The sequence below is a fragment of the Streptomyces sp. NBC_00576 genome (assembly GCF_036345175.1).
Lineage (GTDB): Bacteria > Actinomycetota > Actinomycetes > Streptomycetales > Streptomycetaceae > Streptomyces.
This window is the reverse complement of sequence record NZ_CP107780.1, coordinates 7,699,355-7,757,025: the sequence shown is the minus strand read 5'-3', so window position 1 is coordinate 7,757,025 and position 57,671 is coordinate 7,699,355. Positions and strand designations below refer to the sequence as shown.

39 protein-coding genes, 3 tRNA genes and 4 pseudogenes (2 of these 46 running past the window's edge) are annotated in these 57,671 nt (G+C 68.1%); 29 read left to right on the top strand and 17 right to left on the bottom strand.

The genetic code is table 11. The features are described 5' to 3' along the window. Positions 1-240, bottom strand: the 5' end (the start) of a protein-coding gene (locus tag OG734_RS33760) for a FadR/GntR family transcriptional regulator (protein ID WP_330291207.1). 528 nt of this gene lie to the left of the window's left edge; the window shows 240 of its 768 coding nt (coding positions 1-240); its start codon is at positions 238-240; its stop codon lies off the left edge, out of view. A gap of 128 nt (positions 241-368) precedes the next feature. On the opposite strand from OG734_RS33760, the gene OG734_RS33755 reads away from it, so the two are divergent. From OG734_RS33755 to OG734_RS33720, 8 genes and pseudogenes are all read left to right on the top strand, one after another. After that, positions 369-1,484, top strand: coding sequence for an enolase C-terminal domain-like protein (locus tag OG734_RS33755; protein WP_330291206.1), 1,116 nt, complete (start codon positions 369-371; stop codon positions 1,482-1,484). A 102-nt stretch (positions 1,485-1,586) separates the two neighbouring features. Further along, entirely contained in the window at positions 1,587-2,951 is a 1,365-nt protein-coding gene (locus tag OG734_RS33750; protein WP_330291205.1) for a sugar ABC transporter substrate-binding protein, read from the top strand. Between the two features lie 12 nt (positions 2,952-2,963). Then, a complete protein-coding gene (locus tag OG734_RS33745; RefSeq protein ID WP_330291204.1) occupies positions 2,964-3,884 on the top strand; it encodes a carbohydrate ABC transporter permease in 921 nt (306 codons plus the stop codon). A 92-nt stretch (positions 3,885-3,976) separates the two neighbouring features. Beyond that, positions 3,977-4,861, top strand: coding sequence for a carbohydrate ABC transporter permease (locus OG734_RS33740; protein ID WP_443065118.1), 885 nt, complete (start codon positions 3,977-3,979; stop codon positions 4,859-4,861). A 170-nt stretch (positions 4,862-5,031) separates the two neighbouring features. Further along, positions 5,032-5,370: an L-rhamnose mutarotase gene (locus tag OG734_RS33735; RefSeq protein ID WP_330291203.1), complete on the top strand. Its 339-nt coding sequence runs from the start codon at positions 5,032-5,034 to the stop codon at positions 5,368-5,370. A 62-nt stretch (positions 5,371-5,432) separates the two neighbouring features. Beyond that, a pseudogene (locus OG734_RS33730) lies at positions 5,433-5,696 on the top strand (fumarylacetoacetate hydrolase family protein); the annotation flags it as partial. An 80-nt stretch (positions 5,697-5,776) separates the two neighbouring features. After that, positions 5,777-6,535, top strand: coding sequence for an SDR family NAD(P)-dependent oxidoreductase (locus tag OG734_RS33725; RefSeq protein WP_330291202.1), 759 nt, complete (start codon positions 5,777-5,779; stop codon positions 6,533-6,535). Then, complete coding sequence (locus tag OG734_RS33720; RefSeq protein WP_330291201.1) at positions 6,532-7,680, top strand: aldo/keto reductase; 1,149 nt, start codon at positions 6,532-6,534, stop codon at positions 7,678-7,680. Before OG734_RS33725 ends, OG734_RS33720 begins: the two co-directional genes overlap by 4 nt. Before the next feature lie 1,042 nt (positions 7,681-8,722). On the opposite strand, the gene OG734_RS33715 is transcribed toward OG734_RS33720, so the two are convergent. After that, complete coding sequence (locus OG734_RS33715; RefSeq protein ID WP_330291200.1) at positions 8,723-9,358, bottom strand: TetR/AcrR family transcriptional regulator; 636 nt, start codon at positions 9,356-9,358, stop codon at positions 8,723-8,725. 141 nt (positions 9,359-9,499) lie between these two features. Between OG734_RS33715 and OG734_RS33710 the strand changes: the two genes are divergently transcribed. The 9 genes and pseudogenes from OG734_RS33710 to OG734_RS33670 all read left to right on the top strand — a co-directional run bounded on the left by OG734_RS33710 (position 9,500) and on the right by OG734_RS33670 (position 19,891). Continuing rightward, complete coding sequence (locus OG734_RS33710; RefSeq protein WP_330291199.1) at positions 9,500-10,438, top strand: MBL fold metallo-hydrolase; 939 nt, start codon at positions 9,500-9,502, stop codon at positions 10,436-10,438. A 128-nt stretch (positions 10,439-10,566) separates the two neighbouring features. Continuing rightward, complete coding sequence (locus tag OG734_RS33705) at positions 10,567-12,168, top strand: MFS transporter (RefSeq protein WP_330291198.1); 1,602 nt, start codon at positions 10,567-10,569, stop codon at positions 12,166-12,168. Then, positions 12,165-13,109 (top strand): fumarylacetoacetate hydrolase family protein, encoded by a 945-nt coding sequence (locus OG734_RS33700; protein WP_330291197.1) that lies wholly within the window; start codon positions 12,165-12,167, stop codon positions 13,107-13,109. The genes OG734_RS33705 and OG734_RS33700 overlap by 4 nt, the downstream gene beginning before the upstream one ends. Positions 13,110-13,242: 133 nt before the next feature. Beyond that, a complete protein-coding gene (locus tag OG734_RS33695; RefSeq protein WP_330293892.1) occupies positions 13,243-14,007 on the top strand; it encodes a CoA transferase subunit A in 765 nt (254 codons plus the stop codon). Then, on the top strand, positions 14,007-14,648 hold the full coding sequence (locus OG734_RS33690) for a CoA transferase subunit B (protein ID WP_330291196.1): 642 nt from the start codon (positions 14,007-14,009) through the stop codon (positions 14,646-14,648). The genes OG734_RS33695 and OG734_RS33690 overlap by 1 nt, the downstream gene beginning before the upstream one ends. A 761-nt stretch (positions 14,649-15,409) precedes the next feature. Beyond that, positions 15,410-16,123, top strand: a pseudogene (locus OG734_RS33685) (RNA-guided endonuclease InsQ/TnpB family protein); the annotation flags it as partial. A 116-nt stretch (positions 16,124-16,239) separates the two neighbouring features. Beyond that, positions 16,240-17,607 carry a flavin-containing monooxygenase gene (locus OG734_RS33680; protein ID WP_330291195.1) on the top strand — a complete coding sequence of 456 codons (1,368 nt, stop codon included), beginning with the start codon at positions 16,240-16,242 and terminating at the stop codon, positions 17,605-17,607. Next, positions 17,604-18,482 (top strand): SDR family NAD(P)-dependent oxidoreductase, encoded by an 879-nt coding sequence (locus tag OG734_RS33675; RefSeq protein ID WP_330291194.1) that lies wholly within the window; start codon positions 17,604-17,606, stop codon positions 18,480-18,482. Before OG734_RS33680 ends, OG734_RS33675 begins: the two co-directional genes overlap by 4 nt. Next, positions 18,479-19,891 carry an aldehyde dehydrogenase family protein gene (locus OG734_RS33670; protein WP_330291193.1) on the top strand — a complete coding sequence of 471 codons (1,413 nt, stop codon included), beginning with the start codon at positions 18,479-18,481 and terminating at the stop codon, positions 19,889-19,891. Before OG734_RS33675 ends, OG734_RS33670 begins: the two co-directional genes overlap by 4 nt. A 37-nt stretch (positions 19,892-19,928) precedes the next feature. Here the strand turns inward: OG734_RS33670 and OG734_RS33665 are convergent, their stop codons facing one another. Then, positions 19,929-21,011: an AraC family transcriptional regulator gene (locus OG734_RS33665; RefSeq protein ID WP_330293891.1), complete on the bottom strand. Its 1,083-nt coding sequence runs from the start codon at positions 21,009-21,011 to the stop codon at positions 19,929-19,931. A gap of 215 nt (positions 21,012-21,226) precedes the next feature. Between OG734_RS33665 and OG734_RS33660 the strand changes: the two genes are divergently transcribed. Further along, positions 21,227-22,477 (top strand): MFS transporter, encoded by a 1,251-nt coding sequence (locus OG734_RS33660; RefSeq protein WP_330291192.1) that lies wholly within the window; start codon positions 21,227-21,229, stop codon positions 22,475-22,477. A 303-nt stretch (positions 22,478-22,780) separates the two neighbouring features. On the opposite strand, the pseudogene OG734_RS33655 reads toward OG734_RS33660, so the two are convergent. After that, positions 22,781-22,954: pseudogene (locus tag OG734_RS33655) on the bottom strand (RNA-guided endonuclease TnpB family protein); the annotation flags it as partial. A gap of 499 nt (positions 22,955-23,453) precedes the next feature. Here OG734_RS33655 and OG734_RS33650 point away from each other — a divergent pair. From OG734_RS33650 to OG734_RS33640, 3 genes and pseudogenes are all read left to right on the top strand, one after another. Beyond that, a complete protein-coding gene (locus OG734_RS33650) occupies positions 23,454-25,661 on the top strand; it encodes an MMPL family transporter (RefSeq protein WP_330291190.1) in 2,208 nt (735 codons plus the stop codon). Positions 25,662-25,800: 139 nt separating this feature from the next. Continuing rightward, complete coding sequence (locus OG734_RS33645; RefSeq protein WP_330291189.1) at positions 25,801-26,457, top strand: response regulator transcription factor; 657 nt, start codon at positions 25,801-25,803, stop codon at positions 26,455-26,457. A gap of 48 nt (positions 26,458-26,505) precedes the next feature. Continuing rightward, positions 26,506-27,655: pseudogene (locus OG734_RS33640) on the top strand (diacylglycerol/lipid kinase family protein). 905 nt (positions 27,656-28,560) lie between these two features. Here OG734_RS33640 and OG734_RS33635 read toward each other — a convergent pair. Next, positions 28,561-29,496, bottom strand: a complete 936-nt coding sequence (locus OG734_RS33635; RefSeq protein WP_330291188.1) for an ISAs1 family transposase — start codon at positions 29,494-29,496, stop codon at positions 28,561-28,563. A gap of 373 nt (positions 29,497-29,869) precedes the next feature. On the opposite strand from OG734_RS33635, the gene OG734_RS48100 reads away from it, so the two are divergent. Beyond that, positions 29,870-30,966, top strand: a protein-coding gene (locus OG734_RS48100; RefSeq protein WP_443064970.1) for an IS630 family transposase whose coding sequence is annotated in 2 segments (ribosomal slippage) — positions 29,870-30,350 and positions 30,350-30,966 — 1,098 coding nt in all. Because the reading frame shifts where the segments join, the coding sequence is not laid out codon by codon here. A 125-nt stretch (positions 30,967-31,091) separates the two neighbouring features. Then, a complete protein-coding gene (locus OG734_RS33620) occupies positions 31,092-31,526 on the top strand; it encodes a hypothetical protein (RefSeq protein WP_330291186.1) in 435 nt (144 codons plus the stop codon). A 58-nt stretch (positions 31,527-31,584) separates the two neighbouring features. Here the strand turns inward: OG734_RS33620 and OG734_RS33615 are convergent, their stop codons facing one another. Both OG734_RS33615 and OG734_RS33610 read right to left on the bottom strand, forming a co-directional pair. Then, on the bottom strand, positions 31,585-32,010 hold the full coding sequence (locus tag OG734_RS33615; RefSeq protein WP_330291185.1) for a hypothetical protein: 426 nt from the start codon (positions 32,008-32,010) through the stop codon (positions 31,585-31,587). Positions 32,011-33,182: 1,172 nt separating this feature from the next. Then, complete coding sequence (locus tag OG734_RS33610; protein WP_330291184.1) at positions 33,183-33,422, bottom strand: hypothetical protein; 240 nt, start codon at positions 33,420-33,422, stop codon at positions 33,183-33,185. 97 nt (positions 33,423-33,519) lie between these two features. Here OG734_RS33610 and OG734_RS33605 point away from each other — a divergent pair. Continuing rightward, a protein-coding gene (locus OG734_RS33605; protein WP_443065054.1) for an IS5 family transposase occupies positions 33,520-34,310 on the top strand; the annotation gives its coding sequence in 2 pieces (ribosomal slippage) (positions 33,520-33,826 and positions 33,826-34,310; 792 coding nt in all). A 73-nt stretch (positions 34,311-34,383) separates the two neighbouring features. On the opposite strand, the gene OG734_RS33600 is transcribed toward OG734_RS33605, so the two are convergent. From OG734_RS33600 to OG734_RS33580, 5 genes are all read right to left on the bottom strand, one after another. Then, positions 34,384-34,752, bottom strand: a complete 369-nt coding sequence (locus OG734_RS33600) for a hypothetical protein (protein ID WP_330291182.1) — start codon at positions 34,750-34,752, stop codon at positions 34,384-34,386. Positions 34,753-34,783: 31 nt separating this feature from the next. Continuing rightward, entirely contained in the window at positions 34,784-38,179 is a 3,396-nt protein-coding gene (locus OG734_RS33595; RefSeq protein ID WP_330291181.1) for a restriction endonuclease fold toxin, read from the bottom strand. An 839-nt stretch (positions 38,180-39,018) separates the two neighbouring features. Next, positions 39,019-39,150 carry a hypothetical protein gene (locus OG734_RS33590; RefSeq protein ID WP_330291180.1) on the bottom strand — a complete coding sequence of 44 codons (132 nt, stop codon included), beginning with the start codon at positions 39,148-39,150 and terminating at the stop codon, positions 39,019-39,021. A 280-nt stretch (positions 39,151-39,430) separates the two neighbouring features. Continuing rightward, entirely contained in the window at positions 39,431-39,769 is a 339-nt protein-coding gene (locus OG734_RS33585) for a hypothetical protein (protein ID WP_330291179.1), read from the bottom strand. 23 nt (positions 39,770-39,792) lie between these two features. Further along, entirely contained in the window at positions 39,793-46,014 is a 6,222-nt protein-coding gene (locus OG734_RS33580; protein ID WP_330291178.1) for an RHS repeat domain-containing protein, read from the bottom strand. A 10-nt stretch (positions 46,015-46,024) separates the two neighbouring features. On the opposite strand from OG734_RS33580, the gene OG734_RS33575 reads away from it, so the two are divergent. Both OG734_RS33575 and OG734_RS33570 read left to right on the top strand, forming a co-directional pair. Continuing rightward, positions 46,025-46,330: a hypothetical protein gene (locus OG734_RS33575; protein WP_330291177.1), complete on the top strand. Its 306-nt coding sequence runs from the start codon at positions 46,025-46,027 to the stop codon at positions 46,328-46,330. A 587-nt stretch (positions 46,331-46,917) separates the two neighbouring features. Beyond that, on the top strand, positions 46,918-53,028 hold the full coding sequence (locus OG734_RS33570) for a LamG-like jellyroll fold domain-containing protein (protein WP_330291176.1): 6,111 nt from the start codon (positions 46,918-46,920) through the stop codon (positions 53,026-53,028). A 526-nt stretch (positions 53,029-53,554) separates the two neighbouring features. On the opposite strand, the gene OG734_RS33565 is transcribed toward OG734_RS33570, so the two are convergent. The 5 genes from OG734_RS33565 to OG734_RS33545 all read right to left on the bottom strand — a co-directional run bounded on the left by OG734_RS33565 (position 53,555) and on the right by OG734_RS33545 (position 55,008). Continuing rightward, positions 53,555-53,893: a helix-turn-helix domain-containing protein gene (locus OG734_RS33565; RefSeq protein ID WP_330291175.1), complete on the bottom strand. Its 339-nt coding sequence runs from the start codon at positions 53,891-53,893 to the stop codon at positions 53,555-53,557. Next, positions 53,890-54,132, bottom strand: coding sequence for a type II toxin-antitoxin system RelE/ParE family toxin (locus tag OG734_RS33560; protein ID WP_443064969.1), 243 nt, complete (start codon positions 54,130-54,132; stop codon positions 53,890-53,892). The genes OG734_RS33565 and OG734_RS33560 overlap by 4 nt, the downstream gene beginning before the upstream one ends. A gap of 483 nt (positions 54,133-54,615) precedes the next feature. Then, positions 54,616-54,689, bottom strand: a tRNA-Ile gene (locus tag OG734_RS33555). Positions 54,690-54,856: 167 nt separating this feature from the next. Further along, positions 54,857-54,929, bottom strand: a tRNA-Asn gene (locus tag OG734_RS33550). Positions 54,930-54,935: 6 nt separating this feature from the next. Further along, positions 54,936-55,008, bottom strand: a tRNA-Asn gene (locus OG734_RS33545). 188 nt (positions 55,009-55,196) lie between these two features. On the opposite strand from OG734_RS33545, the gene OG734_RS33540 reads away from it, so the two are divergent. From OG734_RS33540 to OG734_RS33530, 3 genes are all read left to right on the top strand, one after another. Further along, positions 55,197-55,502 (top strand): YtxH domain-containing protein, encoded by a 306-nt coding sequence (locus OG734_RS33540; protein WP_330291174.1) that lies wholly within the window; start codon positions 55,197-55,199, stop codon positions 55,500-55,502. A gap of 129 nt (positions 55,503-55,631) precedes the next feature. Beyond that, positions 55,632-57,092 (top strand): FGGY family carbohydrate kinase, encoded by a 1,461-nt coding sequence (locus tag OG734_RS33535; protein WP_330293889.1) that lies wholly within the window; start codon positions 55,632-55,634, stop codon positions 57,090-57,092. A gap of 183 nt (positions 57,093-57,275) precedes the next feature. Then, positions 57,276-57,671, top strand: the beginning of a protein-coding gene (locus OG734_RS33530; protein WP_330291173.1) for an ABC transporter ATP-binding protein. Its footprint extends 1,338 nt past the window's final position; 396 of the gene's 1,734 nt are visible here — the first part of the coding sequence; its start codon is at positions 57,276-57,278; its stop codon lies beyond the right edge, outside the window.

Genomic DNA, 57,671 nt, shown 5'->3' with positions numbered 1-57,671 from the left:
GGCGAGGACCAGTCCCTTGGCCTCCAGGGACTTGACCGCCTCGCGGATGGTGATGCGGCTGACGCCGAACGTCTCGCAGAGCTCGGGTTCCACCGGCAGGGTCGATCCTGGAGGAATGACGCCCGACACGATCGTGTCGGTCAGGCTCTCCATGACGGCCTGGGCCAGTCGGGCCGGACGCTTGGGCCAGGGCTTGAGAACGGTAGGCTCTCCTGCTCTGCCGGCGCTGTCCTTGGCCATGTGGGCCCCCCTTGCTGGTGCGGATGACGGCGAGTCTACTGCGCGGGACTCCTTGACAGCATTCGTATGACGACTTACGTTACACGAAAATTTCGCAGCATTACTTCCCGCTCCAAGGGGTGCAAGCCGTGCGCGTTACCGAAGTCGAGTGCCATCCGGTCCGGGTGCCGGGAGCCAGTCCGCCCTTCGTCTGGCGGGACGGACTCCTGGGCAGCCCGTCCGAGGGCGAGGCCGCGGTGCTGCGGATCCGCACGGACGAAGGGGTCGAGGGGGTGGCGATGGCCCCTCGGCGGGGCAGCGGGGTCATCCTGGCGGACCTGCTGGACCGCGTGCTGCGCAAGGAGTTGGTGGGGCAGGATCCCCTGCAGCGGGAATGGCTCTGGCACCGCATGTGGGAGCTGGACCGCACGGAGGAGCTACCGCTCTATCTGCTCGGTCTGGTCGACACCGCGCTGTGGGACCTGGCCGGACGACTCGCCGGCCGGCCCACCTGGCAGATGCTCGGCGGATACCGCACCTCGATACCCGCCTACGCCTCCACTGTCACCTACTCCTCGGTCGAGGAGTACCTGGACATCGCCGACCAGGCCCTGGAACTCGGCTACCCCGCCATCAAGCTCCACGCCTGGGGCGACGCCCGCCGCGACGCCCGCCTGTCGGCGGCTCTGCGCGAACACGTGGGGGACGACATCCCGCTGATGTTCGACGGGTCGGCGGGCTTCGACCTCCCCGACGCGATCCATCTCGGGCACGCCCTCTCGGACGCCGGCTACCTCTGGTACGAGGAGCCGATGAGGGAGTTCAGTGTCACCGCGTACAAGCGTCTCGCCGACGCGGTGGCCGTTCCCCTCCTCGTGGCCGAGACCTCCGACGGGGCACACATGAACTCGGCCGACTTCATCCAGGCCGGCGCCGCCACCTTCGGAGTCCGCGCCTCCACCCAGCTGCGCGGCGGCTTCACCGGCGCGATGCGCACCGCCCACCTCGCCGACGCCTACCGGCTGCGCGCCGAGGTGCACGGGCCGGAGATCCCCAACCGGCATCTGTGCATGGCCATCTCGAACACCACGTACTACGAGTCGCTGGTCATGGGCAACCCCATCAGCCGCGAAAGTGGCATCGACGCCCAGGGTCTCGTCCATGCCCCCACCGGTCCGGGCGTCGCCCTCCCGGCGGGCTTGGACTACCCTTCCGCCCTTCAGAAATTTGTCGACAAGGAGACCGTCACCCCGCCCCGGGCCTGATGTCCGGAACCCCAGGCCCGACCGCCTGTCCCGAAGACCAGAACACCCCGAACGCGGCGCCTCTCACCGCTGTGCGCCATTTCCCAAGATCCGAGGTCAGTCATGAACAACGACGTTCCGGTTTCCTCCCGCCGCCGGCTCAGACACACGGCCGTCGCCGTCCTGGGCGCCGTCTCCCTGCTCGCGCTCGCCGCCTGCGGCAGCGCGGACCCCACCCCCGCGGCGACTTCCTCCCCGGCCGCCTTCAAGCCCGTGACTCAGCAGGCAGGCAGTGAGATCACGGTCTGGGCGGATGCCGGCCGCGTGCCCGGCGTGCAGGCGTACCAGAAGGCGCATCCGGACGTGAAGATGAAGATCGTCACGTACAGCGGCGACGCCAACGGCGCCAATGACCTGCAGACCAAGGTGCAGCTCTTCGACCGGACCGGCAGCGGCTGGCCCGACGTGGCCTTCAGCGCCAACGTCAACGACGGCAGCTGGGCTGCCCAGGGCAAGACGCCCTACGCCGCGCCCGTCGACAAGGGCCTGGTCCCGCTGTCGACCCTGAACGCCTTCGCGTACGGCGCACTGGACCCCTGCAAGTTCAACGGCGGCACCTACTGCCTGCGCAACGACCTTGCCCAGAACGTGCTCTGGTACAACAAGGAACTCATGGGCAAGTGGGGCTACACCGTCCCGACCACCTGGGAGGAGTACCAGGCGCTCGGCGAGAAGGTCGCCAAGGAACACCCCGGGTACCTGGTCGGAACCGCCGGGGACGCCTGGACTCCTGAGGTGTACTTCTGGGCGAGCCAGTGCACCGCCAGCACCACGACCGGTGCCAAGAAGGTCACCGTGAACCTCCAGGACGCCAAGTGCACCCGGATGGCCAAGCTGCTCGACACTCTGATCGCCAAGGGATCGGTCGCCAAGGACACCGTCTTCAGCGCCGGCTTCATCAAGAACCAGGCGAGCAAGGTCCTCATGCTCCCCGGCCCGTCCTGGTACGGACAGGTGCTGTTCAACTCCACGTTCAAGATCCCCAAGGGGCAGATCGCCGCTGCCTCACCGCTGAAGTTCGAGGGTGACGCCAAGAACTACACCGGCAACGTCGGTGGTGGTCTGTGGTTCGTCTCCTCCCACAGCAAGAACCTCAAGGCGGCCTCCGACCTGGCCACCTGGATGACCACCTCCGACGACTACCAGGCCACCGCGGGCACCTACCCCGCGTACAAGCCTGCGGCCACCAAGTGGCTCGTCAAGCAGCGGGACACCGGCTACTTCGCCAACGACATCGGCCCCGCCTTCGAGGAAGCCGCGGAACTGATCTGGCCCGGCTGGTCCGCCACCCAGTACAGCCAGGAAGCGATCTACTCCTCCACCGTGATCCCGGCCCTGAACTCCGGCAAGACCCTCACCGACACCCTGGACACCTGGCAGACGGCCATCACCGACAAAGCCAAGTCCCTCGGATACACCGTCAACTAGCGAAGCGGACCGATGACCACCCACCTCGCAACGGAGCGGAGCGGCCGCCGACGCGGCCGCTCGGCCCGCAACCCGGCTGGACGCGCCGGTTACGTCTTCGTCTCCGGCTACGTTCTCCTCCTGCTCGCCTTCGGCGTCCTGCCCACCTGCTACGCGGTGTGGCTGGCGCTGTCCAACTCCCGCAACCAGCTCGTCGGGATCGGCAACTTCACCCGGACGTTCACCGACTACCGCTTCGGGCCGGCCTTCCTCCACATCGGCCTGTACCTGGTGGTGTGGCTGGCCAGCCTGATGATCCTGGTGGTGCTGCTCTCCCTGATGCTGCACGGCCGCATGCGCAGGGCCTCCACCAGCCTGCGGTTCCTGTTCTACCTGCCGGGTGCCCTCGCCGGGGTGGCGAGCGTCCTGCTCTTCCTGATCCTCCTCGACCCGGCGGCCAGCCCCGTCGGCTGGCTGCTGAAAGCCTTCGGCTGGAACACCCTCGCCCAGGTCAACGCCCCCGGCCACCTGCCGGTGCTCTTCACCGTCATCGCCTTCTGGACCGGGGCCGGCGGCTGGATCGTGGTCATGTACGGCGCACTCAACAGCATCCCGGACGAGATCCTGGAGGCCGCCCGCATCGACGGCGCCAGCACGCTCCAGATCGCCCTGCGCATCCAGATCCCGATGATCACCAAGTGGATCGCGTACATGCTGATCCTGGCCTTCGCGGCCGGCACCCAGCTCTTCGTCGAGCCGCAACTGGTCTCCCTCGCCAGCTGGGGCATGATCCCCGACAGCTGGTCACCGAACCAGCTCTCCTACCAGTACGCCTTCCAGGCAGGCGACTTCAACGGCGCGGCGGCGCTCTCCGTCGACCTCCTCGTCCTGGGCCTCGCCTGCGCGGCGCTCGTCGTCTTCCGCACCGGCCTGTTCGACAAGGACGAAGGATGACCGCAGCTCCCACGACCACGGCTCCCGACACAACAGCCCGCCGAACCCCGCCGCGCCACAGCGCCGGCGACCGCACCAGCCCGAGGAAGCCCATGCGCCGGACGCGCCGCCCACGCTCACTGGCCGCCCGGTCGGCCTGGCTCATCGTCATGGGCCTGGCCGTGCTGTTCTTCTGTGTGCCGGTGGTGTGGCTCCTGCTGGCCACGACCAAGACCGACGGCCAGATCGTGCGGGACAACCCGTTCTCCTTCGGTTCCCTCACCGCGCTCGCCGACGCCTGGCACCATCTCTACGCCTTCCAGGACGGCGCCATCCTCACCTGGCTGAAGAACTCGGCGCTCTACACGTTCGGTGCGCTGGCCATCACCCTCGTGACATCGATCCCCGCCGGATACGCGCTGGCTCTCACCCGGTTCATCGGGCGCCGGATGCTGCTGACCATCACCATGCTCGTGATGCTCATGCCGACGGCCGCGATGGTGCTCCCCCTGTACCTGGGGATGAACGCCGTGCACCTGGACGGCACGGTCTGGTCGGTGATCCTGCCCTTCTCCTTCTTCCCGTTCGGGGTCTACCTCACCTACATCTACTTCTCCTCCAACGTCCCCTCCGACCTGCTGTCCGCCGCTCGCATCGACGGCTGCTCGGAGTGGCAGGTCTTCCGGCTCATCGCGATGCCGCTGGCCAAGCCCGTGATCGCCCTGGTCGGCTTCTTCAACTTCGTCGGCAACTGGAACAACTTCTTCCTGCCGTTCGTGATGCTGCCCGACAGCTCCCAATACCCGGCGCAGGTGGGGCTGAACAACCTGCTCGCCGCCTCACCTCTGTTCAACACCTCCAGCGGCACGGGAAACCAGATCATGCGCCCCGAACTGGCACTGGCCACCCTGGTGACCATCGTGCCGGTCCTGATCGTCTTCCTCTTCTCCCAGCGCGCTCTCGTGGCCGGCATGCTCGCCGGCGCGACAAAGGAGTGAGGTGAGGCGGCAGCCGCACCACTGGCGCCGCCGCTGTATCCAACCGGCGTTCCCTGACGTCGACGTCGTGCCAAACCCCACGCCGTGCGGACGGTCACGCCCGTGCGTCACCAGGCATGCCCGCGGCGGGCTGTCCGGCAACGCCGCCCGCACTCACCGGAAGGACCCAGATGAAACGGGTTGCCCAGACGATCCGCCTGCGGCCCGAGCACCGTGACCTGTATCTGCGCCTGCACTCCGCGGTCTGGCCGGGCGTCGAGGCCGCGCTGCGGGCCGCGAACATCCGCAACTACAGCATCTTTCTGCGCGAGGACACGCTGTTCGGCTACTTCGAGTACCACGGCGACGACTTCGAGGCCGACATGGCCGCGATCGGCGCCGACACGACCACCCAGGCCTGGTGGAAGCTCACCGGCCCCTGTCAGGAACCCTGGGCCGATACCGGCACCGGGGGCAACTGGTCGGACCTGACCGAGATCTGGCATCTGAGCGAGACCGGCACACCGTGACGGTCGTCCCCTCGTCCCTCGCCGGAGCCATCTGACAACCACCCATGGCAAGGAAACGCCCAGTGAAACTGCTACGAGTCGGCGCACCCGGCGAGGAACGGCCCGCCGTCCGCACGGAGGAGGGCCGACTGCTTGATCTGTCCTCCGTGACCTCCGACATCGACGGCGCCTTCCTCGCCTCTGACGGTGTCGACCGGGCCCGGGCGGCCGTCGCGGCGGGAAGTCTGCCCGAGCTGGACCCGGACGTTCTGCGGATCGGTGCCCCTCTCGCCCGCCCCGGCAAGATCGTCTGCGTCGGGTCGAACTACCGCGACCATGCCGCCGAGCTGTCCGTCGACGGCCTCGGCGCCCAGCGCCAGACCTTCGGCCAAGCGTGAAAGGCGCCCCTTTGAGGAACTTGAGCGGCATGAGCGGCCTGTCAGGGCTCAAGGCCGTCGTCACCGGCGGCGCGTCCGGGATCGGGCGGGCCACGTCCCGGATGCTGGCCGAGCACGGCGCCACGGTGGCCGTCCTCGACCTCGACCCCTCCGGCGCCGCCGAGCCGCTGATCGCCATCAAGGCCGACCTCGGCGACGACGCCTCGGTACATATCGCCGTGGACGCCGCTGCCGAGCAACTCGGAAGCCTGGACATCCTGGTCAACAACGCGGGCATCGGCGCCATCGGCACCGTCGAGGACAACCCCGACGAGGAATGGCACCGCGTCCTCGACATCAACGTCCTCGGGACGGTGCGCACCACCCGCGCCGCCCTGCCGTATCTGCGGCGCTCGTCGCACGCGGCGATCGTCAACACCTGTTCCATCGCGGCCACCGCGGGCCTCCCCCAGCGCGCCCTGTACTCCGCCAGCAAGGGTGCGGTGCTGTCGCTGACCCTGGCGATGGCCGCGGACCATGTCCGTGAGGGCATCCGCGTCAACTGCGTCAACCCCGGCACCGCCGACACACCCTGGGTGACCCGGCTCCTGGACTCCGCCGACGACCCGGAGGCGGAACGCGCCGCCCTCGACGCTCGCCAGCCCCTGGGCCGCCTGGTCACCGCGGACGAGGTGGCGGCAGCCGTGGTCTATCTGGCGAGCCCCGCTGCGGCCTCCGTCACCGGCCTCGCCCTGGCCGTCGACGGCGGCATGCAGGGGCTCCGGCTGCGCCCGGCGGTCGGCGCATGAGAGCGACCACGCTGGGCACCACCGGCACCAGGGTCACCGAACTGTCGTTCGGGGCCGCCGCCATCGGCAACCTCTTCCGCCCGGTCACCGAGGAGGCCGCGTCCGCCGCGGTGGAGGCGGCCTGGGACGCGGGCGTACGCACCTTCGACACCGCCCCGCACTACGGGCTCGGGCTGTCCGAGCGACGCCTGGGCGCCGCGCTGCGTGGACGCGACCGCGACACGTACACCGTCTCCACCAAGGTCGGACGACTGCTCGAACCCCACCCGGAGAGCGGCCGCGGCGACGATCTCACCCACGGCTTCGCCGTGCCCGGCACCCACCGCCGAGTCTGGGACTTCAGCGCGGACGGCGTGCTGCGCTCCCTGGAAGCCAGCCTGGACCGCCTCGGCCTGGACCGGGTGGACATCGCCCTGCTGCACGACCCGGACCACCACGCCGAGCAGGCCCTCACCGAGGCCTACCCGGCGCTGGAACGGCTGCGCGGCGAAGGCGTCGTCCAGGCGATCGGCATCGGAGTGAACCAGTGCGCGCTCCCCGCCCGCTTCCTGCGCGAGACCGACATCGACGTCGTGCTGCTCGCCGGCCGCTACACCCTGCTGGAGCAGGAGGGGCTTGCGGAGGTACTGCCGGAGGCCGCCGCCCGCGGCAGGAGTGTCATCGTCGGCGGGGTGTTCAACTCGGGTCTGCTCACCGACCCCAAGCCCGGGGCCATGTACGACTACGCGCCCACCCCACCACATGTGCTCGACCGGGCCCTGCGTATGAAGGCGGTCGCCGAACGCCACGGCGTACCGCTGCGCGCAGCCGCTCTGCGCTTCCCGCTCGGCCATCCGGCGGTCGCGAGCGTACTGTCCGGCGCGCGTTCCGCCGAGGAGGTCCGCGACACGGTGGACCAGCTGCGGCGAACGGTACCGGCCGCGGTCTGGGACGGACTGCGCGCCGAGGAGCTGCTGCCCCCGCACGTCCCCGTCCCTGCCGCAGTGCCGGTCGAAGAAGCCGGTCGACCGAAGGAGAAGTCGACGCTATCCGTTGGCGACGGCAGGTGTGACGGTGCGCTCCATGATCGGTTTTCCTCGTCGAGTTCAGTCGAGAACTGCCTGCCGAGGGCCATACACCTACCCCCGGTAACAGAAGCGTTGTGAAAGGTCCCGACGGCGCGGGTGGCGTCCTGAACTCGCCACGGCCTCGGGCAGGCAGCAGCATCGCGGCGTCCGGCGGGGGCTGGTCGGCATGAGCGCCGCCATGACGACCGTCGGCGCCAGCTGCACGACGATCATCGCGGCATGCACGGACTCCTTGCCGGGCACAGCCTGCGCGGCACCATCCAAAGAGAACCGGCGCCGTGGCGGCCGCCACGGCCCACGCGCCGGAGTCGAGGGATCCCACCGCCGACCGCCTGGTAACCCACGCCACAAGCCGTCCGAGAGGGGTGCGGGCGGCTACTACTTGCCCCCAGAACCCACCCTCGCCCTATTGGCCCTCATTCATCGACGCAGCCGCACTGCACCCGGCATCCGCCTGCGGCGCGCCCTTCGGAGGGGAGCACCCCCCGAAGCGTTCCCGCGCAGACTGGCGCGCTCGGCGTAGAGGTCCGGTGAAGGAACGTGAACATTGATGTTTCAAGATTCTTTTACCGTGCGGTATCTGATGAAGTGAACCTGCTTGGGGGGTCAAGCAGACATCAGTCCGTTCAGGCAAAGTTGACGGTCCGACACCCAAAAATGAACGTTTCCGCAGGTCAGAAGCCTGCACGGGTGGGGCGGGTGGGACTCGAACCCACGGCCGACGGATTTTGAGTCCATTCGGGATCTTGGCGGCCCTTGCCGATCCATGCTCATCCTTGACGTTTCCGCTGGTCAGGAGGGTTGAGCAGCGTCGACCCTTGTCCGTCTTTGTCGGCCTGTTCCTATCCTTGCGTCCCGAACGCGTCCCGAACGCGTCCAAGATGGACAGCCTCAAGCACGTGGGGCCCCGTTTCCGCCAGCTCGGAAAGGGGTCTCGGCCCCACCCGCAGCGGATTCTCCTTCCGACGCACAGCGCCACGAAGGCAACGCCGCCTCCCCCGCAGCCGACGGGGAGAAGGTGCCGAAAGCCGAGACACATGCGGGGAAAACGAGGAGCAGCCGACATGAGCGATCACCCGTCGGCCGAAGTGCATGCGGCGGTGCAGGGTGACATGCCGCGTCAGACAGCTTCTCCGACGAGGAGGCCCAGCAGGACGATGTCGAGCGCGCCTGTGAGTCGCTGGTGGAGGTCGAAAGGGGCTGGTTCCTCTCGGATCCAGCGCAGGATTGCCGTGAAGTAGCAGGCGGCCAGCAGTTGTCCGGCCTGGTCGCAGTCGACGTCCGCCCTGATCTCCCCGCGCTGCTGCCCCTGTTCGACGATCCTGGAGAGTTCGATCTCCAGAGACGGGTCCTGGAGGAGGCGGCCGTACCGTGCGGAGGCGTCCATCAGGACGGTGGTCTCGGCGCGGGAGACGACGTTGAGGTCGACCATCTCCTTCAGGTAGCGGCGCAGTCCGTCGCCGACCGGCAGGTCCTCGGCGTGCTGGGAGCCGAGGATCTCGTTGACGAGGGCGCGGCGGCGGACTCCCCATTCCTCGAGGAACCCGACCTTCTGCGAGAAGTGGTTGAAGACCGTCGCCCGAGCGACGTCGGCGGCCTCGGCGATCTGCTCCATGCTCGTCGCCTCGAAGCCCTGCGCGACGAAGAGATCGACCGCGGTCTCGTACAGCTGGTCGTGCAACTTCCGGCGCCTGCGCTCCTGGCGCCCGACGGCGGCAGCGCCCTCAGAGGCGGCCGCTTCGTCCCGGATCTTCATGGCCCCCAGTACAACACAGGGCCGCACGACTCTTGACCCCTTCTCGACATCCATTTAGATTTCCATCCGCTGCTGGACTCAAGTCCAGTGCTGGATAAAAGTCTCGCTCGGTTGGTGGCGGGACGCTGACAAGGAGGCACCGTGGCTTCCGAAACCTCCCCCACCGGGCGCATCGAGGTCGGCGACGGCTGCCATGCCTATATCGCCGGCGAGTCCGGATGGGGCATGAGCAACGCCGGGCTGATCACCGGCCGGGGCGAGTCACTGCTCGTCGACACCCTCTACGACCTGCGGCTGACCAAGAACATGCTCGACGCGCTGACGCCGCTGACCGCGACCGCGCCGATCGCCACCGTGGTCAACACCCATGGCAACGGCGACCACTGGTTCGGCAACCAGCTCGTGGCCCACGCCGAGATCATCGCGGCCCGCGGGTCCGTGGCGGACATGCGCCAGGTGGGTCCGGCCGAGATGCTGGCGCTGACCGGCATAAACAGCCCTGCCGGACACTTCGCACGACGGATCTTCGGCCGCTTCGACTACGTCGGCATCGAACCCGCCCTCCCGAACCGAATCTTCGACGGCGAGACGCTCCTGAACATCGGCGGCACCGAGGTCCGCCTCATAGATGTGGGCCCCGCGCACAGCGCCGGGGACACGATCGTGCACGTGCCGCAGGCCCGGACGGTCTACACCGGCGACATCGTCTTCGCCGGGGCGGCGCCGGTCGTCTGGCACGGCCCCTTCACCCGCTGGCTCGCCGCCTGCGATCTGCTGCTGGGCCTCGACGCGGACATCGTCGTGCCCGGCCACGGCCCCGTCACCACCAAGCAGGCGGTCCGTGAGATCCGCGACTACCTCGAACACGTCCATGAGCAGGCCACCGCCCGCTTCACCGCCGGAATGCCGGCCATGGACGCGGCCCGCGACATCCGCCTCGGCCGCTTCGCAGACCTGCACGAGAGCGAACGCCTCGCCGTCAACGTGCACACCGTCTACCGGGAGCTCGACCCCGCCCTGCCCCCACTCGACGGCCCCGGGCTGTTCGGCTGCATGGCCGAGCTCTGCCCACGCGTCTGACGCCCCCCTCCCCCCGCCTGCCCTGACGAGGCCCCACCCTCCACCGACGGCGCACCGCCCCTCCCGATGCGCCCAGCTCCCCGCCGTCCCCCGGGCCGTACGTCCCGCCAACCTTCCAAGGAGGAGACATGGTCTCCACCCCTGCCTACGACCCACCCGCCGCCCCGTCGTCCGACGCCGCACCGGCCGCTACAGCACGCCACACCGGCACGATCGTCGCCGCCTGTCTGGCCGTCTGCCTGGCCCAGATAGGACTGGTCCTGCCCGCCGCGATCAACGGCGTCATGCAGCGCACCCTCCACGCGTCCGGCGGAGAACTGACCTGGATCAGTGACGCCTTCCTGGTGCCCGCCGCCGTCCTCGCGCTGACCTTCGGCGTCGTGGGCGACCTGTACGGCCGTAAGAAACTGGTGGTCGGCGCGGCGCTGCTGTCCGCCGTCGGCTATCTGGTGTCAGCCACCTCCGACTCGGCAGCCCAGCTGATCACCGGTCAGGCGATCTCCGGCATCGGGGCCGCCGCGCTCTTCCCCGCCTCCCTGTCGATGATCATCGCCAGCACGCCGACACCGGCCGAGCGTGCCAAGGGGCTGGCCTCCTGGACCACGGCCCTGTCACTGGGTGCCTTGATCGCCCCGCTGATGTCCGGCGGGATCGTCGAACACGTCTCCTTCCAGTGGGCGTTCGGCGTGACCGGCGTGCTCGCCGTGATCACCGCGGTGGGTGCCTGGCTGCTGGCCGCCGAGTCCAGCGCCCCCGAGGGCCGCTCGCTCGACTGGCCGGGCCAGATCGCCATCGCCGTGGCCATGCTCGCCCTCCTGTACGGCATCATCCAGGGCCCCTCCGACGGCTGGAGCTCGACACCCGTCGTCGCGTCCTTCGTCGCCTTCGCCGTGTTCATCGTCGCGTTCGTGCTGGTGGAGAGCCGCAGCGCGGCCCCGATGCTGCGCCTGGAGCTGTTCCGCATCCCGGCCTTCGCCGCGTCGGCCGCGATGGCGGTGATCGGCATGTTCGGCTTCCTCGGCGGCGCGTACGACCTGAGCATCCGTCTCGGCGTCATCCAGCACCAGAGCCCCTTCCAGACCGCGGTGCCCTTCCTGATCATCCAGGGCGTCACCCCGCTCATCTGGCCGCTGCTGGTCCGGCTGCTGCACCGCGTCGGCCCCGGCCCCATGCTCGTCACCGGGTTCGTCTCGCTGGCCGGCGCCCAACTGTGGCTGCGGGCGGTGCCGATCCACGAAAGCGGCCTGATCCTCCTGCTCGGGCCGCTGGTGCTCAACGGTGTCGGCTTCGGTCTGGTCGTCGCCGCCCTCACCGCCGCCGCCGTCAACGTCGTACCGCCCACCCTGACCGGCATGGCCAGCGCCACCACCAGCCTGGTCCGCGACCTCGGTCAGACTCTCGGCCCGGCGGTCGTCGGCGCCGTCGCCCTCGGTATGGCCACGAGTCAGCTCACCGGCTGCCTCGCCGACGCGGGCCTGACCCCCAAGGAGCACGGCATCGCCTCCGCCGTCCTGCACGAGGGCGGCCCGCTCGCCCTGCACACCGCCGACCTCGGCCCGCTCAGCGCCAAGCTCGCCCCGTACACCACGGACGCCCTGGCAAGCGGCTACAACAACGGACTGATCCTCACCGCCGTCGCCTGTATGGCCGCCGCTGTGATCGCCGCCGTCTTCGTCGGCTTCCGGCCCAGCGGCACGCGGCCGGCCGAGGCGGAGGGGAGCCCGGCATGAGGTTCGCGACCTTCGTCCACGACGGGAAACGGCAGCCGGGGACCGTCGCCGGCGACCAGGTCCACCCATTCGAACACCCCGTCGAACTACTGGATCTGGTCATGGAGGGCGAGCAGTCCCTGCGCGGGGCGGGTGAACGCGCCCTGACCGGCTCCCTGCCGCTGCCCCTGGCCGACGTACGGCTGCTGCCGCCGCTGCAACCGCCGACCGTACGCGACTACATGACCTTCGAGAGCCATGTCGCGGGCATCGCCCAGGGATACGGCGACACCGTCCCCGACGAGTGGTACGAAGCCCCCGCGTTCTACTTCACCAACCCGTACGCGGTGATCGGCGCCCACGACGACGTGCCCCTGCCGCCGGGTTGCGCACGCTTCGACTTCGAACTCGAAGTGGCCGCCGTCATCGGCAAGGCCGGCCGGGACCTGACCCCCGAGAAGGCACGCGGCCATATTCTCGGCTACACGATCCTCAACGACTGGTCCGCCCGCGACCTCCAGGGCCGCGAGATGAAGGTCAAACTCGGCCCGGCCAAGGGCAAGGACACCGCCACCACCCTCGGCCCCTGGCTCGTCACCGCCGACGAACTCGAACCCCACCGCAACCCGGAAGGCTTCCTCGACCTCGCCCTGACCGTCCAGGTCAACGGCGAGACCGTCGGCCAGGACCGACTGGCCAACATGGCCTGGACGTTCGAGGAGATGGCGGCGTACGCCTCCCGCGGCACCTGGATCCGCCCCGGCGACGTCCTGGGCTCCGGCACCTGCGGCAACGGCGGCTGCCTGGCCGAACTCTGGGGCCGCAACGGCCGCCTCGAACCCCCGCCGCTGGCCCTCGGCGACATCGTCACCATGACGGTCGAGGGCATCGGCACCATCAGCAACACCGTCGTCGAGGGCGTCGCCCCAATCCGTCTGCCAGCTGCCCGCCGCAGGGGATGACCCCCCGTACTCGTGGGGGCGGGCCGGAGCGACGGCTCTCCCCCGCCTGATGCCTCCGCCCCTGAACAACCCGCCTCTGGCAAACCCCGGTGCCCGACACAGTGCCCGGCACCGGGAGAAAGGCATGAACAACGTGGACAAGGTCATGGCCTCGGCCGCCGACGCGGTCGCCGACATACCGGAAGGGGCCTCGCTGGCGGTGGGCGGCTTCGGGCTGTGCGGCATCCCCACCGTCCTCATCGACGCCCTGCACGCCCAGGGCGTCGGCGGACTGCGCGTGGTCTCCAACAACTGCGGCGTGGACGGTCAGGGGCTCGGCATCCTGCTGGCGGCCGGCCGCATCGCCCGGGTGACCGGCTCCTACGTGGGCGAGAACAAGGAGTTCGCCCGCCAGTACCTCGCCGGTGAACTGGAAGTGGAGCTCACCCCGCAGGGCACCCTCGCCGAACGGCTGCGCGCCGGCGGCACCGGCATTCCCGCCTTCTACACCCCGGCCGGGGTCGGCACCCAGGTCGCCGAGGGCGGACTGCCCTGGCGCTACGGCCCCGACGGCGCCGTGGCAGTGGTCTCCCCGCCCAAGGAGACACGCACATTCCGCGGCCGGACGTACGTCCTGGAGGAGGCCATCACCACCGGCTTCGCCCTCGTTCGGGCTGCCCGCGGCGACCGGCACGGCAACCTCGTCTTCCACCACAGTGCCGCCAACTTCAACCCCCTGGCGGCCATGGCGGGCCGGATCACGATCGCCGAGGTCGAGGAACTCGTCGAACCCGGCGCCATCGGCCCCGACGCCGTCCACCTGCCCGGCATCTACGTCGACCGGATCGTGGGCCCCGTCCCCGCCGACGACAAGGGCATCGAGAAGCGCACCGTCCGCACTCGGAAGGAGCAGCACTGATGGCCTGGACCCGCGACCAGATGGCGGCCCGCGCCGCACATGAACTGTCTGACGGCTCCTACGTCAACCTGGGCATCGGACTGCCCACCCTCATCCCGGGCCACCTCCCGCCCGGCGTCCATGTGGTGCTGCACTCGGAGAACGGCATCCTGGGTACCGGCCCCTACCCGTACGACGACGAGGTCGACCCCGACCTGATCAACGCGGGCAAGGAGACCGTCACCGTGCTGCCCGGCGCCGCGTTCTTCGACTCCGCCCAGTCCTTCGGGATGATCCGCGGCGGCCGCATCGACGTCGCCGTGCTGGGCGGCATGCAGGTTTCCGCGGCCGGTGACCTCGCCAACTGGACCGTACCCGGCAAGATGATCAAGGGCATGGGCGGTGCCATGGACCTGGTGCACGGCGCGCGCAAGGTCATCGTCCTCATGGAACACACCGCCAAGGACGGCACACCGAAGATCGTCAACGAATGCACCCTCCCGCTGACCGGCCAGGCCTGCGTCCACCGCATCATCACCGACCTCGCCGTCCTCGACATCACGGCCGACGGCCTCTCCCTGGTCGAACTCGCCCCCGGAGTGGCCCTCTCGGACGTCCGCGAACGTACGGGACCACCGATGCCGGCGCCTTTCTGGACCTGAGCCCGTCGACCACGTAAGCGGAGGCCGGCCCGCCGCCCCGCGAGGGGTCGGCTCCCCAGGCAGCCGCGTGCGCCTCCCTCAAACGGCAACGGAAACCGCAGGTCGAAAAGCAGGCTGCCGCAGGGATCGTCCCGCGCATCCACAGCCGCAGGGACAGCCACGAGACCCGAGGCCGGGTGACGACCACCTGCGATTCCCTGCGTCCTGCGAGCGTCCCGAATTCGACGTCCAGTCGCTCACGCTGGGCATATTCAGTGACTTCCCGGGCCGTGGGTGCCCGCGCATCTGTGCAGGTCAGGCCAGTTCGAACTGCTGCGGACGGCGACGCTGCTCACACCACGAGCAGCGGATTCAGTCCGTTCAGGCAAAGTTGACGGTCCGACACCCAAAATGAACGTTTCCGCAGGTCAGAAGCCTGCGCAGGTGGGGCGGGTGGGACTCGAACCCACGGGCGACGGATTATGTGTCCTTTTGAGGATCTTGGCGGTCCTTGCCGATCTACGCTCATCCTTGACGTTTTCGCAGGTCAGATGCAGTTATCGATGTGGGTACTCCTCTGTCCTTGCCAGTCTGTTCCTGTCTTTGCGGCCTCAACTCGGCCTCAATGAGGCCGCAAGGAGCCAGAACGAAGCCGTCGGGAGTGATCCCGCCAGCTCGGCAGAGCTTCCTGAAGTCGTCCGCAGCGGATTCCCCTTCCAGCACGCAGTGGCTCCACCCAGACACAACTGGGCGGGTAGAAGGTGACCGGATACATGGCTGCGGCCAGTGCGGACGCCGCGATCCGCCAGGCCCGCCAGGACCTCGATTTCCTCGCCGTCCTGCTCGCACAGGCCGCGCAGGCGGTGCTCAAGACGTATGTCCAGGCATGGCGCACATGCTGGGAGGGCCTGGCGGACGCCCCGAAGTTCAAGGCACGCTTCCGGTCCGTCATGTCGGTGGACGTCCCGCAGAGCCGGGATCTGAGCATCAAGCGGGTGCACCGCCGCTGGGGCATGGTCAACCTGTCCAAGATCGGTCGGGTCCCATTCCGCTGGACCAAAGACCTCCCCGTCGGCAAGCACGCCGACACCGAGAACCGGATCACCGGAGCCCTGCTCGTCAAAGACGCGCTCGGCTGGCACATCGCCCTCCGCGTGACGACCCAGGAGACCGAGCCCGAGCCGCACCCCGGCCCCGAGGTCGGGATCGACGTGGGCGTCACCGTACCTCTCGCCCTCTCCGACGGGAGCACGTACGAGCACGGCCAGTGGCTGACCGAGAAGGGACAGGCCAGGCTCCGGCGCCTGGAACAGCGAGCCGCCCGGCGCAAGCAGCACCGCAAACCCGGCGAGCGCACCTCACGCCGCCTGCAGCGCACCTACGACCAGAGCGCCCAGCTCCGAGCGAAAGCCAAGCGACGGGCCGCGGACTGGCAGCACCAGACGACCACCGCCATCGCCCGCACCTACGGCACGGTGGTGGTCGAAGCACTCTCGTGCTGGTGCGGCCGCTGAGGTCCGGTCCGTGGCCGCGCAGGTCAGTTCCCGCTGAACGGCGGGTGAATACGTTTCCTCCAACGCCCGTGAAGCGGGTCGAACGAGGAGGCAGGCCCGTGAGGGAAAGCCAGTTTGATACGTGCGTGATCGGGGCGGGACCTGCCGGGCTGGCGGTCGCCAGGGCGCTGGCGGAGCGGAATCTGCCGTACACGCACCTGGAGCGGCACACCGGGCCCGGCGGTATCTGGGACATCGACAATCCCGGCAGCCCGATGTACGAGTCGGCCCACTTCATTTCCAGCAGGACCCTGTCGGGATTCGGTGGCTTTCCGATGCCCGACCACTTCGCGGACTACCCGCCCCGCCGGCAGGTCCTGTCGTACCTGCGGTCCTTCGCCGACGCCTACGGGCTGACGGACCGCATCGAGTTCGGCGTCGAGGTCGAAAGCGTCGAGAAGAACGCGGACGGCACATGGACGGTCACCCGGGCCGACGGGCGGGAAAGCGTGCACGGTCAGGTCGTCGTGTGTACGGGCTCGCAGTGGCACCCCAACATCCCCGACCTGCCGGGGGAGTTCAGCGGAGAGGTCCGGCACACCGTCGGCTATCGCAGCGCGGAGGAGCTGCGGGGCAAACGGGTCCTGGTCGTGGGCGCGGGCAACTCCGGCTGCGACATCGCCTGCGACGCGGCCCGGACCGCGGACCACGCGGTGATCAGCATGCGGCGTGGCTACTGGTTCATCCCCAAGCACCTGTTCGGCCGGCCGGTGGACACCATCGCCAACGGTGGGCCGCACCTGCCGATGTGGCTGGCGCAGCGGGTCTTCGGTGCCCTCCTGCGGATCATCAACGGTGACCCGACGCAGCTGGGGCTGACGAAGCCGGACCACAAGCTGTTCGAGACCCACCCGGCCATCAACTCGATGCTGATCCACCACCTCCAGCACGGCGACATCACCGCCAAACCGGGGATCGCCCGCACCGAGGGCAGGACCGTGTACTTCACCGACGGCACGAGCGACGACTTCGATCTCGTCCTGCTGGCCACGGGCTATGTCCACAAAGTGCCGGTCGCGCAGCGGTACTTCGGCGACGAGCAGCACCCGGACCTGTACCTGTCGTCGTTCTCGCGCGAGCACGAGGGCTTGTTCGGCATCGGCTTCGTCGAGACCAACTCCGGTGCGTACCAGCTCTTCGACTCCCAGGCGCAATTGATCGCCGGGTACGTCCATGACGCGCGGCACCGGTTGCCGAACGCGGAGCGTTTCGCCCGCCTGATCCGCTCAGACCGCCCGGATCTGTCCGGTGGGCTGCGGTTCGTCGACTCGCCCCGCCACACCGGCTATGTCGACAGCGGGGCCTTCGTGAAGTATCTGGGCAAGGTCGCGGGCGAGATGGGCTGGCGTATCCAGGGCAGGTCGCCGCACGCGCTGTCCGAGAGGCGCGAACTCGCGGGACGTATCCAAGAAGGTAGGGCGGCATGAGCGGGTTCGACTTCACCGGCAAAATCATGCTGGTGACCGGCGGCGCGGGCGGCATCGGCAGCGCGCTGTGCCGCCGCTTCGCCTCCGGCGGCGCCCGTTGTGTCGTCGTCGACATCGACGGGGTCCGCGCCATGAAGCTGGCCGCGGAGCTGCCCGGTTACGGGCACACGGGCATCGGCTGTGACCTGATGGACCGTACGCAGGTGGAGCGGTTGTTCGAGGTGGTCGCCGAGGACCACGGTGGTCTCGACGTTCTCGTCAACAACGTGGGCATGACGAGCGCGGAACGCTTCGATGTGCGCAGCGTCGAGAGCATCGAGCGGGAGATCACCCTGAACCTGACCTCACCGCTGGTCGCGACCCGGATCGCCATTCCTCTTCTCATGGCTTCCCGGGACGCCCGGGTGGTCACCACGGTCTCCCTCGGCGGGATCTTCCCGCTGGGCGAGACCCCGATCTACACCGCTTCCAAGTTCGGGCTGCGTGGCGCGATGCTCGCCATCGGGCTCGACCTGAGGAGCAAGGGCATTCTGGCCGGGTCGGTGCTCCCGTCGGCGACCGACACCCGGATGCTGCGTCAGGAGGCCGTGGACGGCGGGAACTCCATGCAGTTCCAGGACCGGCCCCAGCAGCCCGCCGACGTCGTCGCGGCCGTGGTGAGCCTGCTGGACAAGCCCCGGCTGGAGGCTTACCCCCGGCCCGGTGAGTCCCGTCTGGTGCGGTTCGCGATGCTCATGCCGAACCTGCTGCCCCGGGTCTTCCCGCTGTTCCGCAAGCGCGGTGACCGTGGCATGGCTCGCTATCTGGAGGAACTCCGCCGACGCGGACTGGTCCGCCGGACAGAGGGGTGCTGGGAGCTGGTGGAGGAGGCATGACCACGAACGAGACGCTGCTGGTCGTCAATCCCACCACCGGTGAGCCGATCACCACTTTGCCCGCCGCGAGCGCCGACGACGTTGCCAAGGCCGCTGAGCGGGCCCGGCAGGCCCACGGCGCCGGGGTGTGGTCGCGGCTGCCGGTCCGGGAGCGCGCCGCGGTGCTGCTGCGGCTGGCCGACCTCATGGAACGCGACGCGGAGATCCTCGCCCGGATGGACAGCGAGGACGCGGGCAAGCCGATCACGGAGTGCCGTACGGGCGACGTACCGGGCGCGATCGAGTCGATCCGCTGGTTTGCCGAGGCGGCCGACAAGGTCTTCGGCCGGGTCGCGCCGAGCGGGCCAGACGGTCTCGGTCTCATGAGCCGCGAACCGGTCGGGGTCGTCGCGGCGATCCTGCCGTGGAACTACCCGCTGGCCATGACCGCCTGGAAGCTCGGACCTGCCCTGGCCGCGGGCAACTGTCTGCTGGTCAAGCCCGCCGAGGCGACCCCGCGCTCGGCCCTGCACCTGGCCGCGCTCGCCGCGGAGGCCGGCCTGCCCGACGGGGTGCTCACGGTGTTGCCCGGGTACGGTTCCGAAGCCGGGGCAGCCCTCGCCCGTGATCCCCTCGTGGGGGCGCTCTCCTTCACCGGGTCCACCGCGACCGGCCGCCGCATCCTCAAGAACGCCGCCGAGAGCAACTTCAAGCGCGTCTCGCTGGAGATGGGCGGCAAGAGCCCCCAGGTGCTGATGGCCGACGCGCTCTCCTACGGCGACGAGCTCATCGACAACATGATCGAGGCCGCGTTCCTGACCATGGGGCAGAACTGTACGGCCGGCTCCCGGGTTCTGGTTCACCGCAGTATCGCCGAGGAGGTCCTGGAGCGGTTCACGGCCGCAGCGAGCGAGCTCGTCATCGGCGATCCGGCCGACCCGCGCACGCAGATGGGGCCGCTCATCAACCACGCCGCCTTCGACCGGGTCGCGGGAGCCGTGGAGGCCGCACGGGCCGGCGGAGCCCAGATCCACACCGGGGGACTGCCCCACGGGCTGTCTCCGCGCGGCGCCTACTACCCGCCCACCGTGATCACTCGCGCCCCCGACGGCAGCGACGTCCTCACCAAGGAGTTGTTCGGTCCCGTCGTCACCGTCCAGACCTTCACCTCCGAGGACGAGGCGGTACGCAGGGCGAACGCCACCGAGTACGGTCTCGCCGCCTCGGTCTGGACCCGCGACCTCGACTCCGCGCTGCGGCTGGCCCGCGGCATCGAGGCCGGCGTGGTCTCCGTCAACGCCTACAGCGAGGGTGACATCACCACACCGTTCGGCGGCTGGAAGCAGTCGGGATTCGGTGGAGTGGAGAAGTCCACCAACGCCTTCGACCAGTGGACCCGGGAGAAGACGATCTGGATCCGCGCCCGCTGACCCGAGCCGACAGCCGGCAGGCGCGGTAGCCGACACGTCATTCGGTGTGCCCCGCCCCGCGTAGCATCCGCTCCCGCAGCTGGACCGGGGAGGCGCCGTGCCAGCGCCGTACCGCGCGGCGCAGCGCCCGTTCGTCGGAGAATCCCGCCCGGCGGGCGATGTCGCGCAGTGTCAGTTCCGGGCGGAGCAACAGCTGTTCGACGCGCTCCCGGCGCACTCCCTCGACGAGTGCCTCGTACGTCGTGCCGCAGTCGGCAAGCCGACGGCGCAGCGTCCGCTCGCTCGTCGCATGCCGCCGCGCCTGCTCACCGAACGAAGGCACCACCGGAAGGCCCTGCGCGACGGAGATCTCCAGCACCTCCAGCAGATCCTGCTGATCACGGCGGGAAGCCATCTGCGCGTCGAGCATCTCCATCGTCGACGCATAGCTCACCGGATCCCGGCCGGGCATCCGGGTGCGGGCCCACGCGGGGTCGATGACGATGCGGTTGGCGGGGGTACCGAAGCGGACCGGACAGCCGAACAGGCTGCCGTACAGGTCGAGTTCGCGCGGTGACGGAAAAGAGAACTCCACCGCCCTCGGCGCGAAGGCCGGGCCGACGGACAGCCGGGACAGGGTGACCACGGAGGCGAACGCCTCCTCGATCAGGAAGGACGCCACGGCCGGGTCCATGGCGGGATCGGGAAGATCGGCGCGCAGCACGAAGGCGTCGTCCTCCTCACCCACACCGGCCGACCACACCATCATCGCCCCGGACAGGTTCTGGTACTTCACCCCGGTCTCGATGGCGTGCTGAAGCGTGTCGTCGGCCATCAGGGCGAAGCCGAGCAGGCCCCACGCGGTCAGATGCTGCGCCGAGCCGACCCTCAGCCCCAAGTGCTCGTCCCCGGTGAGCTCCAGCGCACGGCGGATCACCGCGCTGCCCTGCCGGTACGACACCCGCAGCGCGGCGGAGCGCATGACCGTCTCGTCCAGTCCCAACTGCTTCAGCAGGGGCCGCAGATCGACACCGCGCTCGGCGGCGACCACGACGAGATAGCGCAGGATGTTCGGCTGGATCGTCGCCGACGTACTGCGACTGGTCCCAGCAGGGTCCGCCGGGCCGGGGGCACGGGACATCGCACTCACTTTCGCCTCTTCTCCTCGGCGATCACCGTAGGCAGCCAGCATCATCGGTCGCGCGCTCTGGCCGCCGAAGTCCCCTGGACGGCCCCTGGCGTCCTGAGTCTGCCTTCCGCGCCTGGCTACGGTTTCCGCAACCCGCACGGCATTCGACTCGCTGCTCCTCCACCGGTCACTCCAGCGCACACAGGAAACGAAGGTGCGACAGCATCATGTCCTTTCATGCTCCACCCCGGGCGAGGGCCATGCACCCGGTCTCCAAGACTGGCGCCCGAAGGGGCGCGACCCTCGCGTTCGCCGTACAAGGGGTGTCCGTCGCCGCCGTGTACACGACCATCCCCGCTGTCACGGAACACCTGAAACTGGCTCCGCTCCTGACGACCAGCCTGATGGTCGCGGTGGCGCTGATGGCAGGGGGTGGCAGCTTCCTGGGTCTGGCCGCGATCCGCCGCGCCGGTCCCGTCGCCACGATGCGCGGGGCCATGCTGACGACCGCCGCCACGCTGGTGCTGATCGGGTGGGCCCCCAACGAGGCGACCGTCATCTGCGCGTACATCCTCTTCGGGCTCGCCGTCGGTGCCCTCGATGTCGGGGCCAACACCCGGGCAGCGGCGATCGAACGCGCCTACGGCCGCAGCATCTTCGGCTCCCTCTACACGGCATGGAGCGTGGGCGGCGTGGTCGCGGCCCTGCTCACCGCCGGGGCCGCCCGGCTGGAGTGGCCCATAGCCGCCGGCCTGAGCGTTCAGGCAGGCATCGTGCTGCTCCTCGCCCTCTGTATGCGCACGCATGCCCTCCCCTCCTTCTCCGCAGGGCCGTCGGACACCACCGCACAGCCGCCGCTCGGGCGCCGCCTGTGGATCCGGCTCATCCCCTTTGGCCTGGTCCTCCTCGTCGTCTCCGTCGTCGACTCCACCGTCTCGGCCTGGTCGGCGGTGTACCTCCACCAAACCCTCGCCGCGTCTCTCACGGTCGCGCCACTGGCGTACGCGGCCTACCAGGCCGACACAGTCGCCGGCCGCGCCGCCACCGACCGACTCGTGCAACGGTTCGGAGCGGTCGCCGTCGTCCGCACCGCGGCCCTGCTGGTCGCGGCGGCTCTGGCAGGCATGGCCGCCGCGCCGAGCTGGCCGTTCGCCGTTCTCGCGGCCGGGGCTGTGGGCCTGGGGGCGTCCGTCCTGGCTCCGCTGTGTCTGGCCTCCGCCGCGCGGCTGCGTCCCGCTGCCTCGGAGGCGGTCCTGGCGCGCCTGAACCTCTTCAACTACATCGGTGTCATCGTCGGTGGTGCCGTGAGCGGGCTCCTCGGCTCCACCGGCCAGTTCCGTCTCGCCTACGCGGCACCGGCCGCTCTGGCGGTTCTTCTCCTGGCCGCCGCCCGCCATTTCACCCAGCAGCTTCCGGTCTCGGCCGGTGCGGCGAGAGTCCCTCCCCTCGACCGGGCAGATCCTCAGCCACTCGGCTGAGCTTTTCCGCACCGGGTGCTTCCGGACCGTCGATGCCGAGGGCGAACGGCTCATGCGCGGTGGGGCCAGGTACCGACGCGCTGTGAGCACTTGGCACGTCGTTCTGCTGCCGCTCTGCGCCTGACCGGGCGCAGACACTGACGGTTTGACCGGGCCCCCATCGACCCTCAGGTCGGTCAGGGGCTTTTGTCATGCGCCCGTTTCGGATCCAGTCCCAGACGCATTCGACGACGGAAGAACACGACTGTGCCGAACCGCACGACCCCTCCGGGCACGCGTCCCGAGCGATGGCTACTCGTCCTGGGCGCGCGCGAGCGTCCGCTGGTCCTTCGGCGTCATCTGCCACCACGCGTGCAGCAGATTCCACATCGTGCGGGCCGCGTGCGCCTGAGCATCGGCCGTCGACACCTCGGCAGGCGACAGCGCAAGCCGGGCACGGTGCCCGAACTGCCGCCTGACCAAGGTGCCTTGACTCATCAGATGCCCCCCATTCGACCGTTCGCCCGACACTCACAAGGCTGCCGCGCAAGGAGTACGACACGCACGCGCGCCGGTACCTGTGGGGCGGCCGCTTCCGGTCCGGCTCGCACTTCGCCGGATCGTGCGGCGGGGCGCCGTCGACCGCAGCGGCGTAACGGTCGGTGCGGGAGATGACCTTCCACACGCGCTCGACGGGGGCGTCCATGGCGGCACATTCGGTGACGTGGAACTTGGTTCGATTCAATCGCAAGACAAAGCCATCCGATAGCCGCGTGACCTGGACTTACGCCCGAAGTGACTCAGGCGACAGTCGAACGACTCGGTCGTTCGACTTGAGCAAGTGATAAAGTCGGTCCCTCGATCGAGACGCCTGTCGGCATCGGCCCGTCACGTGGTTCGTCATGTGGCCGGAGTCCGACCGGTGTCCCTTCCGCTTCCGCCGCCCGTGTCCGCGATCAGGCGTGCGGGGATCCCCACCTGACCTAGGGAGTTCGTCATGGCCGTCCTGCTCCACCGGCTGGGCCTCAGTGCCTACCGGCACCGCAAGCTGATCCTGGGCATATGGCTCTTCGTCCTGGCCGCGCTCATCACGTGTGTCAGCGTCTTCAGCGGCAAGCTCGACGACCGCTTCTCGGTGCCCGGCACCGAGTCCCAGCGTGCGCTGGACAGCCTCAGCAAGACCCTTCCGGAAGCCTCGGGCGCGGGCGCCCAGATCGTCTTCACCGCCCCCGAGGGCCACCAGCTCACCGAAGCGCCCTACGCCGCGGCCATCACCCGGACCGTGACGGCGGCCGAGAAGGCTCCCCAGGTCAGCGAGGTCGCCGACCCCCGCGCCACCGGCGCCGTCTCGGCCGACGGAACCACGGCGATCGTCCAGGTCCAGTACCCGGTGCAGCACGCGGAGGTCCGTACCTCATCCGTGGACGCGATCGAGGACGCAGCCCGGGCGGCGGAGAAGGGCGGGCTGAAGACCTCGGTCGGCGGTTCCGTCTACAGCAGTAAGGGCGTCCACATCGGCCCCTCGGAGATCATCGGCGTGGCCGTGGCCCTGCTCGTCCTCGTCGTCACGTTCGGTTCGCTGCTCGCCGCCGGCATGGCACTGCTGCCCGCGCTGATCGGTGTGGCGGTCGGTCTCGCCGGGCTGCTGGCCTTGGCCCCCGCGGTGAGCATCTCGTCCACGGCGGTCACGCTCGCCCTGATGCTGGGCCTGGCCGTAGGCATCGACTACGTCCTGTTCATCCTCTCGCGCCACCGCCAGCAACTGGCCCGCGGAACCGACCCGAAGGAATCCATCGCGCTGGCCACCGGCACGGCCGGAAGCGCCGTGGTCTTCGCCGGCACCACCGTGATCATCGCGCTCGCCGCCCTGAGCGTCATCGGCATCCCGTTCCTGACCACGATGGGCCTCGGGGCCGCCGGAGCCGTACTGATCGCCGTACTGGCCGCGATCACCCTCGTGCCCGCCGTCACCGGATTCGCCGGCTCCCGGCTGACCCCCAAGCCCGGCAGCCGCGCCGCGAAGCGGGCCGCCGACACCGAGGGGGACACCGGTCGCACCACCATGGGCGCCCGCTGGACCAAGTGGGTCATCGCCAAACCCCTGCTGACAGTGCTGGCCGTCGCGGGCATCCTGGTGACCCTCGCCCTGCCCGCCACGGACCTGCGTCTGGCCCTGCCCGACAACGGCTCCGCCCCGCACGCCTCCACCGAACGCAAGGCCTACGACACGATCAGCGACAAGTTCGGCGACGGCTTCAACGGCCCGCTCCTCGTGCTGACCGAGACCAAGAACGGTACGAGTGCGGCGAGTTCACAAGCCGGCGCCCAAGTGACCCAGAAGCTGCGGACCCTCAAGAACGTCCAGGCCGTCCTGCCGCCCCAGCCCACCAGCGACCCGGCCCAGAACGTCATCACCGTCCTCCCCAAGTCCGGCCCGGACAGCGTCCGCACCGACCAACTCGTCCGCGACATCCGCAAGACGGGCGCCGACATCCGTGAGAACACCGGCGCCACCATCGCGGTCACCGGCACCACCGCGGTCAACATCGACGTCTCCGACCGGCTCAGCGACTCCCTCCTCCCCTTCGTCGCCATCGTCGTCGGCCTCAGCCTGATCCTGCTGATGATCGTCTTCCGCTCGCTGGTCATTCCCGTCAAGGCCACCGTCGGCTTCCTGCTCTCGGTGGGTGCCTCGCTCGGCCTGGTCGTCGCCGTCTTCCAGTGGGGCTGGCTGGCCGACGTCCTCGGTGTGCCGCACAGCGGCCCCGTGGTCAGCTTCCTGCCGATCATCCTGACCGGCGTGCTCTTCGGACTCGCCATGGACTACGAGGTGTTCCTCGTCTCCGGGATGCGCGAGGAATGGGCCCACACCGGCCGGGCCCGCCAGTCGGTCGTCGACGGCGCGCGCCACAGCGTACGGGTCGTCACCGCGGCCGCCCTGATCATGTTCACCGTCTTCGCCGGGTTCTTCCCCCTGGACGACGCCCTGATCAAACCCATCGCGTTCGCCCTCGCCGTCGGCGTGGCCATCGACGCCTTCGCCGTACGCATGACCCTCGTACCCGCGGTCCTCGCCCTCGCCGGCCGGGGCGCCTGGTGGCTGCCGACCTGGCTGGACCGGATCCTGCCCGACCTCGACATCGAAGGCACCAGCCTCCAGAAGGCCACACCGGCGGACGACAAGGAACCCCAGCGCGTCTCCTGAGTACTTCCGGGTACATACCGGTAGATCCGGTGGGCTCGCGGCGTCGGCCACCTCGCGAGCCCACCCCGAGCGGCACCGTCACCGCCCGAAGCCCCGCTCCCCTCCCCTCCCCTCCCCTAGGCGACCCAAAGGACGAACGATGCACCGGGTACTCCTGACGGGCGGCCCATCCCTCCTGCGCGAGGCCTACGCGCGCATCATCGAGGACTCCGCCCTCCTGACCGTCCAGGCCAAGATCCCCGACCTCGCCCATGCTCTGGCCCAGCTGCCTTCCATGAGGCCGGACATCCTCCTCATCGACGCCCTGGCACTGGCTCCCTCCCCGAGCACCACGACACTGCTGCCCCTGCGCCGAGCCGCAGCCCGGACCACGCTTGCCGTCATCGGTGACACACCCGCCGAGGAGGTCGGCCCACTCCTGCGCGTCGGCGCCACCGGCATCCTCGGCCGACAGATGGAGGCCGCCCCCTTCGTGATGGCTCTCGACCTGATCGGCCGGGGCGGGACAGTCGTCTCATCGCCGTCCACCGACGCGAGGATCTCCGCCGCCCCTCCGAACCTGATGCTGGACCAACTCTCCACCAGGGAACGGCAGATACTCGCCCTCGTCGCGACCCAGCCCGACAACAGCACGCTGGCGCACCTGCTCGGCATCAGTCCTCTCACGGTCAAGTCGCACGTGAACCGGATCCTGCGGAAGCTCGGCGCCTCCTCCCGCGCCCACCTGGTAACCATCGCCTACGAGAGCGGACTCGTCAGCCCCGGACAGCCCGTCGGCCGCACCCTCAGCCGCTGAATCACCAGATCACGTACCTACGACGTCCGCCGACGACTGGAGGCGACCATGGCTGTGAACTCGTACGCCCCGGACCGTCGCGCGCAACGGTCGGCGGCGCGGACGGCACTTACCGCGGCGGCCTTCGCGGTACTGCTCCCCCTCGGCTACGGCGGCGTGGGCGGCGTCCTGCTGCTCGTGGCCGTACTCGCGGGTGTGGCCCTCACCGCGGCCGCCGTCTGGTGGGCACTGACCCATACATCCTCATGAACCCGCGCTCCGGCGGCGGCAAGGTGGCGGCGTTCGGCCTGAAGGAGAAGGCCGAGCGACTCGGGGCGCGCGTCGTCCTGCTCGACCCGGAGCATCACCAGGGCGTCGCCGCGCTGGCCCGGTCGGCCGTCGCGGACGGCGCCGATCTGCTGGGCGTCGCGGGCGGCGACGGCACCCAGGCACTCGTCGCTGCCGTCGCCGCCGAACACGACGTACCGTTCCTCGTCATCAGCGCCGGCACCCGCAACCACTTCGCGATGGATCTCGGCCTGAACCGCGAAGACCCCGCCGCCTGCCTCGACGCCCTCACCGACGGCGTGGAACTCCACGTGGACCTCGGCTTCGCCGGAGAGCACGCCTTCGTCAACAACGCCTCCTTCGGTGCGTACGCGGCAGTCATCCAGAGCCCCGCCTACCGCGACGACAAGGTCGGCACCACCTGGGACCTGCTGCCCGACCTGCTCACTCGCCAACGCGGAGCAGAACTGACCGCGCGCGCCGCAGACACCACGCTCACCGCCCCGCAGGCCGTCCTCGTGAGCAACAACCCCTATGGCACGGCAGATCCGACAGGTCTCGGCCGCCGCGAGCGACTCGACACCGGACCGCTCGGCGTCCTGGGCATCAGGGTGGACAGTGCGGCCGAGGCGGCCGGACTCCGGCTGGACCCGGAGCCGGACGGACTCACGGTCGTGACCGCCCGCGAAGTGGTCGTCGACGCCGACCGCGCGGAGATCGAGGTCGGCCTCGACGGCGAGGCCACGATCCTTCCCACACCCGTGCACTGCCGCATCGCACCCGGCAAGCCGCGCGTCCGCGTTCCCGGACAGCGTCCAGATGCACCCCAGACCCATCCGCCCCTGACTGGCGGCAGCTGCGCAAGCTCGCAGTATCGGTGGGACGTACAGCCGCACCCAGCCGTCGAAGCCGCCGCGGGAAAGCTGCCTGACCCTTGATCACGCCTACGCCGTGCTCTGGCACGAGAGCCCTGGGCCACACTCCATGATTGGACAGCCATCACCGCAGGTCTCTTGCCCGAACGAGACTCGATCTCGACCACCCCGACAACCGTCGAGTGATCCCTGCTGGGCTGTTTTCTGTTGGGGCCGTTTCCTCGGCCCCTACTGGCCATCGCCGGACAGAATCCTCACAAGGCCGGAGACCCAGACAGTTGCCACATCGGACTCCCTGCGCGACGCACAGACGACTGGTCAGAACTCAGTCTCCCGGCCACTTCCCGGTACCGGCGGCCTCAGGATGGCCTCAAATCGCGCCCCTGCCGCAGCACAGACGCCCAGAACCGGTCTCGTCGGCTCCGCGTCTGCGCGTATACATGCAGGTCAGATGAGCGTCAGCTGACGCAGACCGCCGTGGCACCAAACCCACGAGCAGCGGATTCAGTCCGTTCAGGCAAAGTTGACGGTCCGACACCCAAAAATGAACGTTTCCGCAGTTCAGAAGCCTGCGCAGGTGGGGCGGGTGGGACTCGAACCCACGGCCGACGGATTATGAGTCCTTTGAGGATCTTGGCGGTCCTTGCCGATCAACGCTCATCCTTGACGTTTTCGCAGGTCAGATACAGCTATCCATGTTTGGGCTAGTCAGACCTTGTCAGCCTGTTCCTATCCTTGCGGCCTCAACTCGGCCTCAACTCGGCCTCAATGAGGCCCGATAGGATCGACCTGAAGACGTAAAGGACGATCGCGCCAGCTGAAGGACGGGAATCGAACCCGCGCGCAGCGGATTCCCCTTCCAACGCACAGAGTCCCTACCCCAGAGTGCGCGGGGTGGATCCTCTGGGAGCGTTTGCACCGGCCAGCGCACATTCACAGGGTGCGAGCTACGAGACCGGAATCAGACCGAATCCAGTTTGGCCGCTTCGACGGGATGCCGCCGCAGCCAGGCGTGCGCGTCGGAGTTCTCCTTGAGCCAGCGGGCACAGACGGCCCACTCGACGTGCTCACTGCCCCCGTCGTTCAACACGACGTCCGCTACCAGCCGCGTACAGCCCGCCTCGGCACCGTGTGCACTGCACGCCTTCTTGGCGTTCGCATGAGGAGCGATGGAGACGACGCGGGACACCATGACCCGCTTCTCTTCGGCGTACGTGCGGTCGAACCACTCGATGAACTGATGGTAGTGGCCGCCGGCCGCGATGATGTGGCGGGCGTGCTCGCGCTGGGTGTGCATCGCGTCAGCGGTGACCACGGCGCCGCGTAGGTCCAGGTGCTCCAGCAGCGGGGCGAAGGCGGAGATTTCGTTGCTCTTGGCGGCGACCTGACGCTGGGCGATGACGGTCTGGCTGTCGTGGAGGGCGGCGGCCAGCAGGTGGACTGCATGGCCGTCGGCGCGGGAGCCGCGGACCGTCTTGCCGTCAACGGCCAGCCCGACGAGGCGGCCTGGTTCGTCGACCGGATCGGTGGCGCGGCGGGCCAGCCAGGCGCCCACCGCATCGTCGACCGTGTCCCCGTCCAGCCGTGCCAGCATTCGTCCGAGCGTGGAGGCGTTCGGGGTGGCGCGGGTCAGCCCCAGCTGGTCGCGTACCTCGGGTGGGGCGTCGGCCGCGAAGCGGGAGATCTGCGCCAGCGACTTCGCGCCACCGAGCACCGCGACCAGGCACAGCCCCAGCAGCGAGCCGAGCCGGTAGCGGCGCCCGCGTACCCGACGCGGGTCCGGAAGACGCTCGAACACCTCTGCCAGCGTGGCCAGTTCACCGGGGTTCGTGGGCGGGCAGGGTGCGGCGGCGTCCTCGCAGCGGCGCGCGAGGACGCTGATCAGAGAAGATGGCACGCGGACGCGGCTCCAGGTCGATCTTCGGTCTCAGTAACCTTGATCATCTGGCGTCGCGTTCCGTCGTTTCCACCCGGGCATGCCCCCCACGGACCACCGAAGCTGTGCTGTCTTGTGACACTTCCGCGGTGGGGAAATGAGTGCTGAGCCCATGGCACTGACCTCAATCAAGCCCGTCGTAGCGGCCCATACCCGGACATGGAAGGGTGCGGTGGCGAGCCGTCCCGTCCACATGGTCCTGGCAGTCACTCCGCTCCCGCCCTGTCCTGGGCAGTCGGTCGGCCAGAGGCAAGGCGGCCGCTACTGAACTTGATCGGGTGATGTCGGGCCGTTCGCCGGACAGCGTGCAGGTGGGCTCGGTAGCCCTGGTGGGGTGAGATATCCGCAGGGTGGTGGCTTGACCGACGCCGAGAGGGCCGCGCGGGAGCGGGTCCGGGTCCAAGCCGTGGCGTGCTTCGAGGGCAGGGAGAAGAATCGGGAGATTGCTGCCGCGTTGCGGGTCTCGGAGCGGTCGGTGGAACGCTGGCGGCGCCAATGGCGCGAGGAGGGCCTGGCCGGTGTGGCGTCGAAGGGATCGCCGGGGCGGCCTCGCCTGTCGGAGACGCAGATGGCCAGGCTGGAGCGGGAGTTGGAGCGTGGCCCGCTGGCCCATGGGTGGACCGATCAGCGGTGGACGCTGGCCCATGGGTGGACCGATCAGCGGTGGACGCTGGCCCGGGTGAAGACGATGATCGGCCGGCTGTTCCACGTCTCGTACACCGTGGAGGGCACGTGGCGGCTGCTGAGGAGGCACGGCTGGTCCTGGCAGCAGCCTGCTCGGCGCGCGATTGAGCGCGATGGCGACGCGGTGGAGCTGTGGAAGCGGGAGGTCTGGCCGCGGGTAAGAGCACCGCGGCGGCGAACAGCGCCTGGGTGGTCTTCGAGGACGAAGCCGGCCAGTCGATGACGCCGCCGCGTGCCAGGACCTGGGGCCGCCAAGGCAGTACCCCAGTTGTCCGCGTGCGTGGACGTGGCTCGGGCCGGGTGTCGATGGCGGGGATGACCTGCTACAAGCCCGGTGAGCGGTCCCGGCTGATCTACGCGATCCGTGAGTACCGGGGCCGCAAGGACGAACCGAAGGGCTTCGGCTGGAAGGACTACCGCGACCTGATTCTCCGCGCCCGCACGCAGCTGGGCGGCCCGATCGTCCTCGTGTGGGACAACCTGCGCATGCATCTGGTCGCGCCGTTGCGGGAGTTCTTCGAGGCCAATGCCGACTGGCTCACCGTCTTCCAGCTGCCGACGTATGCCCCGGACCTGAACCCGCAGGAGGGCATCTGGTCGCTGGTCAAACGCGACATCGGCAACCTTGCCGCTGCGGACCTCAGTCAGATCACCGGCGCCGTGAAACGCAAGCTCAAGATGCTTCAGTACCGGCCGGAGGTTATCGACGGCTGCCTGGCCGGCACGGGCCTGACCCTCAACAAGTGATCGGCTTCGCGGATGTGGTCCCGTCGGCTGACTGGGTGCTGCCGCTGCCCAGGCGGGTCTCCTCCCTCGCCCGTCGCCTCGGAATTCGATTGCCACCGGCCCATGGAGTGCGCTGATACTTCGGCATGAGCAGAATTGCGCAGGTCATCGTGCTGGCGCCGTACGCGGACGATGTGATGGAGCCACTGACACGGCCGGATGACTCGCGCAGTTGGCGGGGCCACTTCGAGCGGCTGGACATGTTTGTTGACGGGTGGATGATCGAGTTCAACCGCGTTCGTCCGCGGTCAGGTCTGCTGCGGCACTTGGAATCCCTGGCGTGGCCGTATCCGGCGAGCGTGCAGGTGCTGATCCATGACGAGGAGGACGACTGCTTCGGGCTGTGGATGATGCGCGACGGTGTGCTGGCCGAATTGCCGGTCCCGGGCCATAGGCGCCTGCACGGCCCAGCGCCGACAACCGATGAATTCCCGCCCGACCCGGGCCTGCTGTTGCGGACAGAAGCAACCGTGCCCACCGGCTTCTCGACGGACCGTCAGGACAAGCGCCCCGCCTGGTAAGCCGAGTCAGCTACTGCAAGTTGATTGATGTCGGCCGACACCCGAGGTCAGGCCGACATCACGAGTTCAAGTTCAATATCACGTTCCGCTCCTTGCGGCCGACCAGCGGGAACATGATTTTCAGGCCCTGCTCGCTGTCCTTCGAGGAGATGATGAAGGATGAGTTGAGCACCCGCTCCTTGATCTCCGAGCGGACGAGACCGGCGCGCGGGATCGTCATCAGGTGTTCTTCCGGCCGGGCGAACATCGGGTTCGCTCGGAAGATGAAGATGCGGCGGTCGGTCATCGCCAGGTACATGGGGGTCGGCGCCGGGATCACGGCCATTCCACCGCCGCTCAGGATGGCCGAGGCTGCCGCGAACGCTGCCGTCCGGCGCACGGTGACGGAACTCAGGTTCATGATGGTCGTCACCTCAACCTGCTCCCCGGGCTCGAGCATGGGGTCGATGGCGGCCAAAAGAAGTCGGCGGCGCTTGCCGTTCACGTGCGTACTCCTGAAAGGTCGGGCGCGAACCGTACGGGACTGTCCCGTATGGCTTGCGGCTGTCCGGCTCCCCTGGCGCCGCAGGGTCCCGGTGCCCGGAAAACAGCCGAGCCGGAGTCCCGCGCGGAGCCCGGCCAGCGTAAGTCGTCGGCAAACCTTGCGATACGCGGTCAGGGACTCATTGAGATACCCCGGACACATGTCTGAGAAAGACGGTGAACGTGGTCGTGGAGTGCGACACGCTGACCGGCAGCACCTCGTGGCGCTGGTCGGCCCCGCCTGATGGTGGGCCGACGCAGCAATACCGGCCCGGCATGCCCCGCGATCACCTTGTTCTCGTCATAGCCACAACCGACAGCCGACAGTCCACTCTGCAAGCCCAACCACGAGCTTCGCGCAACCGCCTACCCGGCCTTCTCCTCCGGTGCCGGTGCGATACCTGTGGGGCAAGACGCCCCCCAGTTCACCCCGAACGGGGCAACTAGCTTGACCCCCGTCCTGCCGAACCCGGCGTACCCCTTCATCTCGTCACGTGAGAACGCGTCAGCCCTGATCCACGGGCCTTTGACTTCCCCAAAGATAACAACCGGGTTGTAACCGGTGACACCATCATGGCGGTTCACCTTCACATACACGGAGAGCGCACCGGACTTTTATTTCGTGGGAACTTTCTCTCTGCCTGCGAGTGCATCAGATAGCCATCCGGCAAGATTCTGTCCAGTCGGAAAGAGAGCACCCCCGAGACCATTGTTGGGGTCCCAACCAAACATTAGCCCTACTGAGTCGCGACAATCGACGAGAGACCAGATGGCATCTCCCCAATCGAACAGCCAAACCAATCCGTCCGGAACTTCGCTATCAGGAGCGGCGGAGAATGCCTGATAGACGTCCACGATATCCGCCCAGTCTCCACGCCATTTTCCCCCAGGCACTCCCAATACACCCGATCGTGGGCCGAACCCGCCATTGGCTACCTCCAAGTACAGGCGCCGCAGCAGAGAGGGCAGGGGGTACCCGATTACGCGTTCCGCGCCGTCCACTGCATCTTGCGACGCAGGCGCAGTCGGCTCCTTTGAGGCAAGTTCCGCACGCACAGCAGCAATGATCTCGTCGTCAGTAACGGCATTCATGATCCAACCTTCCTCTTTCGACGCCAATCCCGCACATTTCCTTCACTTCTCTTCGTCTTCCATCCCAACCCCCTCGGAAATGAATCCTGCTTCCATCGCCTTTGTCATAACATCTATGGCCCGACCTGCGCCATAGGCGTCCCTGAACTCCTCGAGCGTTCCCTCGTTGACGACCCTTCCCTCAAGATACCCATGACTTCCCTCAGTGACCTCAACACCGGGTTTTCCAATGAACTCGGTAAGACTTCTCCCACAGTGTTCCGAGCAGACCCGGTTAGTCACATAAGAGCTCGTAATACGATCTTGTTGAAGTGCCCTGGTCGGGCGTGACCGATGTGACGATTCCGCCGTTCGAGATGTTGTGAGCACTCGGCCGTGGATCGTGGACGACGACTTGTGGGCGCTGATCGAGCCGTTGCTGCCGCCCTGGCCGCAGAAGTCGCCGGGGCCGCGGCCGGTGGCGGACCGGCTGTGTCTGCAGGGCATCCTGTACGTGCTCCACAACGACATAGCCTGGCAACTCCTGCCGCTGGAGCTGGGGTTCGGCTCGGGACAGACCTGCTGGCGGCGCCTGGAGCGGTGGCAGAAGGCCGGAGTCTTCGAGCAACTGCACCGCATTCTGCTCGGGGAGCTGAACGCGGCCGGCGAACTCGACTGGTCCCGCGCGTGTGTGGACGGCTCCCACATCCGCGCGAAAAAAGGGGAGCCGACACCGGTCCGTCGCCGGTCGACCGGCGGAAGACGGGCAGCAAGCACCACCTGATCTGCGACGGACGCGGCACCCCGCTCAAGGTCATCACCACTGCGGCCAACGTCAACGACGTCACCCGGACCCTCGCCCTCGTCGACGGCATCCCGCCCGTCGCCGGACGGCCCGGCCGCCCGCGCAGACGCCCCGACTCGCTCCTCGGCGACAAGGCATACGACTCGAAGGCCGTGCGCCATGAGCTGCGACGCCGCAGGATCCTGCCGGTCATCTCCCGCAAAGGCGCCCCGAACATCAAGGGCCTGGGCAAACTCCGCTACGTCGTCGAGCAGACCTTCGCCCTGCTCCACCAGTTCAAACGCCTCGCCGTCCGCTGGGAACGCCGAACCGAACTCCACGACGCCTTCGTCTCGTTGGCCTGCGGCCTCATCTGCTGGCGACGCCTCAAGAAGGCACGACCATGATCGTGTTACGAGCTCTCAGGGCGCTCAAACGGTCCCTTCGCCCGGATTGGAATCGACCGCCTGCCCGAACCTCCTACAACGAGCCCAGGTACTGGTGTCGCTCCTCGCCAGGGAGCACATGGATATGCCCGTCGTGAATCTGCCACTCGATCAAACCTTCAATCTCGTGCGTCAGCATGAAGAGCCCCTGCACATCAGAATCCTCCTCGTCCGAGGGTGGAAGGGTGGCCATTTCAACCAACTGCTCCCGAAGCCAAGACACGTCTCCCTCTTGGATGTCGCCGCCGTAAAAGACATAAGACGTCCAGTTAAATGGATGCTTTGGGAATCCCCACCCACCGGAATAGTGGTCATCGGAATGTGTCGCAATGATTTCTTTTACCGCAAAAAGCTGAGCCCGGTCGCACTCTAGCCATCCCCGTACCGACACATACACGGCCACGATTTCGTCACCCCTCGGTGTCGTTCTCGTCCTATGGGACGATCACTGGTTCAGTATCGATCACTGCTGGCATCTGGTAACGCTGAGTATATCTCCTGATGGCGTCAACAACTCCCGGCCCAGGAGGGCCATCAAACTGAAAGTAAGGAACCCGGCCAGTAGTCTTCGCCATCTGGAAAGTAGCTGCAGCCTGCTTTCGAAATTTCTTCCCGAGGATAAAATTCTCGGGTTTCGCCTGAGCCACGTAGGTGTCGCTCACAGCATCGAATTCCCGACCCTCCGGGTCGTTCGAGAACCTCACCCTCGATTCGCCGCCGAGACGCTCGGCCAGTGCGTCCGCTGATCCATCGGGTTTGTTGACCTTGACCAGGTCGCCCATGCCTCCGTTCGCCGAAGAGGCGGATCCAGACGATTCACTGCTGGCCTCTGTGAATGCCTTCCCCAGCCCATCGTTGATGCGCCCGATCCCGTCCGCCGCACCAACGGCACCGGCGCCGATCAGGCCTGCGCCGCCTGCCGCGATGGGGGCGCCGGCGATGCAGCCGACGCCGGTGAGGCACAGGGCGCCGCCGCCGACGATGGCGTCTCCGCCGAGGCCCATGAGGAACATGCTTCCGCCGGTTTCGGCGGCGCCCCACCAGACGTCGGGCTGGGAGAAGATCGCGGAGCCGTAATCGACGACGGTGTTCACCGTGTTCGACAGCCAGCCCCCGTGGGAGCCGCTCTTCTTTCCGCTGGTGGTCTTGCCGGTGCTGCTCGTGCTGGCCGTACCGCCACCGGAGGGGACCGCGCCGGTGGTGTCAGCTGTGCCGTCCGCTTTCTCGGCGTAGCAGTAGATGGCTGGGTCGCTGCACTTGTCCCCTTCGTGGCCGCACTTGAGGCCGCCGCACGGATCGGTGCCTGCCGGATCGGCCAGGGTGGCGGGATTGTTGTTGCCGTAGGTGTAGCCGTTGAGGGACTGCTGCTCGGCCAGGTTGAGGACTGGGTCGACACTGATGAACCGCCCGATGGACGGGTCGTATTCGCGGGCGCCGAGGTGGGTGAGGCCGGTGCCGGGGTCCGCGGAGGCGCCGAGGAAGGCCTTGTCGTCGGGCCAGGTGCCGGTGCTGCCGGTGCGCGGGACACCGAACGTATTGGTGTACCGCTTGGTGACGGCCTGCGTCGTGGCATCCAGTGCGAGGCTGCTGGTTCCGTGCTGGTCGGCCGCGAGCCAGGTCAGTGTCGAAGTGCCGGACTTGTTGGTGCGCAGAGCGATGACTGAACCGCCGGCGCTGTAGTACCGCTGCGCCCAGTGCTTGGCGGTCGATGTCGAGGTGTCGAGGTGGACCTCGGTGCCGCCATCCAGGTAAAGGACGGTCTCTCCGCTGGTGTTGCGGCGGATCAGGAGGTTGCCGTCGGCGTCGTAGATGTGGCTGGTGGTGCTCTTGGTGGTTCCGGAGCCGGTCTTCTCGGTGAGGGTGTCCAACTGGCCTTCGGGAGTCCAGGTGAGGGTCTGCTTATCAGTGCCGTTGGGTCGGCCGGTCGTGTTGCCGGTCGGGTCGTAGGAGTAGGCGGCGGTGACTCCCGTGCACGAGGATGCCGCGGTGGTGGCGGTCAGCGCGTGGGGCCGGGTCGCGCTGTAGCAGTAGGTCCTGGCGGTGTCACCTGCTGACGTGTGGGTGGTGTCGGTGGTGCGCAGGCCACTGTCGGTGTAGGAGTACGAGGTCCAGTAGGGGGCGGCGCCACCGAGGTTCGCGGTGGTACGGCCCGATGCCGAGCAGTCGGTGGTGGACGGGGTCCAGGCCTCGGTCAGACGTTGGTGGCCGTCGTAGGTGAAGCACTGGTAGTCGGCCTTGCCGGTGCCGCCGAGGGTGGCTGGGTCGGTGATGGAGGTGACGTTGCCCGCGTCGTCGTAGCTGTAGTTCAGCTCTTGCGTTTCGTAGTTGTGGGTCTGGTCCGTGACGGCCGACTGCTTGAGCCGATCGGTGCCTTCCTCCCACGTGTTGGTGATGTAGGCCTTCTTGGTGCCGGCGGCCGAGGAGGTGCCGAGGGTGAACTGTTCGGTCTGGCCGACGGCGGAGTAGGCGGCTCCGAGGAGGTAGTCACTGGCGCCGCTGACTGTGGTGGGCAAACCGACAGTGTCGTGGCCGGTGTTGACGGTTTCCGCGGCCAGGCCGCCGGCCTCGGGTTCGGAAACATACTGCTGGGTGCCGTCGAGGTTGTAGTACGTCGAGGACGTCAGCGTGGCCGCGACGGCACCCGAGGTGACCAAGGCGTCGGTGGACGGCAGAACGAGCTGGGTGGTGGTCGGCCGGTACAGGCTGTCGTAGGCGGTGACCTTCCTGGTGTAAGCCGTGCCCGCCATTCCGCCGACGTAGCTGGTGCCGGAGTCCAACTGCCCCTTGACCAGGGTGTCGTAGGCCCAGTGAGCGAGTTTGTTGGCGTCGGTCTTGGAGGTCTGCCATTCGTCCGTCGTGCGGCCGAGTACGTCGTACCCGTAGAGCAGGGTGGTGTTGCGGAAGTCGGTCGTGGCGGCGACCTGGTCCAGGTCGGTGTACGAGGTGGTGGTCTTCCCCTCGTCCGGGTCTGTCGCCGTGGTCTGGCGGGCGAACAGGTCGTAGGTGTAGGACCACTGGGCTCCGCCGGTCCCGGTGATGGTGTCCGGCTTGCTGTCACGGGTGTAGCTGTACTTCGTCGAGGTGTAGGCGGCGCCGACGCCCGCACCGTAGGCGGTGTCGGCGGGGTCGGTGCCGGAGTACTCGCGGCGTTCGGTGGTGCGGCCGAACACATCGGTGAGCGTGCGGACCGCGGATCCACCGGTAGGGGCGGTGGTGGCGGTGGAGTCACCGGTGTAGCCGGTGGTGGTGGACCACTTCTTGACGCCGTAGATGTACAGGGTGCTGGTCGTCGGACGCCCGGCGCCGTCGAAGACTGTGTCGGTCTGCTTCGGCGCGCCGCCGTATTCGGCCCGGGCGTAGATGCCCGTGGGGGTGGCGGTGGAGTCGAAGACGTCGGCGTACGTTTCGTAGGCCAGGCCGCGGCTGTCGTAGCGGGTGTCGGTCAGCAGCCGGCCGCCGTTCCCGGTCGGCGACTGGGTCTGCAGCGGCCGCAGCAGCGAGTCGTAGATCGTGTAGGTGGTGTTGTAGACGCCTTCACCACGAATCGTCGAGGTGGACGACCAGGACGGATTCTTGTTGCTGACGGAGTAGGCGTACGTGTAGTTGGCGCCGTATCCGCCGGAGCGAGAGCGGTTGGGCAGCCAGACAGCCATTGCCCGGCCCAGTGCGTCGTACGTGGACTCAGTCAGCTTGGTGTTGACGTCATAGGACTTGACGGTCGTGCCGCGGGCGTAGTCGAGGTAGGTGTAGCTCTTCTGGCCCTTGGGGTCGGTGACCGTGACCTTGGTCAGTGGCCCGGTGGTGATCGGGGTGTAGTCGGTGATTGTCACCTTGTTCGCCGCGTCGGTGCCTCAGGACGGCCTCAACCCATCGCGCTGTCGCAGCGAAGCCGACCACAACCGGGTTCGCCCGGGGTGCGTCGACGTGCATCTATGCAGGTCAGGGGAGCAACAGAAGACGGAGGCCACACCGGCTCGCGAAGTCGCGAGCAGCGGATTTAGTCCGTTGAGCGATAGTTGACGCTCCGGCACCCAGAAAAGAACGTTTCCGCAGGTCAGAGGCCTGCGCAGGTGGGGCGGGTGGGACTCGAACCCACGGCCGACGGATTATGAGTCCTTTGAGGATCTTGGCGGTCCTTGCCGATCAGTGCCGATTCGGGCCGTTCTTGCAGGTCAGACGTGTCGATCCGTGTCAGCCCTGTGCAGTGCTTGTCGGTCTGTTCCTGTCCTTGTGGCCCCTCAATGGCCCCTGAGCGTCTTCGAGTTGGACCCATATCACAGAAGCAGCCGCGTCCGCCCAGTTCAGCCGATGGCATGGAACCTTCGCACAGCGGATTCCCCTTCCAACGCGCAGAGACTCCGCCCCTCTACTCGGGGCGGAGTCTCTGTAGCCATTTCCCCAGGCCAGACGTTGTCTCATCAGCCTATCCGGCTCAATCGCCTTCTTCCAGAGCGAGTTCATGCCGGTACCCCTGGTTTGCCAGCCGCTGACGTGGCCGTGGTGCCCCAGCCGACCTGGAGACTGCGGCGGATGGGGAGCATCGCCAGGGGGATGAAGTCCTGCGGCTGGTCGGGCACCGCACGCAGGTCGGGCAAGGGACTTAGCAAGACGTCTTGCACGTCGTTGCGCAGCCCTGGAACCGTTTACGAAGGGCTGCCTGGGCTGTTCCTCATCTGTTGCTGCTGAGACCGAGCACGGTCTCCGTGTGCATCCACAGCTTCTGGGCGAGTTCGGGGCTGCGGGCTTGCTTCGAGCTCCGGGAGTCGGCCTTCATCTTGTTGAAGTACTGGCCGTTGACCACCGCTCGTCGGATAAGTCGCTCCTGTAGGGCTGGCGGTCGCTCACGAAGAACACTCCAGCACGACAGGACTCCCCGATCAGCCCCGATACACCTGCGCCACACGTTCCAGCGACAACAAACGGAGCATCACGCCATATACCGCCCTCTGATGTCTATGTTGGTCGGACTGTGCGCAGAGGCTCCGCCCGGGCCGAAGGCTGAGGATCCAGGAAGGGAGATCCTCAGCCTCGGGCTCATCACCCCCGCACAGATTCTGGTCGGCTGCCCCCCGAGGCGGTGCTCAGCCGGTCTGTCCCAGCTCCGTGCCCGTTGCCGCCGGAACCACCCGGCACTTCGTTCCGGGCTGCACCCAGGACAGGTCCGCGCCCTCCAGCTCGACGACGGCGCTCCAGCCGGGGGTCAGTTCGGTGAACTCACCGTAAGGCTGTCGGTGTATACGGAGTACCCGGGCCGGGGGACCCCCGGCATCCGGTGGGCTGTCCGTCGGGAGCACCGAATCGCCGGGGAAGACACTTCGCCCCACACTGATGCAGCGGGCGTGACAGATCACCTTGTTCGCCGAGGGCCGCTCGTACACGATCAGCACCCGCAGTAGTCCCTCAGGCTCGTTACCGGTCATGCCGGGGATGCCTCCATTCAGGATCAGAACCAATTCATGACTTTGTCGGCCACCTCGGACGCCACACCGCTGCCGATGATGCCTCCGACGACACCCCCGACGACGCCGCCCACGACAGTGCCCGCACCGGGGAAGACCGAACCGATGGACGCACCCACCTCCGCACCGTAGGCAGCGCCCGCGAGGCCGCCCGCGAGGCCCGCGGCGTCCCGCGTGGCGGTGTGGAGTTTCTGGGCCGGCGGTGCCTTGGCCACGTCGTAGGCGGAGAGCGCCACCGCGCCGACGAAGAGGCTGCCCTTCAGCGCGCCGCCGACCGTGATGAAGCCCGCGTCGCCACCCGCCAGCTTGCTCGCGGCCGAGGCGGCACCGCTGCCCGAACCGCCGGTGGCCCCGGCGTTCTTGGCGAACTCCTCGATCTGATCAGGGGTCAATTTCGGGGTATTCATAAGGTTGTCGTCCAGGTCGCCGAGCCTGGTGGACGGATCAACGTCGATGCCCATCTTGGACAGCATGCTCCGTGCCTGCTCGACCGGGATCGTCACCCTGGCCCGTTTGGTGAGATCGGTGGCGGACCCCTCGACCCACACCTCACTCTCGTGCGGGATCGACTGGTAGTAGTTGTCCACCACTTCCAGATCGGTGAGGTCCTGTCGGTTCAGGATGTGAAGCACGCCCTGCCCGTGAAAGTCGTTCGCTGCCTGGGTGGCGAAGTGGACGGAGACACCAGGGTCCGAAGAGGTGGGCGTGGCCCCGGTGGACTGGATGTTCAGCGAACCGCCGAAACCCGCGGTAGAACCGCGGAAGAGCCAGTCCGTCGCGTCTGTCGGCGGGCGGTAGGAGAACCCGCCGCCCATGTCCGCCGGGTACATCTGACCGCTGGGGTCGGCGTTGGTGACGGGGTTGTCACCGGAGTAGGCGTAGCCGCCGAGCTGCTGCGGGTCGGTGGCCTCGAACTTGGGGTCGACGCTGATGAAAATTCCCAGCGCGGCGTCGTACTTGCGGACACCGACATCGGTGTAACCGGTTGCGGCTTCCTGGGACTTTCCGAGGTACGAGTGGGTGGGGTCGGGCCACGCGGTGCTGTTGGCGTTGTCACGCTGCTGCCCGTAGGGCGTGTACTGCTGACGGGACACCTTCTGCGTGGTGGTGTCCATCGCCATGGTGCCGGTGCCGTGCGGGTCACCGAAGAGGTAGTCGGTGCCTCCGCCGGGCAGGCTGGAGCGGACCGCGACAGCGCCGCCGACGCCACCGTGCGCGTAGGTGCGCACGGCGCCGAGCAGGACGCTCGGAATGACGCCGGTGTTGACGACGATCTCGGTGTCGCCCGCGAACAGCGTGGTCTTCCCGGGGTCGCGGCGTATCAGCTGGTTACCGTCGGCGTCGTAGACGTATTTGGTGGTGGTGGGGCTGCTTCCGGTCGTGTCGACCTGGGCCAGATGGCCTTCGTCGTCCCAGATCAGGTTCTGGCCCGCCCCGCTGCCGGTCGGGGTGCGAGTGAGCAGATTGCCCGCGGCGTCGTACACGAAGTCGGACGGGTTGCTTCCGCCCGTGGTCCTGGTCAGGGTGTGCGGCTGGGCGCCGGTGGCATTGCACCCGGTGGTGCAGCCGTCGACATAGCCGGTGGTGGTGTCCGCCCCACCGGTGGTGGAGTGATCGATCACCTGGGTGCGGCCACCGATGGCGTCATAGCTGTACGACTGCCAGTACGACCCGGCCGTGGCTGCGACGGTCGCGGCGGTGGGGGCGGTGCCCAGCGCCGGGCAGGCGGCCTTCGCGGTCCATGCCTGGGACAGCCGGGCCAGTGTGTCGTACTGGTAACACTGGGTGTCGGTGGCCGTGTTGCCGGTCTCGGACTGCTGGTCGGCGGCGGAGAGCGGGTTGCCTACGGCGTCGTAGGTGTATTTGGTGTCGTCCACCTGCGGGCCCGGCGCCTGCGTACGCGAGATGAGCCGCCCGGTGGGTCTGCGGGTCTGGTCGTCGTAGGAGTAGGTGACCCAGGCGGGGTTGGTGGACGCCCCCAGAGTGAGCTGCGAGGGCTCGCCGTAGTTGGTGTAGACGGTGGCGCCAACGTAGGTCTGGGCACTGCTCGCGGTCGTGGTCGGGTTGCCCAGCACGTCGTGCCCGTAGGTGATGGTCTCGCCGATCAGGCCCTGGGTGCGCGGGTCGATCTGCGAGGTCAGCAACTGTGTTTTGGCGCTGTAAGCGTAGGTGGTCTGGTAGCTGGCCGGCAGCGGAGCTTCGCTCGCGGGCAGCGTGATCTTCGTGCCGGTCGATTTGCCCAGGGTGGTGTAGCCGGTCGTCGCGACCGTGTATCCGCCCGTAACACCCTGCGCATAGCTGGTGGACGAGGTCTGCTGGCCGATCCGCAAGGTGTCGTACAGCCAGGAGGCGACCTTGAAGTTCTTCGCCTTGTCCGTCTCGGTCAGCTTGCGGCCGAGCAGGTCGAAGGTGAAGTCCAGCTCGTTGGTACGTGAGTCGGTGGTGGAGACGAGGTTCCCGGCGTCATCGAAGCCGTATCGGCTGGTGCCGGCGTCCGGGTCCGTCTGGGAGGTCTTGCGGCCCAGCAGGTCGTAGCCGAAGGACCACACCGCGTTGTCGGGGCCGGTCACCTTGTTCTGCCGGCCGGCCGCGTCGTAGCCGTAGCGCGTGGCGTGGAACGTCCCGCCGGTGACAGTGAAGCCGTCGGTCGCGTTGCCGGTCACAGTCGGTGCCGCGGTGTACTGGTCGAGCTCGGTGTTCTGGCCGCGGGCGTCGGTCACCGTGGTGGTGGCGACGGCGCCGGTGGGCGGGATGACGGTGGCCTTGTCCCCCGTGTAGGCGGTGCGGGTGTTCCAGGTCTGAGCCCCGTCGCGCTCGTCCGTGCTCCGGGTGGTGCGTCCCATCGCGTCGTGGTCGGTGACGGTGGTGGCGGGGATGGTCACCTGGGAGACCGACACCAGACTGGAGCCCGGGTTCCCGGAGATCGCGTAGCTGTTGTTGGTGACCACGGTCCAGCCGTGCGAGTCGTACTGGGTGTCCGAGACCGTGGTGCTGCCGTTCTCCGCCGTCACCTGGGTCTGCAGGGTGCGCAGCATGGCGTCGTACAGCGTCTCGTTGACGCTGTAACTTCCGTTGTCCAGCAAGGTATTCGTGGACACCACCGAAGGAGCGGTGGCGGACAGCGCGTAGCTGTACGTCATGCTGGCGGGGGCGCCGGCCCCCTTGTTCTCGTTGGGCAGCCAGACGCCGGTCAGCCGGCCGAGCGCGTCGTAGGACAGCGAGGTGACCAGACCGGCGACATCGGTCTTGGTGAGGGGCACGCCACGGGCAGGGTCCAGCGCGGAGGACGCCACCTGGCAGTCCTTGGACGAGGTGGTGGCCGGTGTGCAGGTCACGCCCGGGGTGATCTGCGTGGCGGTGGTGGTGCTGGCCGGTAGCGCGCCGCCGGCCGGCGTGTACGAGGTCGCCACCGTCTGGGCCAGGCTGCTGCCGTCCGGGGCGGTGGACTTGGGCGTCCGGGTGGCCAGTACCACTCGGCCGTAGGAGTCGTACGTGCTCCGGGTCTGGTCGACGAGCTTGGTGGCGGTTGCCCCGCTGGACGCCGTCGCCTTCTGTACCAGGGTGGCGTCACCCGCACTCGGCAGGTCCGGGTTGGACTGACCGTCGCCGTTGTAGGCGAAGGCGTGCCCGTCGTACGACGTGCGGGTGTCGGAGACCAGGTTTCCGGAGGGGGTGGCCCCGGAGCTGTTGCAGTCCTGGTCGGTGACGATCTTCTCGGCGGTGACCACCACGGTTGCGGGGGTGCCGTCGAGGTAGCGGGTGAAGGTGCACTTGGCGGTGTTGCCGGTGGCACTAGCCTCACCGCGGTCGTCGCTCTGGACGGCCATGCCGGTGGTGGTCTGGCCCAGGGTCGTGTGGTAGAAGGTGTCGGTCTCGGTCTTCCGCCAGCCGTAGGAGACGGCCTGACGGGTCAGCGTTCTGGCGGGGCGGACCATGTTCGCCGTCAAGTCCGCGATTCCGGTCCGGTTCCGCGTGGCGGTGGGGCCGATGATTCTGGGGACGTTGACAACGGCCTTGTCGATGTCGCCGTTCACACCGGTGTAGGTGTCGGTCTCGAAGACCTGCCCGGCCAGCGGGTTGTCGTCGGCGACACTGACACTGCCGTCCTGGCTGGTGAGCGCGGGCACGGTGCGTGTCCCAGATGGCATGGTGTCGCCGTTCATGCCCAGGAAGTAGTAGGTCTTGGTCAGGTTCTTCTGGTCGTAGACCTTGGACCCGTTGGTGTAGTGGAAGACGTTCGGGTCCCCGGTGGTGACGTCCACCTCCGGGAATCCGCGGAACTGGCCCCAGGTGCGGTTCTTGCCCTTGACCGTCTCGTTGTCGTCGTAGTGCCAGCCCGGGTTCCCCTTGTAGGAGTACTCGGTCAGCAGCTCCGGCTCGGTGCCGTCCTGGTAGCTGTTGTGCGGGTCGACCGTGGTCACCGATCTGACCGGGTGAAGAGAGAACCAGTCCAGCATCGGCGCGGGCTGTCCGTCCGGCGTCCAGTACACCGGGAAGCACCGCAGCTTGTTCGTCGAGGCGAATCCCTTCGCCGCCGCGTCCGCCGGGTCGGACGGATCACTTGCCGGGGCGCTGGAGCAGTCCGGGGTGTCGTAGACCACGGTGGTCTGCGCACCGGTCTCCGTCGTGACCGTCTGGATCCGGTCGTGGTACATCAACGGCATCTGCGGGATCGTCCCGACCCGGTTCGCCAGCTGCAACGGCGGATCAAAGCTGACCGACGGGGTGGAGGCGCTCGCGGAGGCCCCACCGAGCAGGTCCAGACCGGTGTGCTTGATGCTGTCCAGCCACAGGGTCGGGGCATGGTCCCCGCCGTCGGGGAAGGACTGGGTGAAGTCGTAGCGGTCCACCTGCTTGGTCGCCCCGCCGACCTGCACCTGCGTGGTGATCGAGGTCAGACGCTTGCGCGACCAGAAACTGGGACCGTGGTTGGTGCAGTCCGTCGCGCCCTTGGCACAGTTCAGATCGACCGGCACGTCGGGCCAGTACTCCGGGTTGGACTTGGTGAACTGGGAGTCCGAGCACGTGTTGTCTGCGGGCGAGCCCGAGATGCAACGCTCCGCCGTCGCGTCGAACAGGATCTGCTCCGGCGCGGTCTCCGAGTAGACCGTGGACGAGGTCATGCCGTAGTCGATGCGCTTCAGCGTCCCACCGCGGGTGTAGGCCACCGCGGTGTTCTTCATGTTCGGGCCGTAGTACCCCGTCTCCGGCGCGTAGTAGTACGCCATCGCGTTGCTGTGGCGGTCCACGACGTAGTCCAGGTTGAACCGATAGCCCAGAGTGCAGGAGCTGGACGCGAAGTCAGTGCCCGCCGGGCAGTCCGACACGCCGTCGTGAGCCTTGTAGACAGGCATGGTCCAAGCCGACTTGGTCTCCTCCTTGCCCGAACTCCAGCCTGGCAGGCGGTTCCAGCCGAAGTAGTACTGGATGCCGTTCTCGGTGACCTTGAAGTACTCGCCGTTGTCGGTGCCGTTGGTGGCGCCGGTCAGATCCTCGATCTTCGTGGTGGAGTCGTCCTGCGCGGGGTGGAACGTCTTGGTGCTCCCGTCGTAGACGAGCGCCGTGGACTTCCCGTCCAGCGACAGGGTCAGGACCTGGCCCGCCCAGCACTCGTCGCCGTCGTTCTTGGGCGCGCCCGACGACGAGTCGTCCTTGCAGGACTTGTAGGTCCGCTCGATGTAGTTGTCTGAGGTCGACCAGCCGTCGCCCAGCCACGAGGACTGATTGTTGGTGCCCTCCGTACGCGCGTCCTGGGTCGCCGAGTTGTAGTTCAGGGTCAGCGTGGGTGCCGAACCGCCGATGGCTCCGGGCACGGAGACGGGGTAGTTGTAGGTAAAGGCCCCGGTGTTGCCCGAAGTTGACCACGTGCCACCGGACGACAGACTGCTCGCCGTGTAGTCGCCGGACGAGCCACTCGTGCCGGAGGTCGCGGCCAGCGCCACCATGCCGCCGGAGTCCGCGGCGGTACGCGCGGACAGAGTCATGGAGGTCGTCGCCGCCGGCAGTGAGACCTGGGCCGACAACGGCGCGCCGGCCCTGGTCCGCAGCGGCGTCTGCGACTGGCACCGTGGCAGTCGAGGAGTCGTCAGTACGCAGGCAGGCAGCCGCACCAAGTGCAACCGCGAGGCGTAGTCGCCGCCGAAGGCGTTGCGGAAGGCCGAGTCGTCCACGTCGACCCCGACGCTGCCGGAGTCGGCGCCGCCCACGCTTCTCAGGGTGAACAGCACGCCGTGCACACCGGCGGCCCGTGCGGTCTTCTGGTCGACCGTAGTCACCTGGACCCGGCGCGCCGTGGTACCCGAACTTACCGCCGACAGCAGCACCGGCGACGACCCCGCCCGCACTCGCGGCATCGTCCGCCGCGAGGACGCCGAACCCGCCGCCGCGTGCGCGGAAGGCCCGTCGGTGGGCGGAGCGGTCAGCGACACCGTCGAGCTCCCCGCACCCGGCAACGACGCGTGCCCCGCGGGTTCGAAGTGTGTGAACCTCTTCGACGCCGCAGCCGCCTTCGGCTTCCCGTGAGTGAAGGGAATCCGCTTGTCCTTGACCACCACAGGGGCTGGGACGTGCTGGTGCGAACCCGTCGACGCCATCGCGTCCGCGGCGGGGACGAGCATGCTCACCAGGAGGACACCTGTTGTTGGGAGGCTGAGGCCACGGAGCCGTCTGGCGCCCCGTCGCATCCGTCTCCCCAGCCCGGCAGTTCGCGTCATCGTGAGCCCTCCCCCGTTCCCGACCCAGGGCACGCGGAAGCCGCCCCCGGGTGTTGCTGTGAGCGCCCTATCGGCCTCGATCCAAGGCAGTTGAGCGCACGCCAAAGGCGAGGCACAGTTGATCAAGCCCTTCGCGGAAGGTTCACGCTAGGGCCTGAGATCAACACCGCTTGCAAAGTGCATGCACACGGAAAGCAAAGAAACTCCCTAAATCTGAACTCAATTGGACTCCCATATGGCAAAAACGGACCTCGTACGGACATGAAGCGATCAATCGATGATGGACCCAGCTCACATCGGCCCCACAGAATGCACTCCGGCGCGGGGCCCACGGGGGGAACCGCCTGAAAGCGGAGGACCCCAACCTTCATGTCCGTCCATCTCAGTCTCTTGCGCATGTCCAGACGCCGGCTGTCGAGACCGATCGCCACCGTTGTCGCCACGGCCCTGACCGCGGCTTCGCTGGCCGCGGCGGCACCCCCGCCCGCCGCCGCGCACGAGGCCACGCCGAAGGGCAGCGGCTCCCCGTCCGCCGCCCGGCGTCTCAACGCCACGTCGGCGGCGTCCGCGCAGGCGAAGGCCACCGGCGAGCCGGTGACGATCGACCAGCTCACCGACATCGGGACGCTGGTGGTGGCCAACCCGGACGGCACCTTCACCCGCTCCGACTCCTCGATGCCGCAACGCACACTGCGGCATGGGAAGTGGGTGCCGATCGACACGAAGCTGGTGCGGCAGGCGAACGGAACCTGGGCGCCCAGGGCCGCGGTCACCGACGTGGCGTTCTCCGACGGCGGTTCGGGCGCGCTGGTCGCGATGCGCAACGGCAGTCACAGGCTGGGCTTCTCCTGGCCGGGCAAGCTGCCCGAGCCGGTGATCTCCGGGGACACCGCCACTTACCCCGACGTACTGCCGCAGGTGGACCTGCAGTTGACTGCGGACGCCTCCGGCTACTCCTCGATCTTTGTGGTCAAGTCCCGTAAGGCGGCGGCCGATCCGCGCCTGCGAAGCCTCTCGCTGAACACCACCTCGTCCCATGTCGAGTTGACTCCCACGCGTGACGGTGGGGCTCGGGCCACCGACGAGCGCACCGGCGAGACGGTGTTCCACAGTGACACCGCGCTGATGTGGGACAGCGCCGGCGCGAAGCCCTCCGGCATGTCCTCGGCCCACGCTGCGACCGTCTCCTTGGCCAGTGCCGAGCGGAAGGCAGCCGCCAAGGTCGGCAGGCACCGCGCCCAGGTGCGGGTGAGTCTGCGAAACGGCAAGCAACTGCTGGGCCTGGACCAGCAGTTGCTCACCGCCAAGAGCACCACGTACCCGGTCTACGTCGACCCGGAGTGGAGCGGCAGGCCCTCCCAGCTGGACTGGGCGCGGATCTCCGACAACGGGTGGAACGTCTACAACTCGACCTCCACCTCCGGTGGGACCAACGCGCGTGAGGGGTGGGACAACTCCTCCCCCGGCAACGGTGAACGGGCCCGCACCTACTACCAGATGAACACCAGCGGCATCAAAGGCGCGGTGGTCACGCATGCCTCGCTGTATGTGAAGCAGCTCTCCGCCGCGTCGTGCGCGGACACCCCGGCCGCCGTCTATGGCACCGACCGCCCCACCGGGTGGAGTTCGTCGTCGCTGTACTGGGGACACGAGCCCGGAGGGCGCACAGGCTCGCTGGGCACCAACCCCAAGAGCCACGAGGCCGGTACCTGCCCGGTCACCGACGGTGCCAACTCCTGGGTCAGCCCACCGTCACTGCAGTTCGACGTGACCTCCCGGGCACAGAGCGCGGCGGCCGGCGGCTGGAAGAGCATGACGCTGATGGTCCAGTCGCCCGACATGAACGACGCGACGCAGTGGAAGCAGCTCGCCTACGGCGGCGGCGCCACCATGTCGGTCACCTACAGTTACCGGCCCAAACTGAAGAACGGCACCGGCACCCCGGCCATCAAACCGTCCAGTGTGAACATGGGCAAGACGATGACCACCACTCACACGCCGACGCTGTCCGCGCGTGCGGTCGACCCCGACCTGGCGGGCGGCAGCGAACTGGTACGCATCGAGTACAACGTCTACAACTCCTCCGGCACCCTGATCCACCAGGGCTTCGGGCCCAGTACGGACTCGAAGAAGCGTGCCCGGTACAACACCAACGGCAGTGACTGGACCACGTCGAGCCTGCCGGACGGCACCTACACCTGGAAGGCCACCGCGCAGAACGCCGCCGGTTACTGGGTGGGCCCGGGCTCGGGCATCTGGACCAGGACGCAGACGTTCACGGTGGACACCAGCGCGCCCCCGGCCCCGACGGTGACGTCCAGTCAGTTCCCGGCCAAACAGATCGGCGCCGCCTTCGGCGACAAGGGCACCTTCACACTCGGCAACAACCACACCAACAACATCACCGGCTATCTGTTCGCGCTGGACGCCACGCTCGGCAACACGGTCTACAGCAGCAGCGTCACCCACTGGACCACCAGCACGACGATCGTGCCGGGCCACGTCTACTACGCCACTTCGGACAACGGCCCCGGCACCGGCACGTCGGTCGTCAACGGCAGCGCCTCCCCCGCTTTCGCCCCCGGCAAGGCGGGACCGCACACGCTGTACACCAAGGCTGTGGACCAGGCAGGCTCGACATCCATCTCCCAGACGAGCTACGCCTTCTACGCCGGTACCAGCACCCCGACGTACGCCTACGGCGACAAGATGATCGCCGGCTGGACGGCCACCAACACCGACGGCACGACCACCGCCGTGCCGAAGGCGACCACGACGTCCAAGGGCGGCCAGTTGATCAGCCAGGCCGCGGGCAGCGGCTACGAGTTCGCCGACGGTTACCAGGCCATGCTCGCCAACAGGTCCAGCACCTCGAAGGTCGTCAGCGGTGACAGCGCGACGTTCAGCTTCGACATCCCCAAGGACGGCCCCTGGAGCTTCGGGGCCAACCTGACCAAGGCCAAGGACTACGGCATCCACAATCTGGTCCTGGACGCTGGCAAGCCCACCCAGGCCACCCTGCTCAGCGGCTTCGACGCCTACAACTCCTACACCACCACCCGGTTCGTCAACCTCGGCATCCCCAAGGACTCGAACGGTCAACTGCTCACCCTCAAGCAGGGCGTGCACACCCTGACCCTCGCCCTGACCGGCAAGAACCCCAGTTCCAGCGGCTACCAGGCCGGCCTCGACGTGCTGCGCCTCGGGCCCGCGCTGACCTGCGCGATCAACAGCACCGGAAGCTGCCTGAACAACACCGCGACCAGCACCTTCACCACCACGACCAGCACGGCCGACGCCGACGGCTCCGGCAACAGCATCAACTCCGCCGACCTGACCGGCACTTCGGGTTGGCAGAGCGGCAAGTCGGTGACCGTGGACGGTACGGGCATCGCGCTACCCAAGTTCGGCACCGGCACGTACGACAACATGCTGGCCTCCGGTCAGACCGTCACCCTGCCGGACAGCGGCCCGGTGAACACCGGTGACGCCGTGGTCTTCCTGGCCTTCGCCACCGGCGGTGCGGCCAAGGGCGCCACCGGCACCATCTCCTACGCCAAGAACAACTGCCTGGACCCGCGCGGCGACCCCGCCGACCAGTCGTACACGCTGGACACGGTGCCCGACTGGCTGAGCGGCCCGGCTTCCGCCGCCTCGCTGACCCTGGTCCACGAGAACCACAGCAACAACACCCAGACCAGCCCGAGTCCGGGCCCGAAGATCTACGCGGTCAGCGTCCCGCTGACCTGCCCCGGTTCGGTCATCAGCAGCATTTCCCTGCCGCTGTTCACCAACGGCGTCCAGGCCGGCCAGCCCACGCTGCACATCCTGGGCATGGGCGTAAGGCCACTGACCGTCACCGGCAACGGCACCCAGCACTGGGTCGGCACCTGGTCCTCCGTCCAGGACACCGCCAAGGTGACGCAGTCCGGCGGCAGCGCCGCCACCGTCAACGGACAGACGCTACGCATCCCGGCCCACGTCAGCATCGGCACCGACGACGACAACGGCGTCCGCATTCACCTGTCCAATGCCATGGGCAACAGCCCGGTGACCTTCGACGCAGCCTCCGCCGCCCTGCAGGACGGCACGGCGGGCGGTGCCGCGGCGACCTCGGCACCGGTACCGCTGGCCTTCGGCGGCGCCGGCACCGTGACGATCCCGGCGGGCGGCGATATCACCAGCGACCCAGTGACCCTGCACGTCGACCAGCAGGCGACGGTTCTGATCAGCCTGCAGGTGCACGGCCTGGTCTCCGCCCTGCCCGGCCACGCCTCGGCCCAGACCCCGGTCTGGGTCAGCGACGCGGCCAACCGCACCAGGGACACCGTGGCCGGAAAGTTCACGCAGACCACGTACACCGGTCTGCCGTACCTGGCCGGCATCGACGTCAGCACGCCTGTCTCCGCCCCCACCGGGTCGCTGGTCCTCTACGGCGACCAGAGCGTCAACGGCGACACCGCGAGCGGCGACGGCCACCACCACCTGAGCGACGCCATCACCGGCGCCATCGTCGGCGACCCCAACGGGGACTCCTCAGTGGACTACGGCGTGCTCAACGCAGGCACCAACAGTTCCAGCCTGAGCAACAACCTGCTGCCGCAGGGCACGTACATCGACAACCCGGCCAACGCGCTCAACCCACTGGACCGCAACGTACTGGCGCAGAGCAACGTGCGGACCGTCCTCGTCTCCACCGGTGCCGCCGACCTGCTCAACTGCGTCGGTACCGCCAATACCTGCGCCTCCGGTGTCGAGCAGGGACTCACCGCTATCAACAGCGAGCTGACCTCGTACTACACCGACGACGGACAGACCTATGTCAACGGGCAGCCCGTCACCCAGAACTCCAACCTCACCGTCTACCTCACCACCGTCCCGCCGTTCACCGCCGCTCACCCGGGCACAGCGACCCAGGAGTCCGCACGTGAGCTGGTGAACCAGTACCTGCTCGACAACTTCCCCACCCAGGTCATCGACTTCGCCGCGGCGGTCTCCACGGACGGCACGGCCACCTCCTCGACCGTGAAGGCAGCGGACCTCTCCAGCGGCAACCCGTCGAATACGTACTACGACGACCTCGCCGCCCGCTACCTCAACGACACCAACACCCAGGTCGTCGGCATCGCGCCGAACCTGATCGTCCCGGAGGCCACTGGCAGCGACACACCCGACGACGAGTGGGAACTGGCCGCCGACGGCACCGACACACGCGTGGACAACCCGTTCACCGCAGTCGGCGGCGCGACCTTCAACGCGGCGGGACCCGACGCGACCAACGCCCCTGCCGCCGCCACCTCCTTCGACGGCAGCACCGGATTCCTGGAGAGCGACCACACCGCCGTCAACACCCTTGCCGACTACACCGTCTCCGCGTGGGTGAAACTCGACTCCGCGGACAACCCCGCCACCGCCATCTGCCAGGGAACCAGCCAGCACCAGGCGTTCTACCTCGGCTACGACCGGGGCAACCAGGGCTGGATGTTCCAGACCACGACCACCAACGACGACAGCGCCGACTTCCCCACCGCGGAAGGAGACACAGGAACCGGGGCCCTGGGCACCTGGACCCACCTCCTGGTCACCTACACCGCCCCCGTGGACGGCGACTCCTCCACCGGCGTCATGTCGATCTACCAGAACGGCACCCTGATGGGGACGGCCACCAACCTCACCCCGCAGTACGACTCTTCCCTGCCCCTGACCATCGGCGGCTGCGTCAACGACCCCGCCGCTACCACGCCCTACAACGCCTTCCCGGGCTCCGTCTCGGACGTCCAGGTCTACCCCTACGCCATGCCGGCCAGCGACGCCGGCGCGGCCAGCGTGATCGTGCCCAGCGGCTGGCAGAACGGCATGCCCGAGGACGACTGGAAACTCGCCACCGACGGCACCGACACCGCCTCCCTCAACCCACTCACTTCCTCCGGCAGCGCCACCTTCGGCACATCTGCACCGAATGGGATGACCGGCAGCGTCTCCTTCGACGGCAGCACAGGTTTCCTCAAGAGCAAGCAGAGCGCGGTGAACACACTCGGCGACTACACCGTCTCGGCCTGGGTGAAGATCAACTCAGCACTCGGCACCACCGCCGTCTGCCAGGGCACCACCCAGCACCAGGCCTTCTACCTCTCGTACGACAAGCCCAGTAGCGCCTGGATGTTCCAGACGTCGACCACCAACGACGACAACGCCGACTTTCCCACTGCGGAGGGAGACAACAACACCGCGACGGTCGGCACGTGGACCCATCTCGTCGCCGCCTTCCGCGCGCCGGTCGCCGGAAGCTCAAATACCGGCAACATGGCCCTCTACCAGAACGGCACCCTGGTGGGGACGGCCACCAACCTCAGCCCTCAGTACGACTCCTCCCTCCCTCTGACCATCGGCGGCTGCGTCAACAGCGCCTCCGCCACAACCCCGTACCTGGCCTTCCCCGGCTCGGTCACCGACGTCCATGTCTATCCGCGGACGCTGTCGGCGACCGAGGTCAGCGCCCTGCACTGACCCGCACCGCCGCCACGGCGCCCTGCCGGTTCATCACGGCTTGGGAAGCCAGGCGTTCTCAAGAGGTCGAAGGTCCCCGCCACAAGGCGAGGGCCTTCTTCCGTGTGGGTCACGGATGGTTCAACGACAGTCCGTCCCCGCTCAGGTCGGCGGCAGCGTGAGCGCCGGGGTCTGGTACCTCAGCAGTCGTGCGAGCTTCCCTACCCAGGCCCCCGGAGGAAAGGCGACTGCGGTCTGGGCCGAGGGCACCTCGGCATACGTCGAGGAAGGCAACCACGAGCCAGGCCACCAGCACTTCTTCAAGGTGCCACCCGACAGCTACCTCCCCTCCTGGGACCGGCTGGTGCACACGGTCAACACGGAGGGTGACGCCCATGAAACTTCGGCCAAGCCACGGAGCACCCGGGGCCCTGTTCGCCACTGTCATGCCCCTGGCCGACAATCACACGGGGCTTCATCCCTGACGTCAAGACGCGAGCTTGTCCACCGGACCGCTCATCCACCTGGGTCGCAGCGCGTCGACGGGTCAGCCGAGTACGTAGCTCTCATCGCCGAAGTCAGCGACGATCTTCAATTTGCCGCCGAGCGCCTTGACGTAGGCGGCGAGGGTGTCGACCTCGCTGTGCTCCAGTTGGCCCTTCTCGATGCGCGAGACGCGGGCCTGGGTGACACCCATGGCTTCGGCAACCTGGACCTGCGTGGTGTGCTGCCGCTTCCGCAACTCGGCGAGGCGGTGCACACGGGAGGCCAGGACCATCACCTGCGCCCCCTTCCGAATCTGATCCTTTTCGGCATCGGTGAAGGCGAAATCCTCGGCCAGGTCTCCCCAGGAGACAGCCCGCGGGTCCTTGAGGTGATCAGTCATCGTGCCCCGTCCTCTCCATCGATTCGCTTCAGATGCTCCGCGTACGCCTGCTCCGCCTGGGACGCCGCGACGCGGTACCAGCCGGACCAGTTACCCGCCTTGTCACCACCGACCAGGATCACGGCCTGGCGGTCCGAGTCGAACACGAACAACAACCGCACCTCCGTCGCCCCGGCCGAGCCGGGACGAAGCTCCTTGAGGTTCGACAGCACCGAGCCCTTGATCGTATCCACCAGCACGCGGCACGACGGGAGTGCTCCAGAGCACTTGGTTCGCGGGCGCGCCCGGGAAGCGGTCACCGTCGTCGTGGGGCGAGTAACCCGTCGGGGCGGTTTCCTCTTGGGGCAGTTTCCCCCCGCCCCTGGACGTCATCACAGATCGAGCGACGTGAGCTCGGCAGTGTCTCCACAGTGCGATGGCAGCCCCTGCCGCGCAACGGGCAAACGGGACAACGAATCGCCCCGTAGACACCGTCACCTGGACACGACCGCGCCGCCCCGGCCCCTGTACGGCCCCTGGGTTTTATCATCGGCATCAAGGCAGCCGCCCGGCCCCCGAGCGACAGCCTCGATCATCTACTCCGCCGCAGGTCAGACGGGTTGGAGCGTCCTCGACCACCACCGCACCCCAAACCCACGAGCAGCGGATTTACTCCGTTCAGGCAAAGTTGACGATCCGCCACCCAAAAATGAACGTTTCCGCAGGTCAGAAGCCTGCACAAGTGGGGCGGGTGGGACTCGAACCCACGGCCGACGGATTATGAGTCCGCTGCTCTAACCGGCTGAGCTACCGCCCCATTACGGCGCGTCGCGCACATTTGTGCGCGCCGTCTGCCGCAGCATAGCCGCTCATACGATCTCCTGCTTCGGATGGTCGACTTCGCATGACCATGAGGACCTCGGTGCGGCTCGCACGGTTCCCCGGGGCATGAAAAAGGACCCCAACGGGGTCCTCGTTCAAGCGCTCTCCCGACTGGACTCGAACCAGTAACCTGCCGGTTAACAGCCGGCTGCTCTGCCAATTGAGCTACGGAAGATCGAAGCTCCCCCGACTGGACTCGAACCAGTAACCTGCCGGTTAACAGCCGGCTGCTCTGCCAATTGAGCTACGGAGGATTGCCTCGTTTGCATCGAACGTACCTCCCTGGGTATTCGCCAGGGGGCGTGCGGTCGCTGCGACACATACATTAGCGCAAGCAGGGGGGTGCTCCGCCAATCGGTTCGCCGCACCCCCGCCCGACACGCACCTCCAGTCACTCCTCAGTCACTCCTCACTCGACACTCGTCTAGGAAAGGTGGCCGTCATGCGCTACCGGCTCACGTTCGTCGCCGGACTGGCCCTGGGTTACGTGCTGGGCACACGGGCCGGGCGCGAGCGCTACGAACAGTTGAAGAAGTCCGGCCAACGGATCGCGCAGAACCCAGCCGTCCGCAACACCGCCGAGTCGGCCGCGCTGCAGGGGCGCGAGTTCGCCGGCAAGGCGTTCCACACCGTGAGCGAGAAGGTCGGTGACCGGGTGCCCGACTCCGTGGCCGACCGGGTACGTTCCCTGCGTGAGCGCAACGGCGCGGGGGGTGGCGGGGACGACTGGGGCACCAGTAACACCTGAGCTAGCGGGTGTTGGCATGACCACATCTGCGGTCCCCGCACGCCGCTGGGCACCGACAACGTGCAGGTCGTGCCCAACGGATTGCCGACCCGGCGCGTTCACCTCTCCGCGTACGGCAGAATTTTCGCCATGGGGATAGTCGCCGGGTTGGACAGTTCGCCCGATTTCACTCGTATCGTCGTCTGCGACGCGGACACAGGGTCCGTGCTGCGGCAGGGCTATGCGCCGCATCCGGTGGAAGGCCCCGAGGGTGGAGGCGGCGGGCGGCCCTCGGATGTCGATCCGCAGGCCTGGCTGCTCTCCCTCGGTGAGGCGGCCGGCGGCGGGCTGCTCGAAGGTGTGCAGGCCATCGGGGTGTCCGCGCAGCAGAACGCGCTCGTGCCGGTCGACGCGCAGGGCAACACCGTACGACCGGCGATGGTCGGCGGGGACAAGCGGGCGCAGGTCGCGGCCGCCGATCTGATCGACGCGCTCGGCGGGCGTGAGGCGTGGGCGCAGGCCGTGGGGTGTGTGCCGCAGGCCGGGCAGCCGGTGACCAAGCTGCGGTGGCTGGCGAGGAACGAGCCGGACGCGGCGCAGCGGACCGCCGTGCTGATGCAGGCGCACGACTGGCTGGTGTGGCAGTTGCTCGGGCGGCCGGTGCGCCGGACAACCGATCGGGGTGGGGCTTCCGGGACCGGGTACTGGTCGGCCGCCATGGGGACCTATCGCGGTGATCTCGTCGAGCTCGCGCTCGGGCGCCAGGCGATGCTGCCCGAGGTGCTCGGCCCTTCCGACGCCGCCGGTACGACGCCCGAGGGGCTGCTCATCTCCGCGGGGACCGGGGAGACCATGGCCGCCGCCTTCGGGCTCGGGCTGGGGCTCGGGGACGTCGTGGTGTCGCTCGGGGCCTCGGGGTCCGTGATGGCCGTACATCCCGAGGCGCTCTTCGACTCGTCCGGGATGATCACCTCGCTGGCCGATGCGACCGGGCTGCACCTGCCCGTCGTCACGACGCTGAACGCCGTACGGACGCTGCGTGGGACGGCTGAGCTGCTCGGTCTCACTGATCTGGAGAGCTTGTCCGACCTCGCCATGAAATCGACCCCGGGCGCGCATGGGCTGGTCATGCTGCCCTATCTGGAGGGTGAGCGGACGCCCAGCCTGCCGCACACCGCCGGGACGCTCGCCGGGCTGCGGCGGGAGTCCATGAAGGCCGAGCATCTGGCGCGGGCCGCCTTCGAGGGGATGCTGTGCGGGCTCGCCGACGCGCTGGACGTGCTGCGGGGGCGGGGGGTCGACGTACAGCGCGTCTTCCTGCTCGGGTCCGCCGCCGAGCTGCCCGCCGTGCAGGCCGCGGCGCCGCCGCTGTTCGGGGCGCAGGTCGTCGTACCGCAGCCCGCCGACTACGCGGCCATCGGGGCCGCGCGGCAGGCCGCCTGGGCGCTCGGGGTGTCGCAGGGCACGCTCGACCCGCGTACCCCGCCGGCCTGGCAGGGCGCCGCCGCGCAGGTGCTGGAGCCCGGTGAGGAGCTGGCGGTGGGGCAGGCGGTGCGGCAGCAGTACGTGTCCGTGCGGGAGCAGACTCATCCCGGGGCATTTCGTAGCTGATGCGTAGTTGATGTGTAGTTGATGCGCAGCCGAGGGGCCTGGGGCGTCCCTCGCGCTGCCGGGTTCTTCGTCCGCTGTTGGATTAATCGGTTGAAGTAACACGGGTGGAGTGTCGGACGATGGGTGCGTGGGGCACTCCCCATCGTCCGTCACGGACAAACCGCCGACTCCGAGAGATTCAGCGTGCTCATACGACTTCTGCGCACTTATCTGAGGCCCTACAAGAAACCCATCGGTCTGCTGGTGCTGCTCCAGCTCCTGCAGACCTGCGCCACCCTCTATCTGCCCACGCTCAACGCGGACATCATCGACAAGGGCGTGGTGAAGGGCGACACCGGCTACATCCTGCTCTTCGGTGCCGTGATGATCGGCATCTCGCTGGTACAGGTCGTCTGCAACATCGGTGCCGTGTACTACGGCGCCCGTACGGCGTCGGCGCTCGGCCGGGACGTACGCGCCGCCGTCTTCGACCGCGTGCAGTCGTTCTCGGCGCGCGAGGTCGGGCAGTTCGGCGCGCCCTCGCTGATCACCCGTACGACCAATGACGTCCAGCAGGTGCAGATGCTCGCGCTGATGACG

What these genes read in the sequence shown, in the direction of transcription:
- OG734_RS33670 (WP_330291193.1), top strand. Translation starts at nt 18,479, where the DNA reads ATGACCACGAACGAGACGCTGCTGGTCGTCAATCCCACCACCGGTGAG.
- OG734_RS33715 (WP_330291200.1), bottom strand. Translation starts at nt 9,358, where the DNA reads ATGAAGATCCGGGACGAAGCGGCCGCCTCTGAGGGCGCTGCCGCCGTC.
- OG734_RS33540 (WP_330291174.1), top strand. Translation starts at nt 55,197, where the DNA reads ATGCGCTACCGGCTCACGTTCGTCGCCGGACTGGCCCTGGGTTACGTG.
- OG734_RS33690 (WP_330291196.1), top strand. Translation starts at nt 14,007, where the DNA reads ATGGCCTGGACCCGCGACCAGATGGCGGCCCGCGCCGCACATGAACTG.
- OG734_RS33570 (WP_330291176.1), top strand. Translation starts at nt 46,918, where the DNA reads ATGTCCAGACGCCGGCTGTCGAGACCGATCGCCACCGTTGTCGCCACG.
- OG734_RS33585 (WP_330291179.1), bottom strand. Translation starts at nt 39,769, where the DNA reads ATGACCGGTAACGAGCCTGAGGGACTACTGCGGGTGCTGATCGTGTAC.
- OG734_RS33675 (WP_330291194.1), top strand. Translation starts at nt 17,604, where the DNA reads ATGAGCGGGTTCGACTTCACCGGCAAAATCATGCTGGTGACCGGCGGC.
- OG734_RS33565 (WP_330291175.1), bottom strand. Translation starts at nt 53,893, where the DNA reads ATGACTGATCACCTCAAGGACCCGCGGGCTGTCTCCTGGGGAGACCTG.
- OG734_RS33745 (WP_330291204.1), top strand. Translation starts at nt 2,964, where the DNA reads ATGACCACCCACCTCGCAACGGAGCGGAGCGGCCGCCGACGCGGCCGC.
- OG734_RS33535 (WP_330293889.1), top strand. Translation starts at nt 55,632, where the DNA reads ATGGGGATAGTCGCCGGGTTGGACAGTTCGCCCGATTTCACTCGTATC.
- OG734_RS33735 (WP_330291203.1), top strand. Translation starts at nt 5,032, where the DNA reads ATGAAACGGGTTGCCCAGACGATCCGCCTGCGGCCCGAGCACCGTGAC.
- OG734_RS33750 (WP_330291205.1), top strand. Translation starts at nt 1,587, where the DNA reads ATGAACAACGACGTTCCGGTTTCCTCCCGCCGCCGGCTCAGACACACG.
- OG734_RS33645 (WP_330291189.1), top strand. Translation starts at nt 25,801, where the DNA reads ATGCACCGGGTACTCCTGACGGGCGGCCCATCCCTCCTGCGCGAGGCC.
- OG734_RS33740 (WP_443065118.1), top strand. Translation starts at nt 3,977, where the DNA reads ATGCGCCGGACGCGCCGCCCACGCTCACTGGCCGCCCGGTCGGCCTGG.
- OG734_RS33700 (WP_330291197.1), top strand. Translation starts at nt 12,165, where the DNA reads ATGAGGTTCGCGACCTTCGTCCACGACGGGAAACGGCAGCCGGGGACC.
- OG734_RS33650 (WP_330291190.1), top strand. Translation starts at nt 23,454, where the DNA reads ATGGCCGTCCTGCTCCACCGGCTGGGCCTCAGTGCCTACCGGCACCGC.
- OG734_RS33720 (WP_330291201.1), top strand. Translation starts at nt 6,532, where the DNA reads ATGAGAGCGACCACGCTGGGCACCACCGGCACCAGGGTCACCGAACTG.
- OG734_RS33705 (WP_330291198.1), top strand. Translation starts at nt 10,567, where the DNA reads ATGGTCTCCACCCCTGCCTACGACCCACCCGCCGCCCCGTCGTCCGAC.
- OG734_RS33725 (WP_330291202.1), top strand. Translation starts at nt 5,777, where the DNA reads ATGAGCGGCCTGTCAGGGCTCAAGGCCGTCGTCACCGGCGGCGCGTCC.
- OG734_RS33660 (WP_330291192.1), top strand. Translation starts at nt 21,227, where the DNA reads ATGTCCTTTCATGCTCCACCCCGGGCGAGGGCCATGCACCCGGTCTCC.
- OG734_RS33620 (WP_330291186.1), top strand. Translation starts at nt 31,092, where the DNA reads ATGAGCAGAATTGCGCAGGTCATCGTGCTGGCGCCGTACGCGGACGAT.
- OG734_RS33665 (WP_330293891.1), bottom strand. Translation starts at nt 21,011, where the DNA reads ATGTCCCGTGCCCCCGGCCCGGCGGACCCTGCTGGGACCAGTCGCAGT.